This window comes from Streptomyces endophyticus (genome assembly GCF_035798155.1).
Taxonomy (GTDB): domain Bacteria; phylum Actinomycetota; class Actinomycetes; order Streptomycetales; family Streptomycetaceae; genus Streptomyces; species Streptomyces endophyticus.
This window is the reverse complement of the sequence record NZ_JAOZYC010000165.1, coordinates 1-56863: the sequence shown is the minus strand read 5'-3', so window position 1 is coordinate 56863 and position 56863 is coordinate 1. Positions and strand designations below refer to the sequence as shown.

Here is a 56863-nt window from a genome sequence, read left to right as displayed (position 1 = left end):
ACGAGGGTGTCCACGCGCAGATTGCCGTAGTCCCACGCGCGCAGGATGTGGCCGCGCGCGTCCGCGACCCGCTCCCGGTGCTCGGCGGACTCGCGCTCCTCTGCGGCGAAGGCGCGGACCGTCTCCATGTTCATCAGGCTGTCGGCGACGTGCCCCGACATGTGGGTGAACGCGGCCTCGCGCGCGTTGACCAGCTTCTGGCGGCGCCGGATCAAGGGCCGCACGCACAGGCCGGTGATCGCGATCATCGCGAGGAGCACGACGACGAGCCACGGCTCGTACCGCCACAGCACCACGGAGCCGAACACGATCGGTACGAAGCTGCCCATCACGTTGAAGATGAGTACGTCGGCGAACTCCTCGAAGCGCGAGGCGAAGCTCAGGACGCGCTTGGTGAGCGAGCCGGCGAAGTTGTCGTGGAAGAACGTGGCGTCCTTCGCGTACAGCTCGTCCATGCCGATCACGTACAGGCGGGAGATGGCGCCCGCCTCCAGCCGGTTGATGCAGTGGTACCCGATGCGCCACAGTGCCTCGGCGGCGAGGAGCACACCGGCGAAGGCGAGGACGTACGGCAGCAGCGCGTCGAGGGTGCGCTCACCGCCGTCGGCGAGGTGGCCGACGAGCTTGGCGACGATGAGCGGCGCGAGGTACAAGAGGCCGATGTTGCCGAGCGCGGGCAGCAGCATCGCGGGGGCCGCGAACCGGCGTGCCCGGGCCAGCTCCCGTCCGTAGTAGCGGAGTGCGAGCAGTACCGAGCCGCGACTCGGTGGCACTTCGCGTAATGAGGTCAATCCGATCCCGTCCCTTGGGTGTTGGGGGGTGAGGGTTTCCGGCCGTGCTGGGCCGAACATCGGAGTGTCCCGTGGCGGAGTGCGGGCGGTCCACGTGTTTTCAGGGCGGACGTATGCATATCGGCCGGGCAGGGGATCGTGGCTGCGCGTTCAGCGGCCGTGCAGTCCCGTGCCGGGGAGGTCGGGGCGGACCAGGACCTTCACGTGGTCGTCGGGGGCGTACAGGGTGGCGAGGGCCGTGGGGACGCCGGCGAGGCCGACCTCGCCCGTGATGAGCGCGGCGGCGTCCACCGTGCCGTCCGCGATCCGGTCCAGGGTGCGCGCGAACTCCTTCGGCGGGTACACCATGCACATCGTGACCGTGATGTCCTTGTAGAGGCCCACCACCGGCCGGAAGACGTCCTCCGTCATGCACGCGCCGATCAGCAGCACGTGTGTCTCGCGGGGCGCCCTGAGCAGGATCTCGCCCAGCATGCCGGCGCGGCCCGAGCACTCCAGGACCTTGAGCGGCTGTCCGCGCTCCGATGCCTCCCGCCAGGCGTCGAAGGGGTCCGTCACGGCGGGGTCGACCACCACGTGCGCCCCGAAACGGCGGGCCAACTCCCGTCTGCGGGGAGACGGTTCCGATACCACGACCGGTGCTGCGCCCCGCTCCACGAGTGCCGCCAGCGCGCCGAGTCCGATGGGCCCCGCCCCGATCACGACGGCCCCCGAGCCGGGCCGGGGATCGGCCCGCGCGACGTTGCCGTAGCCGACCGCGAGGGGTTCGGTGAGCGCCGCGACGTGCGGCGGCACATGGTCAGGTACGGGGATCAGCGCGGCCTGCGAGAGGACGACGCGCTCGCCGAATCCGCCGGGGAAGTCGGTGGCGTAGCCGATGGTGCGCATCGTGCCGCCGGCGTCGACCGCCCAGGGCAGGCCGACCACGGCCCGCCCCTCCCACTCCCCCGGACTCAGCACCCGTGCGCACAGCTCATGGCCGAGGACGAGGTCGGCGTCCGGGTCGAAGAGGAAGCTCGCCGTGCCCGAGTCGCGGGACGCCTTGAGGAAGTCGTCGGTGTGCCGGGCGGCGGACAGGTCGGACCCGCAGATCCCGGTGGCGATGGGCGCCGCGAGCACCTGTCCGGGGCCCGGTACGGGTTCGGGCACGTCGTCGGCGACGTGGAAGCTCCCGTCGCGCAGCACGGCGGCCCGCATCACGACGCTCCCTTCTCCACCGCCGCCCGCATCGCCCCCACGAACCGCTCGCTGTTGGTGTGCGCCCACGCCATCGACGCCGCGCGCCGCGTGTTCGCCCCGGTGCAGTGCGGCACCACGTGGTCCGCGAAGAGTTCGTACGAGCGCCGCTTCGCCTGCGGCGTCGCCAGCGGCAGGTCGAGCAACAGCAAGGTACCGAAGCCGCCGGATGCCTCGGCGAGCGCCTCGACGCGGGCGATCGCGTCGTCCGGCGTACCGATCGTGGCGACACCGAAGACCGGGAAGCCGTCCATGGTGAACTGCCCGACGGCGTCCGCGGGTTCGCGGCCCCACGGCAGCGTCGCGCCCGACAGGCCCTCGATGTAGTGGACGAGGTGACGTACCCCGTGCGCCGCCTCCGAGCGGGCCTGCTCCCGCGTATCGGCCAGGTGCATCGGGACGACCAGGCGCCAGTCGGCCCGGTCCGCGACGTGCCCGTGCCGCGCGCAGGACTTCTCGTACGCCTCCCAGTTCCCGCGCAGCGCCGCGAAGCCCGCCGGGTCGCCGGCCGCCAGGGAGAGCAGGCCGATGCCGTGCCGCCCGGCCTGGACCGAGCCCGAGGGCGAGACGGTCGACGCGACCGCCATCTCAAGCCCTTCGACGGGCCGGTAGGGGCCCAACTGGCAGTGTGCCTCGGCCAGTTCGTACCAGTCGGTCTTCTCCGTCACCGTCTCGCCGCGCACCAGGCGGACGATCGCGTCGAGCGCCTCGGCCATCATGGCGCGCTGCTTCATCGGGTCGATGCCCATCATGAAGGCGTCGGAGGCGAGCTGGCCGGGTCCCGCGCCGAGCATGACCCGCCCACGTGTCTGGTGGTCGAGCTGGAGCAGGCGGTCCGCGAGCATCAGCGGGTGGTGGTACGGAAGGGAGTTGACGCCCGTGCCGAGGCGGATCCGGTGCGTGAGTTCGGCCGCCGCGGCGATGAACACCTCGGGCGAGGCGATCGTCTCGTAGCCGGCGGAGTGGTGTTCACCGATCCACGCCTCGTCGTATCCGCAGGCGTCGAGGGCGCGGACCAGGTCGAGGTCCTGGCGGATCCGGAGGGACGGGCTGCCGTCGAGCCCGTGGTACGGGGCGAGGAACGCGCCGAACCGGGCGGGGAGTTGGGGTGGCTGCACTCGTACGCCTTTCGCCGTGCCGGACGTAGGACATAAAGTCGAGGCTTACGCTTCTTACGTCCTATATCGGGACGGTGGAGAGGTCAACACCACGGAGGGCGGCGGATGTTGGAAGCGCCTCGCACACGACGGCACGGCGACGGTTCGCCCAGCGCGCGCACCCTCGCGCTGACCGTCCTCGGCGAGTACGTGCGGTACGCGGGCGCTGATCGGGTGGCGGCCGGGGCCGTCGTGGGGGCGCTCGGCGCGTGCGGGATCGGGGACGCGGCGGCGCGGCGCGCGCTCGGACGGCTCGCGCAGGAGGGCTGGCTGCGCCCGGAGCGGGTGGGGCGCAGCACGCGACTCGTCCTCGAACCCCGGCTCGGGCGCCTGCTCACCGCGTGGACGCACCGCCTGGAGCGTGCCGTGGAGGCGACGCCGTGGAGCGGCGAATGGCAGCAGCTGGTCCTGCGTCCGCCGAGCGGGGTGTGGCGCGACCGGGCGCTCGTGGAGCAGCAGTTGGCGTTCGAGGGGTTCGGGCCGCTGGGGCCCGGCCTGTGGTGCGCCGCCGACCCCGGTGGCCTGCCGGCCCTGAAAGGGCTGTTCCGCGAGCAGGGACTCACGGCCCACGCCCTGTGGCTGACCTGCCGGGCCGAGGACGATGCCGAACTCGTGCTCAGGACGTGGGAGTTGAACGACGTACGGCGCGCTCACGAGGAGTTTCTGACGCGGTTCGAGGGCCGCACCGGGCAGGCGCGGGGACCGGAAGCCGCCTTCGTCGCGCGGACGCGTCTCGTACACGCCTGGCGGATCACTTTCGAGCGCGATCCACGGCTGCCCGACGCGCTGCTTCCGCGCGACTGGCCGGGCCGCGCCGCGACCCGGCTGTTCGTCGACGCGTGGCGGGCGCTGCGGGCGCCCGCCGACACGTTCTGGCGTCAACTCACCTTGGGCGTGAAGCCTTTGGCCTGCTCGGACTCGGACGGCTGACGGACGACCTTCATGCCGCCGACCGCCGACTTGTCGGGCTGCAGGATCACCGACTCGTGGGAGGACGGGGCCTTCGGGTCGCTGAAGTTCTGGGTGACGCCGAAGCCGTTCTCGAAGTCGCTCAGCGACAGCAGCGCCTTGTCGACACCCTCGCGGGTGAGGTCCTTGTCCTCGCAGGCCTTCTTCAGTGCCTCGCCGAACACGGCCGCGGCGGTCCAGCCCGCGACGACGCCGTTGTCGAGCGCGTCCTTCGGATACGCCTTCTTGTAGTCGGCGACGAGCTTCTTCGCCTCCGGGGTGTCCGCGCCGATGGGCAGCGAGGGCGAGGCGACCCAGTAGTTCTTGAGCAGGGCCGGGGCCGCCTGGGTGCCGAGCAGTTGGGGCGAGTACGCCGAGTTGTTGCCGATGATCGGCGCGTTCAGTTTCGCCGCCGCCGCGACGCCGACGAGGGAGGCCGCCTGGCGCGGGCCCGCGCTGATCACGACGCCCTTGACGCCGGCCTTCTTCAGGGCGGAGACCTGGGCGGTCATGTCGTTGTCGGTCGGCTTGATCTTCTGCTCGACGACGGTGAGCCCGGCGTCCTTCGCCATGTACGTCGAACCTTGCAGGGCGTTCTCGCCGTAGTCGCCCTCGAAGTAGACGTGGCCGAGCTTGTCGCCCTTCTTCAGGCCCTTCTCCTTCATCAGGAAGTCGATCGCGTTGATCGTCTCGATGTCGTACGTCGATCCGATGACGCGCACGTACTTACTGCCGAGCAGATGCGCCGACCAGGCCTGCGGCAGGACGAGGGCCTTGTCCTGGCCGTCGATGCGCGGCTTGACCGCGGCCACGAAGGGCGAGCCGAGGAACTGCGGGAAGCCGAGCACGTCGGGTGCCAGCTCGGTGTAGCCGGCGACGGCCTTCTGCGGGTCGTAGCCGTGGTCGCGCACGGTCAGCTTGGCCTTGTAGCCGCAGGCGCCGCCCGCGGCGTTGAACTGCTTCACGTACAGCTGCTGGGCCTGGGTGACGCTCTTGCCGAGCGTCGCGTAGACGCCGGTCATGTCGGTGAGGACGCCGAGGTTGATCGTCTTTCCGGTGATGCCCTTCCCGGTCTTGATGCCGCCCGCGCTCTGCTTGTCGCCGCCCCCGTCGTCCTTGGCCTTGGAACTGCACGCGGCGGTCAGCGCGAGCAGGGTCGCCACGGCGGTCACCGTGAGCATGCGGGTGCGGCCGTTCCTTGGGTTCATGCGTCCTCCGTAAGTTGTTTCCTGGCGCGCAGAGCGGTCAGTCGCACAAGGCCGCCGGGTAGGAAAAGGACGACCGCCACGACGGCGGCGCCGTACAGATAGCGGGATGCCTCGCCGGGGGCCACGCCGCCGGTGCCGGGGGCGGAGACGAGGGGCAGGGCGTCGCTGTAGCGGGTGAGCAGTTGCGGCAGGAGCGACACGAAGGCCGCGCCGACGACGGCGCCCGCGACGGATCCGAGGCCGCCGATGACGATCATGGCGAGGTATTCGAGGGAGAGCGTGATGCCGAAGTAGTCCGGCACGGTGCGCTGGAAGACCAGGGCCAGCAGGACGCCCGCGAGGCCCGCGTACATCGACGAGAGCACGAAGACGAAGCCGCGGTAGCGGGCGACCGGGACGCCGAGCACCCCGGCCGCGATCCGGTGGTCGCGGATCGCGTTGAGGGCGCGCCCCGGCCGCCCGCGCAGCACTCCGCGGGCGAAGAGGCCGCAGCCGAGCGTGAGCAGCAGACCCAGGTACCAGAGCTTCTCGGAGGCGCCGAACGGCACGCCGGCGACGGTGAGTTCGCTCTCGTCGAAGGTGAGGCCGAACAGGCTCATGGCGGGCACGTCGCGCCCGTTGGCGCCGCCGGTGAGGTCCTCGGCGTTGAACAGGACGTGCTGCCCGATGAAGATCAGCGCGAGGGTCGCGATGCCGAGGTACGCGCCCTTGAGGCGGCCCGCGATGGGGCTGAACAGGCCGCCCGCGACGCCCGCGACGAGCACCGCGAGCACGGCGGCGAGCCACGACGGCAGGCCGAGCCCGTTCAGCGCCTGGCCGCGCTCGCCCGCGAACACGCAGTACCCGTAGGCGCCGACGGCGAGGAAGAAGGCGTGCCCCATGGAGAGTTGCCCGGTCGCTCCGGTCAGCAGGTTGAGCCCGATGGCACCGATGGCGGCGGCCATGGCGAACAGGCCCGCCTGGAGCCAGAAGCGTTCCAGGTAGAACGGCAGGGCGAGCAGCAGGAGGGCGCAGGCCGCGATGACGTACGTACGGCGGCGCGAGAGGAGATCGCGCAGTGAACTGCCGTATGCGGTACGGGTCTTGGCCGGTGGGGCATCCGAGGCGAGTACGTCAGACACGGGCGAGCTCCTTCGTCCCGAAGAGCCCCGAGGGCCGCAGCAGCAGGATCACGGTCATCACGAGATAGGGCGCGAGATCGCCGAGGCCGCGGCCCATGAAGGCGAGTTCGCTCTGGTAGCCGGCGGCGAGGGACTCGGTGACGCCGACGATGAGGCCGCCGACGAGCGCGCCGGTGGTGGAGTCGAGGCCGCCGAGGATCGCGGCGGGGAAGGCCTTCAACGCGGCCAGTGACGTGGCCCGTTCGAGGCCCGGCGTCGGGAAGACGGTCAGGAACAGCGCGGCGACGGCGGCGAGGCCGCCCGCCACCGCCCACGCGCCGAGCGACACCCGTCCGAGCCGTACGCCCATCAGCGCGGCGGTCTCGCTGCTCTCGGCGGCGGCGCGCATCGCGACGCCCCACGAGGTGTAGCGGAACGTGAGCAGGAACGCGGTGATGAGCAGGGCCGCCGCCGCGAACGCGGCGATCCGGGTGTGCGCGACGGAGACCCCGCCGACGGTGAGCACGGCGTCGCCCCAGGGGTCACCCATGGCGAGCACGTCCGTGCCGAGGCGGCGGGTGAGTTCGGTGGTCAGGAGGATGTCGACGCCGATGGTGACGATGGCGAGGACGCTGTGGTCGCGCCCCCGGTAGCGCCGCATCACGAGGAACTCGACGGCGGCGCCGACGACGGCCGCGGCCGCGATGCCGACACCGACCGCGGGCCAGAACCCGATGTCGTCGTGGAGCGACGCGATGACGTATCCGCCGGCGAGCAGCAGCGACGCGTGGGCGAAGTTGACGACCTCGGTGGCCCGGAAGATGACGACGAAGCCGAGCGCGATGAGGGCGTAGACGGAGCCCATCGAGACGCCGTTGAGGAGGAGTTCGAGAAACGTCGAGAGATCGCTCATGCGGAGGCCTCCGGCTCGTCGGGGGTGCCCAGATACGCCTGGACCACCGCCGGATCGTTCTGCACCCGCTCCGGGGGGCCGGCCGCGATGCGGCGGCCGAAGTCGAGGACCGTCACCTCGTCGGCGAGCCGCATCACGACGCCCATGTCGTGTTCGACCAGGACGATCGAGATGCCGAGGCTGTCGCGGACGCCCGCGATGACGGCGGAGGTGCGGCGGCGTTCGTCGGCGGTCATGCCGGCGACGGGCTCGTCGAGGAGGAGGATCTTGGGCTCCATGCACAGGGCGCGGGCGAGTTCGGCGAGCTTCTGCGCGCCGTACGGCAACGAACCGGTGGGGGTGGTGAGTTGGTCGGCGATCCCGACGAACTCGGCGATCTCAGCGGCCCGTTCGCGGTGGGCGCGCTCCTCGCGGATCGCCGACGGCAGTCGCAGGCCCGCCGCGACGAAGCCCGCGCGGGTCAGCCGGTGGCGGCCGAGCAGCAGGCTGTCGGCGACGGTGGTGTGCGGGGGCAGCGCGAGGTTCTGGAAGGTGCGGGCGACGCCGAGTTCGGCGATGCGGTGCGGGGGCAGTCCCGTGAGTTCGCGCTCGCCGAGGTGGACGGTGCCCGAGGTGGCCCGGTAGACGCCGGAGAGGACGTTGAAGGTGGTGGACTTGCCCGCTCCGTTCGGGCCGATGACGGCGTGCACCGTGCCCGGTTCGACGGTCAGGCCGACGGCGTCGAGGGCGGTGAGACCCGCGAACCGCACGGTCAGGTCCCTTACCCGCAGGGGCGGTACGTCGGTCGTGCCGGGGGTGGTCATCGCGCGCCTCCCCAACGGCTCAGCGTCGGCGTGTGCGCCGCCGCGCCGGTGGCGGCCGCGGCGTCCGACGCGGCCGTCTCGTCGACCACACCCAGGTAGCGGCGGCGCACCTCGTCGGAGCCCGCGAGTTCGTCGGCGCGGCCGTGCAGGGTGATCTCGCCGACCTCCAGGACGTACGCGTACGAGGCGAGCCGCAGCGCGAGCGCCGCGTTCTGTTCGACGAGGAGTACGGAGACCGAGCGGTCGCCCTGGGCGTTGATCTCGCGGACCGTGTCGGCGATCCGGGCGGCCATCAACGGGGCGAGACCCAGCGAGGGTTCGTCCAGGAGCAGCAGTTTCGGCGCGGCCATCAGGGCGCGGCCCACGGCCAGCATCTGCTGCTCGCCGCCGGACAGCAGCCCGGCCCGCTGCTGCGCCCGGTCGGCGAGCACGGGGAACAGTTCGTGCACGCGCCGCAGCGCCGCCGCCTTGTCGGCCCGCGAACCGCGCGAGCCGAGCGCCCCGGCCCGCAGGTTGTCCGCGACGGTCATCCGCGCGAACACCCGGCGCCCCTCCGGGACTTGGCAGATCCCGGCGGCCACCACGCGGTCGGCGGACAGGCCGCCGATCTGCCGGCCGCGGAAGCCCACCGTGCCGGACGTCACCGCCCCGCCGTGGAAGCCGAGGGTGCGCGACACGGCGCGCAGCAGGGTCGTCTTGCCCGCTCCGTTGCCGCCGAGCACCGCGACGACGGAGCGCTCCGGTACCTCCAAGGTCACGCCGCGCAGGGCGCGTACGGGTCCGTAGCCGACGGATACGTCGTCGACGACGAGCCCTGGTTCGTTTGCCTTGCTCACATCGGTCACTGTGTGCGTCCCTCCCTGGACCGGTGGCGCTCACGACAGCACCGCGCGGACGGCCCGTCCACGGGCGACCCGTGAATCGCTGCGTGGGACCAGCCCCTGGCCGCCCCGGTTGTGCCCGCGCACAAGACCGCGTGTCAGGGGCCTGCCGGGGAGGGGCGGCGGGTGGCATCCTCCGCACAAGCGGGTGAGTTCTTTGCCGTCGCTTTAAGACTCTTCGGGGAGGGGCGATGGGCACGCGCAAGCACCGCACGGGCCAGGACTGGAAGCTGCTGAAGGAGGCCTGCGGCACGCTCCTCGAACGGGTGCCGGAACTCGTCGACGAGCATCTGCGGCAGCTCTTCGCGTACTCGGACGTCTACGTGCGCGTGCTGCCGTACGACGACCAGTGGCGGGAGGCCGAGCAGGCGATGCGCATCGGCATCGAGACGATCTCGGCGCCCCGTGACTCGCCGCGCAGGGACCTGGAGTACGCCGAGGACGCGGGCCGGCGCCGGGCGGGCCAGGGCCTGCCGCTCGATCTCCTGATCCACGCCTACCGCAACGCGGGCTATCTCGTCTGGGACGCCCTGATGGAGAGCGCGGGCGGCGAACCGGCCCGCCTGAAGGCGCTGATGCGGTCGGCGACGATGGTGTGGGCGGCGGTCGACGCGCAGGCCGAGGCGGCCTCCGAGGCGTATCGGGCAACGGAGTTGGAGCTGCGCCGCCGTACCGACGAGCAGACGCAGGCGCTGCTCGACGCGCTCCTGGACGGCCGTCCCGCCCCGGGTCTCGCGGCGCGCGCGGCGGCGGGCCTCGACCTGCCCGAGCACGGCCCGTACGCCGTCGTCGTGCTCCGGGTGGAGCGGCAGGGCGGGCGCGAGGCGTTCCACCGGCGGATCCAGGACCCGCGGTTCCGGTTCGTGTGGCGGATGCGGGCGGACTGCGAGGTGGGGGTGGCGGCGCTCGGGGCGGGCCGCACCCTGGACGACCTGGCGGCGCTGCTCGACGGCCGCTGCCCGGGGCCCGGCGGGGTCAGCCCCGTCGTCAAGGGGCTCGCCGAGCTCGGCCACGCCCGCCGCCTGGCCGAACTCGCGTTGCGCACCTGCCCGCCGGAGACCACGGGCGTGGTCCGCCTGGACGAGCGGATGCCGACGGCCCTGGTGGTGAGCCAGCCGGACCTGGCCCAGCGTCTGGTGTCAGGGGTCTTCGGCGGGCTCTTGACGCTCGAACCGGCCGACCGGGCGGTCCTGTTGGAGACGCTGGACGCGTGGCTGGCGTGCGAGGGATCGGCGGGCCGGGCGGCGGGCCGCCTGTACTGCCACCGCAACACGGTCTTCAACCGCCTGCGCCGACTGGAACAGTTGACGTCGCGTTCACTGTCGCGGCCACGGGACCTGATGGAGATGACGCTGGCCCTGGACGCGTACCGGTTGTCACCGGGGTGAGCCGTCCGTCGCGGGGCGGCGAGGGGGAAGGGCACGCCGTACGTCGCCGGGCCCTCGCCCCGCACGCCACGGGGCTCCGCCCCGGACCCCGCGCCATTTGCTCACCGTCCAGCAGGGCTTGGAATATCAAGCCCCTGCGGCGATTGAGCAGCGGGGTATGGGGCAGAGCCCCAAGCCCAGCCCTGGCCACCCGGCGAGCGCCCCGGGGCTCTGCCCCGGACCCCGCGCCTCAATCGCCGGCGGGGCTTGAGTGTGCTCAGCGCAAGAAGTCCTCCGCGATGCGAGCGGCCACGTCCTCCAGGATCGGCCCCGCCTCGGCGATGCAGCGCGCCACGTCCGGCTCCACCTCGGTGAGCGCGTACGCCCGGCGGATCCCGGCCCGGCCCAGCACCTCCGGTGCCAGCGCGAGACGTCCGCACACGGCGACGACCTCGATGCCCGCCGCCCGCGCCGCCGCGGCGACACCCGCGGGCGCCTTCCCGTGCAGCGTCTGCTCGTCCAGCGAACCCTCGCCGGTGATCACGAGCTCGGCCCGCTCCAGCGCGGGCGCGAAGCCGAGGACGTCGAGCATGATCTCGATGCCGGGCCGGAAGCTCGCGCCGAGCCCGACCAGCGCCCCGTACCCGATGCCGCCCGCGGCACCGGCCCCCGGCGACTCCGCGTACTCGAGCGCCTTCGGACCCACCGACTCGGAGAGCACCTTCGCGAAGTGGGCGAGCGCCGCGTCCAGCTCGGCGACGTCCTCCGGGGTGGCGCCCTTCTGCGGCCCGTAGATCGCGGGCGCGCCCTTCGGGCCCGTGAGCGGGTTGTCGACGTCGCTCGCCAGGACGAGTTCGACGTCAGCGAGCCGCGCGTCGAGCCCGGACAGATCGGCCGAGGCGAGGTCCGCGAGGGCGCCGCCGCCGGGGCCGACCGGCGCGCCCTGCGCGTCCAGGAGCCGCGCGCCGAGCGCGGACAGCATGCCCGCGCCGCCGTCCGTCGTGGCGCTGCCACCCACGCCGAACACGATCGAGCGCGCCCCGGCGTCGAGCGCGGCGGTGATCACCTCGCCGGACCCGTACGTCGTCGCCGTCAGCGGCGCGAACTCGCCCTCGGGCAGCAGCTGAAGGCCGGACGCCTCCGCCATCTCCACGACGGCCGTGCCCTCGCGCAGCGCGTACGCGGCGACGACAGGGTCGCCCAGCGGCCCCGTCACCCGGACCTCGCGGCGCTCGAACCCGGCCGCGACCGCCGCGGCCACCGTCCCGTCGCCGCCGTCCGCGACCGGCACGGACTCCACCGTGACCTCGGGCGCGACCCGGTGCAGACCCGCCGTCACACGCTGTGCGACCTGCACGGCGGTGAGCGAGCCCTTGAACTTGTCCGCCGCGATCAACACGTGCCGCGCGGCCTGTGCAGCGTCCGCCACCTTGCTCTCCCCTTGCTGTTGCGCCTTGCACGAGGCAAGGCAGTCGCGCCGCTGCGACCTTAACCGCAGGAGGGGTCCGCTGCCCATGGCCGTCCGGCCCGCGGACCCGCGATCGCCGCCCAAATATTCGTACAAAGAGCCGCAAACCAGCACGACCGTTGATCTTCAAAAGCGGGTACACCGATGTCATGACGCCTACGAGCCCCGGGCTCAGCGACCTCCCCGACCGCACCTTCGCCGACCGTGTGCTCGGCGGCTGGCTCGGCCGGATCGCCGGCAACATGCTCGGCAAACCGGTCGAGCAGGGCGAGGTGTGGACGCGCGAGCGCATCGACCGCTATCTGCGGCAGGCCGAGGCCCTGCCCCTGACCGACTATCTGCCCGAACCGCCTTCGGACGAGGTGGCGTCGGCGCTGCGTCCCGAGTGGCGCCAGTGCGTGCGCGGCCGCATCCACGGCAGCTGCCGGGACGACGACGTGGACTACGCGGTGCTCGGCCTGCACCTCCTGGAGACCCACGGCCTCGCGTTCACGACGGAGCAGGTGGGCGAGTTGTGGCTGCTGCGCCTGCCCTACCTCCAGACGTTCACGGCGGAGCGCGCGGCGTACCGGAACCTCGCGAACGGCCTCAAGCCCCCGCTCACGGCGACGTACGACAACCCCCACCAGGAGTGGATCGGCGCCCTGATCCGCGCGGACGTCTTCGGCTGGACCAACCCGGGCGCCCCGCGCCGCGCCGCCTCCCTGGCCCGCCGCGACGCGGTCCTCTCGCACACGGGCAACGGCGTCTACGGCGCGATGTGGGCCGCCGCCCTGATCTCCGCCGCCTTCACCGCGCCGACCCCGCGCGCCGCCCTCGACGCCGCGCTCTGCGTGATCCCCGCGAGCAGCCGCCTGGCCCGCGTCGTACGCCGCACGGCCTCCCTGCACGACTCGCGGCTCACCTGGGAGGAGACGCTTTCCACGGTCGCCGGGGAGACGGCGGGCCTCGGCTGGATCCACACGGTCCCGAACGCCGCGGTGCTCACCGCCGGGCTGCTGTACGGCGACGGGGACTTCACCCGCACCGTCGCCCTGACGGTGCGCGGCGGCCTCGACACGGACTCCAACGGCGCGACGGCCGGATCCTTCGCGGGGGTGCTGTGCGGCGCCGCCGCGATCCCCCCGCAGTGGACCGAGCCCCTGGAGGACCGGCTCCGCAGCGCCGTCTTCGGCTTCGACGGCGCCCGCATCAGTGAACTGGCGGCGCGGACCGTGGAGTTGGCCGAATACCAGGGCTCGCCGTAAGCCGCGCCCGGCTCCGCTGGGGCGACATTTTTACAAGACCGGGAGCGCGCGGCCCGTGCACCCTCGCCGTATGACTACGTACGACGTTGAACTCTCGCACGGGATGCACGTGGTCCACGACGGCCCGCCACAGGCGCCGCCCCTCCTGCTCATCCACGGATCGGGGGCCTCGGGCGGCTGCTGGATCCCGATGACCCCGGCGCTCGCCGGCCACCACCACGTCATCCGGGTCGACCTGCCCGGCTGCGGCCACTCCCCGCCCGCTCCGTCCTACGAAGTGCCCGCGCAGGCGGCCGCGCTGGCCGGACTGCTCGACGACCTCGGGCTGCGTGACGTCGCCGTGGCCGGGCACTCCAGCGGTGGCTACGTCGCCACCGCGCTCGCCGAGCGGCGCCCGGAGCTGGTGCGTTCGCTCACCCTGATCAGCACGGGCCCGCGCATGGACGCGCTCCTTCCGCAGCCGTTCGTCCTGCGCTTCCTGACGGGCCCGCCGTTCGGCCGGCTCATCTGGTCGATGCGCTCGGACGCCTGGATCCGCGGGGGCATCAGGTCGACGGCCGCCCGCCCCGTGGACGTCCCGGAGGAGCTGATCGCCGGGGTGCGGGGCATCACGTACGGCGCGTTCCGGGCGGTCCTGCGCGAGAACGGCGCGTACCTCACCGAGCGCACCGTGCCCGAGCGGCTCACCCCACTCGGCATCCCGGTACTGGTGATCTTCGGCGCCGCCGAACCCCGTTGGGACCCGGCGTCCGCCCAGAGCTACGCCACGGTGCCGCACGCGCGCGTGGAGATGCTGCCCGGCGTCGGGCACCTCCCCCTCCTCGAAGCCCCGGAGGCGACCGGCACACTGCTGCTGGACTTCGCCGCGACGGCCCGCCACCCGGGGCCGTAGGCCAGGACCTAGACTCGCCATATGCCGCCGATCGGGACAGCAATCGGGACACCGCCCGACTGGGATTCGGTGGACATCTCGGTCCCGCCCCCTGCGCTTCGGCTGCCGGGGATCAGCATGGCCGGGTTCAGCCAGCGCGTCCCCGCGCCCATGGACATCAGCATGGTCGCGCACCCGTCCGTCACCCTGCTCATCGACCTGAGCGAGGGTGACGGCATCGTCTACGACGCCCACGGCGGGACCGGGCTCGGCAGCGTCGTCATCGGGCTGCTCCCCGGCGAGCTCCGGGCCTCCGGCCGGGTGGGCACGTGTCTCCAGATCCGTCTCGAACCGGCCCTGGCGACCGCGGTGTTCGGCGCCTCGGCGGAGCTCAGCGGGTCCCTGGCGTCACTCGACGACGTGTGGGGGCGCCGCGCGGGGCGGGCCGAGGACAGGCTGCGCGCCGCCGGTTCGTGGCACGAGCGGTTCGCGATCGCGACGGAGCTCCTCGGCCGTCGCCTCGACGCCGCCCCACGGGTCGATCCGGAGGTCGCCCACATCTGGCGGCGCACGCTGGCCGGCCGGGGGCGGGTGCGGGTCGAAGGCCTTGCGGACGAGGTCGGCTGGAGCCGGGGGAGGCTGTGCGCCCGCTTCCGGTCCCAACTTGGCATCACGCCCAAGCGCGCCGCCCGCCTCGTGCGGTTCGATCACGCCGCCCATCTGCTGGCGGCGGGGCGCCCGGCCGCCGACGTCGCCGCCGCGAGCGGGTACGTCGACCAGTCCCATCTGCACCGCGACGTCAGGGAGTTCACCGGGCTCACCCCGACGGCCGTGGCCCGCGCGCCCTGGCTCGCCATCGACGACGTGGCATGGCCGGACACCCGGCCGGGCGGGAAGCCGGCCACGAAGTGAGCATCTACGCGCGTTGACATCTCCTGTGGCGGCGAGGGATGTTTCCGTGGACAGTTTTCGTAACCAGAGCAAAGGGGCTCGAACCGTTGGCCAGGAAGATCATCCTCGATTGCGACCCGGGTCATGACGACGCGGTCGCCATGCTGCTCGCGCACGGCAACCCCGACATCGAGCTGGTCGCCGTGACCACCGTCGTCGGCAACCAGACCCTGGAGAAGGTGACGCGCAACGCCCTCTCCGTGGCGGCGATCGCCGGAATCACCGGAGTGCCGTTCGCGGCGGGCTGCCCGCGGCCCCTGATCCGTACGATCGAGACCGCGCCCGAGATCCACGGCGACACGGGCCTCGACGGGCCCGCGCTCCAGGACGCCGCCTTCGAGCTCGACGAGCGGCACGCGGTGGACCTGATCATCGACACGGTCATGGCGCACGAGCCGGGCGAGATCACCATCGTGCCGACCGCGGGTCTCACGAACATCGCGCTCGCCGCCCGCAAGGAGCCGCGCATCGTCGAGCGCGTCCGCGAGGTCGTCCTCATGGGCGGCGGCTACCACGAGGGCAACTGGAGCCCGGTCGCCGAGTTCAACATCGTGATCGACCCCGAGGCCGCCCACATCGTCTTCAACGAGCCGTGGCCGGTCACCATGGTCGGGCTCGACCTCACCCACCAGGCGCTCGCGACCCCCGAGGTGGAGAAGAAGATCGCCGCCGTCGGTACGAAGCCCGCGCGGTTCGTGCTCGAACTGCTCGAATTCTTCCGCGAGGCCTACCGCGAGAACCAGGGCTTCGAGCACCCGCCCGTGCACGACCCCTGCGCCGTCGCGTACGTCATCGACCCGAGCGTCATGACCGTACGGAAGGCCCCCGTCGACATCGAGCTGCGCGGCGCGCTCACGCTCGGCATGACCGTCACCGACCTGCGCTCCCCCGCGCCCGATGACTGTCACACCCAGGTCGCCGTCGACCTGGACCACGAGCGGTTCTGGAACCTCGTCGTCGACGCGCTCCAGCGCATCGGCGAGCCCGGCGGGAACGGGGCGCCCGCAGCATGAACGTCGCCGCCTCCCCCCACTCCTCGGCCGGCGGCCCCGATGCGGGACGCCCGGTCCGGATCGGCGCCCTCATGGTCGCGCTGCTCGCGGCCAGCTTCGCCTTCCAGCTCAACGCCTCGATGCTCAGCCCTGCGCTCGCGACGATGGCGGACGAGCTCGACACCACCGCGTCCGCGATCGGTGTCACGCAGACGGCGTTCTTCACGGCCGCCGCGCTGTTCTCGCTCTTCCTGCCGCGCCTCGGCGATCTGATCGGCCGCCGCAAGGTGCTCACCGGGATGATGGTCCTGATGGCCGTCGGGTGCGTGATCTCCGCGCTCGCGACCTCCGTCGGGATGCTCGCCGTGGGACGTGTCATCCAGGGCGCCTCGGGCCCCACCATCCCGCTCGCCCTGATCATGCTGCGCGTGGAGATCCCCGACCCGAAGCGGTACGGCACGCTCATGGGCGTCGTCACCGCCGTCAACGGCGGCATCGCGGGCGTCGACTCGTTCGCGGGCGGCTCGCTCGCCGAGCACTACGGCTACGCCTCGATCTTCTGGGTCATGACCGCCTTCGCGGCCCTCTCGGCCGTGCTCGTGCGGTTCTTCGCCCCGGAGTCCCGCGCGGCCGAGCGGCCGCCGATGGACTGGCCGGGCGTGCTGCTCCTGGTGATCTCCGTCGGCGCGCTCCTCATCGCGTTCAACGAGGCGGGCAAGCTGGCCGCCGCGAACTGGCCGCTCGCGATCGGGCTGCTCGTCGTGGCCGGGCTCGCGTTCTGGGCGTTCTGGCGGTTCGAGAACCGTTCCGCGCACCCGCTGGTCACCACGCACCTGCTGAAGCGCCGCGCCACCTGGTCGCTGCTGCTGTCGACGATGCTCACCATGACCGGCGTCTTCGCGATCATGAACGGGCTGCTGCCCGGCTTCGCGCAGGACACCTCGGTGGGCCTCGGCCTCGGCGCCGAGGGCGCGACCTGGTGGACGCTGACCCCGTACGCGCTCGCGGGCCTGGCCATGGGCCCGATCTCGGGGCGGCTCGCGGCGACGTACGGCTACGGCCGCATCCTGCGCACCGGACTGATCGCCACGGCGGTCTCGACGGTCCTGGCGCTGCTGACCCTCCAGACGGACTCGTCGGGCCTGCTCCTCGCGGTGTCGATCCTGCTGGGTGTCACCTACGCGGGCATGGCCAACATCATGCTGAACGGCCTCGGCATCGTGCTCTCCCCGCCCGAGAACCCCGGCTTCCTGCCGGGCCTCAACGCGGGCTGCTTCAACCTCGGCGCGGGCCTCAGCTTCGTGATCCTGTACGCCGCGATGGACTCGGTCGCCCCCACCGGCGGCACCTCGGTCGGCGGCTACAGTGCCGGTGTCGTGGCGGGGCTCGTGCTCATCGTGGCGGCCCTGTTCACGTCGCTGCTGATCCCGAAGCCGGTGCACGCGGAGGCGAAGGACTGACGAGGGAGTGGTGCCCGATGAAGCTCGTGGTGCAGGAGTTCCTCACCCTGGACGGGGTGTCGCAGGGGCCGGGTTCCCCGGACGAGGACACCAGTGACGGGTTCACGCGCGGCGGCTGGTTCGTGCCGTACGTGGACGAGGAGTTCATGGAGATCGCCGAGGGCTGGCTCGGCCGGGCCGACGGGCTGCTCTTCGGGCGCCGCACGTACGAGAACTTCGCGCGTGACTGGCCGACGATGACCGACCACCCCTTCGCGGCGATCATGAACGGTCTGCCGAAGTACGTCGCCACGAAGAGCCTGACCGGGGCCGACTGGAACCCGACCACGATCCTGGCGGGCAACATCGCCGCCGAGGTCGACGCCCTGAAGCGGCAGCCCGGCCGTGAGCTGCAGATCCACGGCAGCTCACGGCTCGCCCAGTCGCTGCTCGCGGCGGGCCTCGTCGACCAGCTGCGCCTCGCGATCGCCCCGGTCGTGGTGGGCCGGGGCCGCCGCCTGTTCCCGGCCGACGGCACCCCCGCGGGCCTGCGCCCGGTCAGCCAGCGCTCCACGACGGGCGGCCTGTCCGTGCACGTCTTCGAGCCGGCGGGGCTGCCGTCGTACGGGGTGTACGAGGGTTAGAAGAGGGCGGCGGCCGTGGCGGTCGAGGTGGCGGAGCGCTCGAAGTCGAGCAGTCGGCGCTTGCGGTCGAGGCCGCCGCCGTAGCCGGTGAGGTCGCCGTTCGCGCCGATGACGCGGTGGCAGGGGACGATGACGCCGATGGGGTTCTTGCCGTTGGCGAGGCCCACCGCCCGGGAGGCGGCCGGCCTGCCGAGCGCCTCGGCCAGCTCCCCGTACGTGCGGGTCTCGCCGTACGGGATCCGCTGGAGCTGCGCCCAGACCGAGCGCTGGAACGGCGTCCCATGCAGGGCGAGCGGCAGGTCGAACTCCGTCAACTCGCCCTGGAAATAGGCGTTCAGCTGGTCGATGACCGCACCGAAGGGGCGCTCGTCGCGGGCGCCGAAGGTCTCCTGCGGCGGGCGGTGACGCTGATCCGTCATATAGAGGCCGCAGAGCGTGTCGCCCGTGGCGACGAGGGTGAGGGGACCGTAGGGGCTGTCGATGAGGGTGTGCTGCTTCTGCTGCATGGTCCGGACTCCTTACGCGGGAAGGAAGTTGATCGGGTGACTGTCGGTCGCCCACAGGTACTGGGTCGCGTACGCGCGCCAGGGCCGCCACGCCGCCGCACGGGCGGTCAGCGCCGCCGGAGTGTGGGGCAGGCCCAACTCCTGGGCCGCGCGGCGCATTCCGAGATCGGTGGGCAGGAACGCGTCCGGGTCCCCGAGGGCGCGCATGGCGATCGCCTCGATGGTCCAGGGGCCGAAGCCGGGCAGTTCGCCGAGCCGGGCGCGGGCCTCTTCCCAGTCGGACTCCGGCCCCAACCTCAGTTCCCCGTCGGCCAGTTGGCGTACGAGGGTGGTGAGGGTCGTGCGGCGGCTGCGGGGCAGGGCGAGCGATTCCGGGTCGAGGGAGGCGAGGGCCGTCGGGGACGGGAAGAGGTGGGTGAGGCCGCCCTCGGGGTCGTCGACGGGCTCGCCGTGGGCGAGGACCAGACGGGCCGCGTGGGTGCGGGCCGCCGCCGTCGAGACCTGCTGGCCGAGCACCGCGCGGACCGCGAACTCGGCCTCGTCGACGGTGCGCGGCACGCGGCGGCCCGGCGCCTTGTCGACGAGCGGGGCGAGGAGCGGATCGGTGCGCAGCTGCTCGTCCACGGCGACCGGGTCCGCGTCCAGGTCCAGCATGCGGCGGCAGCGGCTGATGGCCACGGTGAGGTCGCGCTGGTCGGTGAGGATCAGGCGGCAGGCGATGTGGTCGGCACCCGGTGTCAGGCCCACGATGCCGTGACCGTACGGGAGACGGAGGGTGCGCCGGTACGAACCGTCGCGCCACTCCTCCACGCCGGGTACGCCTGTCGCGGCGAGATGACCGAAGAGGTTGTCGGGGTTGAGGGGTTTGCGGAACGGCAGCCGCAGGGTGAGTACCCCTTGAGTACTCACCCGCCCCTGGGGCACGCGCGTACGCAGCTCTGTCGGCGACAGCGCGTACACCTCGCGGACCGTGTCGTTGAAGGTGCGGATCGAGGCGAAACCGGAGGCGAATGCCACCTCTGAGAGCGGGAGTTGGGTCGTCTCGATCAGGATGCGTGCCGTCTGGGCGCGCTGCGCGCGGGCCAGGGCGAGCGGGCCCGCGCCCAGCTCGGCGAGGAGCTGCCGCTCGATCTGGCGGGCGCTGTAGCCGAGGCGGCGGGCGAGCCCGGGAACGCCCTCGCGGTCCACCACGCCGTCGCCGATGAGGCGCATCGCGCGGGCCGTGAGGTCGGCGCGCTGATTCCACTCCGGGGAGCCGGGGCTGGTGTCGGGCCGGCACCGCTTGCAGGCCCGGAATCCGGCCTGCTGGCAGGCGGCGGCGCTCGGGTAGAACCGCATGTTGCGCGGCTTGGGCGGCACGACCGGGCAGCCGGGGCGGCAGTAGATGCGGGTGGTCACCACGGCGGTGAAGAAGACTCCGTCGAAGCGGGTGTCCTTGGCCTGCACGGCGCGTACGCAGCGATCGGTGTCGGTGTGCATGTCTTTAGCATCGGGCAAGGTGAGGCCGATGGCTGGCGGAAATTCGACATGGACGTCGGCCGGTCCGACGACTCGGGGCTCTGCCCCGGACCCCGCTGGCTCTCGTCCAAGAGCGGGGCTTGAAATGCTCAACCGCCGGCGGGGCTTAATCGGCCCGCAGTCTCCGCCATACCGCCTTCGCGGCGTTGTGGCCCGACATGCCGTGGACTCCCGGGCCCGGCGGGGACGCCGATGAGCAGATGTACACGGCGGGGTGCGGCGTGGTGTACGGGGAGAGGGAGAGCTTGGGGCGCAGCAGGAGCTGGAGGCCGCTGGCCGCGCCGGAGGCGATGTCGCCGCCCACGTAGTTCGCGTTGCGGACCGCGAGTTCGGGTGGGCCCGCCGTCGCGCGCGCGAGGATCAGGTCCCTGAACCCCGGTGCGAAGCGCTCCAGTTGGCGCTCGATGGCGTCGGTCAGGTCGCCGTCCCAGCCGTTCGGCACGTGTCCGTACGCCCAGAACGTGTGCTTGCCCGCGGGGGCGCGCGTGGGGTCGGCGACGGTCGGCTGCACCGTGATCAGGAACGGCGCCGCCGGGCCGCGGCCCTCGCGCGACGCGGCGTTCAGCGCCTTGGCGATGTCCGAGCGGTACGGGCCGACCTGCACCGTGCCCGCGACGCGTGCCTCCTTCGCGGTCCACGGCACCGGTCCGTCGAGCGCGTAGTCGACCTTGAAGACGCTCGCCCCGTAGCGGTAGCGGTCGTAATAGCGGCCGAGCCCGGCGATCCTGGCGACGGCCGTCGGCGACGTGTCGAAGATGTAGGCGCGGGCGGGCGGCAGGTCGTCGAGGCGCTTCACCTCGTAGTCGGTGTGGATGGCGCCGCCGAGATCCTTCAGATACGCGGCGAGCGCGTCCGAGATCGCCTGGGAGCCGCCGCGCGCGACGGGCCATCCGCGCGCGTGGGCGGCCAGCGCGAAGACCAGGCCGATCGCGGAGGTCGCGAAGCCGGACAGCGGCGCGATGACGTGGGCGACGAGGCCCGAGAGCAGGGCGGGGGCCTTCTCGTCGCGGAAGCGGCGCATCAGCCACGTCGACGGCGGCAGGCCGACGAGGCCGAACCGGGCGAGGGTGACCGGGTCGCGGGGCAGCGCGCTCAGCGGCAGCGACATGAAGTCCTTGACCAGCGTGTCCCAGTGCGGGAGGAGCGGCTCGATCAGGCGGCGGTAGGCGCCCGCGTCGCGTGGGCCGAAGGAGGCGGCGGTCTCGGCGACGGACCGGGACAGCGTCGCCGCCGAGCCGTCGGGGAAGGGGTGCGCCATCGGCAGTTCGTGCTGCACCCAGTCCAGGCCGTACCGGTCCAGGGGCAGGTCCCTGAACGCCGGGGAATTGATGCCCAGGGGGTGTGCGGCCGAGCACGGGTCGTGCCGGAAGCCGGGGAGCGTCAGCTCCTCGGTGCGGGCGCCGCCGCCCACGGTGCCCTCGGCCTCGAACACGGCAACGGAGAAGCCGCGCCTGGCCAGTTCAACGGCTGCGGTCAGCCCGTTGGGCCCCGCTCCCACCACGACGGCATCGAGCATCGACGGCACCTTCGGACTCCTTTGTCAGCCGATGGTCACTGCCCGGACAGGATATGCCGGGCCACCGACAGCGCAGGAGCGCGGGTCAGCCCGCCAGCAATCCCGCGACGCGCCGGGCGGTGTCCGCGTCGCGCGCGGCCGTGAACGGCAGCGCGTTTCCACCGCGGATCGAGAACGGGACGCCGTCACGCGTGAGGTGTGCCCCGCCGGCCTCCTCGACCAGGAGGATCCCGGCCGCGTGGTCCCAGGCCAGCTCCCAGCCGAACGCGATCGCGTCGACGGTGCCGCGGGCGATGCCCAGGTACTCCAGGCCGGCCGAGCCGCACGGGCGCGGCGCGACGCCGTCCGTGCGCAGGCCGAGCAGGGAGCGCTTCTGCTCATCGTTCGTGAAGTCGGGGTGCGAGTGCGCGACCCGCAGGTCGGTGCCGGGCGCCGGGGGTCCGGAGTGCAGCACCTCTCCGTTGAGCCGCGCGCCCCGGCCGCGGACCGCGACGGCCATTTCGTCGAGCGCGGGCGCGTACGTCCAGGAGGCGAGCACCACGCCGTCGAGCGCGAGGGCGACGAGGGTGCAGAAGCCGGGGTCGCCGTGCACGAACTGGCGGGTGCCGTCGACCGGATCGACTATCCAGACGGGCGCGCCGCCCTGTATCGCCTCGTACGAGGCCGGGTCGGCCGCGACCGCTTCCTCTCCGACGACCACGGAGCCGGGCAGGAGGGCGGCGAGCTCGCGGGTGAGGTACTCCTCGGCGCGCTTGTCGGCGACCGTCACGAGGTCGTGCGGCGCGCTCTTCTCCTCGATCTCCGCGGCGTCGAGCCTGCGGAAGCGGGGGGTGATCTCGGCGGCCGCGGCGGCGCGGACGATGTCCTCGACGCCGGTCATGAGCTTGTGGTTGATGTGCGTGTTCAGAAAGTCTTCGATGCTTTCCGTCTTCGTTTCGATCATGTCTCCATGAGAACACAGCCCACTGACAACGCCCCCATGGCAGGTGAACGGCGGGCGACACCTCGAAGACATCCGGGTGCCGCCCGCCCACTCATGAAGCACTCTCCGTGACGGGTCAGCGACCGACCGCGTAGCCCTGCATGCCGCGCGGGTTCGCCGCCGCGGACAGGACGCCGGTGCGCGGGTCGCGGGCGACGGCGCACAGGCGGCCCTCGGACCAGGCGTCGCCGACGGTCACGTCGTGACCGCGGCGGCGCAGCTCGGCGACGACCTCCTCGCCGACGCGCGACTCGACCGTGACGGAGCCGGGCCGCATGCCGCGCGGGAAGAAGGAGCCGGGGAACGAGTCGTTGTGCCAGTTCGGGGCGTCGATGGCGCCCTGCAGGTCGAGCCCGCCGCGCACCGCCCCGCGCAGCGCCACCGCCAGGAAGAAGTGCACCTGCCACTGGTCCTGCTGGTCGCCGCCGGGCGTGCCGAAGGCCAGCACCGGGACGCCGTCCTTCAGGGCGAGGGACGGGGTGAGCGTGGTGCGGGGGCGCTTGCCGGGCGTGAGCGAGTTCGGCAGGCCCTCTTCCAGCCAGGTCATCTGGAGGCGGGTGCCGAGCGGGAAGCCCAGCTCGGGGACGACCGGGTTGGCCTGGAGCCAGCCGCCGGAGGGCGTGGCGGCGACCATGTTGCCCCAGCGGTCGACGATGTCGATGTGGCAGGTGTCACCGCGGGTGGCGCCGTTCGCGGACACCTCCTCGTCCGAGGACGACTTCTGCACGGTGGGCTCGCCCGCGCCCGCGACGCCCATGGCGTCGAAGCCCTCCTCACCGGCGGCGACCGCGTGGGCGTGGGCGCTGAGCTTCGGCTCGGCGCCGAGCGGGCTGCCCGGACGCAGCTCGTGGGAGGCCTTCTCCGGGTCGATCAGCGCGCGGCGCGCGGCGTTGTACTCGCCGGAGAGCAGCGCGTCCACGGGGACACCCGAAGGATCGGCGTCGCCGTACCAGGCCTCGCGGTCCGCCATCGCGAGCTTGCAGCCCTCGACGAGCAGGTGGACGTAGTCGGCCGACCCGTAGGCGGGCAGCTCGGGCGGGAGCAGGGCGAGCTGCTGGAGGAAGGCGGGGCCCTGGCTCCAGCCGCCAACCTTGCACAGCGTCCAGCCGTTCCACTCGTACGTCGCCGGGGCCTCGTAGGACGCCGACCAGCCGGCGAGGTCCTCGGCGGTCAGCGTGCCGGTGTGCCGTTCGCCGCTGGTGTCCTTCGTGGGCCGCTGCGACTGGCGGACCAGCGCCTCGGCGATGAAGCCCGTGCGCCACACGGCGCGGGCGGCCTCGATCTGGGCGACGCGGTTGGCACTGCCGGCGCCGCCGGCCTCCTCGGACTCGGCTATGAGGCGCTTCCACGTGGCGGCGAGCTGCCGGTTGCGCAGCAGTTCACCGGGCTTGGGGGACTTGCCGTCGACGAGGTAGACCTCGGCGGACGAGGGCCACTCGGTCTCGAAGAGCTCGCGCACGGTCTCGACGGTCTCGCCGACGCGCTCCACGGGCGCGTGCCCGTCCTCGGCGTATCCGATGGCGTACTTGAGGACCTCGGCGAGGGTCTTGGTGCCGTGGTCCTTCAGGAGGAGCATCCAGGCGTCGAACGCGCCGGGCACGGCGGCCGCGAGCGGTCCGGTGCCGGGGACGAGGTCGAGGCCCAGGGACTTGTAGTGCGCGACGGTGGCGCCCGCCGGGGCTCCGCCCTGCCCGCACAGCACCTGCACCTCTCCCCCGGTGGGCGCGAGGATGATCGGCACCTCGCCTGCGGGCCCGTTCAGGTGCGGCTCCACGACGTGCAGCACGAAGCCCGCGGCGACGGCGGCGTCGTAGGCGTTGCCGCCGTCCTCCAGGACGGCCATCGCGGACTGGGAGGCGAGGTAGTGCGTGGAGGACACCATGCCGAAGGTGCCCTGGAGAGTCGGGCGGGTGGTGAACAAGGAGGCTCCTAGCTGGTGGCGGTGCGGGTGCTGGGGATCGTACGAGACGCTGCCGACAGGGCGGCCGGTGGTTCCGCCGCGTCCGGCGCGGTGCCGTCCTCGGCGACGAGGTGGCAGGAGACCTCCCGGCCGCCTTCCAGCGTGCGCAGCGCCGGGACTTCGGTGCGGCAGCGGTCGACGGCGAGCGGGCAGCGCGTGTGGAAGCGGCAGCCGGCGGGCGGGGCCAGCGGGCTGGGCAACTCGCCGCTGAGGACGATGCGTTCGCGGCTGCGCTGGGTGGTCGGGTCCGGGACGGGCGCGGCCGAGAGCAGCGCCTGCGTGTAGGGGTGCTTCGGGTCCGCGAACAGCTCGCGCGTGGGCGCCTGTTCGACGATCTGGCCGAGGTACATGACGGCGATCCGGTCGGCGAGGTACTCGACGGCCGCGAGGTCGTGCGTGATGAACAGGCAGCCGAAGCCGCGGTCGCGCTGGAGGTCGGCGAGGAGGTTGAGGACCGAGGCCTGCACCGACACGTCGAGCGCGGAGGTCGGCTCGTCGGCGATCAGCAGCTCCGGCTCGACGGACAGCGCGCGGGCGATGGAGATGCGCTGGCGCTGGCCGCCGGAGAGCTCGTGCGGGTGCCGGTCGGCGTGCTCGGGGCGCAGCCCCACCTGGTCGAGGAGTTCGGCCACGCGCGCGCGTGCCGCCTCGCCCTTCGCGATGCCGTGCAGCTTGAGCGGCTCGGCGATGATCTGGCCGACCGTCATCCGCGGGTCGAGCGAGGACGAGGGATCCTGGAAGACCAGGTGGAAGTCCTTGCGCAGCGGCCGCAGGGCGCGCCGCGACATGGTGGTCACATCGGTGCCGTTGATGCGCACGGTGCCGCCGGTGGGGTCGTCGAGACGGACGGCGCAGCGCCCGACAGTCGACTTTCCGCTGCCGGACTCGCCGACGAGGCCAACGACTTCACCGCGTCCGACGGTCAGGGTGACACCGTCGGCGGCGCGCACGGTGCCGCCGGAACCCGCGAAGTGACGTTCCAGGTCGACGAGTTCAAGGACCGGTGCGCTCTTACCGGGCTTGTCGGGGCTCATGAAACGGTCTCCTGGAGGGTGTGCGGGTGCCAGCAGGCTGCGCGGTGCGGGGCGTCGGCCCCGGCGTCCGCGGCGACGGCCTTGAGGCCGGGACGGCTCGACGTGCAGGTGTCGTCGGCGCGGGCGCAGCGCGGCGCGAACGTGCAGGCGTCGGGCTGGGAGTCGAGGCTCGGCACGAGCCCGGGGATCTCGGGGAGCCGCCGCTTGCCCTCGCCTCCGGGGCGCAGGACGGCGGAGAGCAGTCCGCGCGTGTACGGGTGCTTGGGGTCGGCGAACAGCTCGTGCACCGGCGCCTGTTCGACCGGCCGGCCCGCGTACATGACGAGCACCCGGTCGGCGGTGTCGGCCACCACGCCGAGGTCGTGCGTGATGAGGACGATGGCGGTGCCGAGCCGCTCGCGCAGCGACTGCAGCACCTCCAGGATGCCCGCCTGCACGGTCACGTCGAGCGCGGTCGTCGGCTCGTCGGCGATGAGCACGGCCGGGTCGCAGGCGACCGCGATGGCGATCATGACGCGCTGGCGCATGCCGCCGGAGAGCTGGTGCGGGTACTCGTCGACGCGCTCGGCGGGTGCCGGGATGCCGACGAGGTCGAGGAGTTCGACGGCACGCGCGCGTGCCTGCTTCTTGTTCAGCCCCTGGTGGCGGCGGAGCACTTCGCCGATCTGCCGCCCGATGGTGAGCACCGGGTTCAGGGAGGTCATGGGCTCCTGGAAGATCATCGCGATGTCGTTGCCGCGGATCTTCCCGTACGCCTTGTCGTCCGCGCCCGCGAGCTCCTTCTCCCCGATCCGGACGGATCCTGTGATGTGCGCGGTGGGCGGGAGGAGCCCCATGACGGCCATGGAGGTGACGGACTTGCCGCAGCCCGACTCCCCCACCACGGCGAGCACTTCACCGGCGCGCAGGTCGAAGGAGACCTGGTCGACGGCGTGCACGGTGCGGGTGTCGGAGCGGAACGAGACCGACAGGTCCCGGACGCTGAGGACGGGTTCAGTGGACACAGGGGCGCTCATCGGGTCGCTCCACGGGGGTCGAGGACGTCGCGCAGGCCGTCGCCGAGCAGGTTGAACGCCAGCGTCGCGGCGACCACCGCGAGGCCGGGGAACACCGCCATCCAGGGCGCGGGCGCGAGGAAGGACTGGGCGGACGACAGCATCACGCCGAGGGACGGCTCGGGCGGCTGCACGCCGAGACCGAGGAAGCTGAGCAGGGCCTCGCCGATGATGGCGGTGGGGATGCCCACGGTGGCCTGCACGATCAGCGCCGAGGTGGCGTTGGGCAGGATGTGCCGGAACAGGACGGTGCCGTCACCGCCTCCGTTGGCGATGGCCGCGGCCACGTAGTCCACGTGCTTGAGGCGGAGCGTCTCGGCGCGGGAGATGCGGATGACGGCCGGGATCTGCGAGATGCCGATCGCGATGGTCGCGTTGGTGAGCGAGGGGCCAAGGACGGCGGCGAGGCCGACGGCCAGGACCAGGAACGGGAAGGCGAGCATCGTGTCGGTGACGCGGGACACGACGCTGTCGGCGACCTTGCCGTAGTACCCGGCGAGCAGCCCGAGCGGGACGCCGACGACGAAGGCGAGCACGACCGCGAGCACACCGACCTGCATCGAGGCGCGGGCCCCGAACACGACGCGGGACAGCTGGTCGCGCCCGAGGTCGTCGGTGCCCAGCCAGTGCGCCCAGCTCGGCGCGGCGAGCACGTCGTCGAAGTTGGCGCGCGCGGGGTCGTACGGGGCGACGAGCGGCGCGAACAGCGCGGCGAGCACGAAGATCACGGCGATGACGGCGCCGGTCATGGCGAGCTTGTTCTTGCGCAGGGCGCGCAGCTTGGCGTTCCCGGCGGCCCGGGCGCGTATTCCTGTGAGAGCCAGCGTGGTCACCGGGCACCTCCGAGCCGGATGCGCGGGTCGATGACCGAGTACGCCACGTCGACCAGCAGGTTGATGAAGATGTACGCGAACGACGTGCACAGCACCACGCCTTGCAGCGTCGCGTAGTCACGCGTGAAGACGGCGTCGATGGTGAGCTTGCCGAAGCCGGGGAGCACGAAGATCTGCTCGGTGACGACCGCGCCGGAGATCAGGTGGCCGAGTTGCAGGCCGAGCACGGTGACGACGGTGACGAGCGAGTTGCGCAGCGCGTGCCCGCCGACCACCTCGCGGCGCGAGAGGCCCTTGGCGCGGGCCGTGCGCACGTAGTCCGCGGAGAGCGAGTCGAGCATCGCGGCGCGGGTCTGGCGCATGACGACGGCGGCGAGTCCAGAGCCGAGGACGATCGCGGGCAGCACCATGCGGCGCAGGTTGTCGAGCGGGTCGGCGCCGAACGGGACGAAGCCGGAGGCCGCGAAGACCGGGAGGGCGATCGCGAAGGCCAGCACGAGGATGATGCCGAGCCAGAAGGTCGGTACCGAAAGCCCAAGGAGCGCAAGGGCGTTGGCGATCCACTCGGCGGTCTTGCCACGCCGCACGGCCGCGACGACACCGGCGCCGACGCCCAGCACGATCGCCAGCAGCAGGGACAGCGCGGCGAGTTCGAGGGTGACGGGCAGCGCCTGCGCGATGGCGTCGGAGACCGGGAGCCCGGTGCGCGAGGAGTTGCCCAGGTCGCCCTGGAGCGCGTGCCCGATGAACCGGGCGTACTGGACGACGATGTTGTCGTCGAGCCCGTAACTGGCGCGGATCGCGGCCAGCGCCTTCGGGCTGCGCTCCTCACCGGCGAGCGCGAGCGCCGGGTCGCCGGGCAGCGCGCGGATGCCGGCGAACACGACGATCGACACGAGGAACATCGTGATGACGGACTGCCGGATGCGGGTGAGGACGTACGTGGCCATCGGGTGCCCGGCGAACAGCCCGGACTTCTTCACTGTGGCCTTTTGGATGGCTGCTTCAGCGGTCGTCACTTGACGTACCCCGCATCCTTGACTCGGACGAGGCCGTCGCCGTAGACGTGCAGGCCCGCGACGTCCTTCCCGGTGACGACGTAGTTCTTCTGGCGGTAGAGGTAGATCAGGGTGTGCTCGGCGTTCACCTTGTGGATCAGCTCGGCGTAGATCTTGTCGCGCTCGGCGGGGTCGGACTCGGTGCGGCCGCGCTTGATCAGCTCGTCGATCTTGGGGTTGCCCAGGCCGTAGGCGTTCATCGCGCCCTTGGTCTGCAGGAAGCTGGCGATGTTGCCGTCCGGGTCGAGCCGTCCCGACCAGCCGCTCTGGAAGGCCTGGTAGTGGCCGTCGTCGGTCTCTTCGAGCATGGTGGCGTACTCGGTGGGGCGCAGCGTCAGGGCGAATCCGGCGTCCTTGACCATCGCCTGGACGACCTGGCCGATGCGGCTCCACTCGGGCGTCGTGGGGATCTTCAGCTCCACGTGCACGGCGCCCTTGACGCCCGCCTCCTTCAGCAGCCGCTTGGCCTTGGGGAGATCGCGCTTCGGGCACTGGGAGGCCTTGACGCCGGGCGCGATCGCGGACGCCGGGGACATCGGGCCGCAGGCGGGCTCGTACATGCCCTGGAACGCGACCTTGTTGATGAGGTCGCGGTCGATGGCCAGCTCGAAGGCCTCGCGGACGCGGACGTCCTTCGCCATCGGGGTGTCGACCTTGCCGGGCGCCTGGCCGAGGCCCTTGACGTTGCCGACGTTGATGCCGATGCCCTGGTAGCCCAGCGAGGGCGAGTTGAAGAGCCGCAGCTTGTTGTCGGTGAGCGCGCTCTTCACGTCGACGGGGACCATCTGGTCGCCGATCTGGACGTCGCCGGAGCGCAGGTTGGCGAGGCGGACGCTGCCGTCGGGGATCGGCTTGTAGATCACCTTGTCCAGGTGGACGTTCTTGGCGTCGTAGTAGTTCGGGTCCTTGGCGACCACGATGCGGTCGCCTCCGACGCGCTCGACGAACCGGTAGGGGCCCACACAGGACGGGTGGTTGGTGAAGTTCTTGCCGTACTTCTTCAGCGCGGTCGGCGACATCACCATGCCGGAGCGGTCGGCGAGCACCGCGGTCAGCGGCACGTACGGCTGCTTCAGGGTGAGTTTGACGCTGTACGGGCCCGTGGCCTTCGCCGACTTGAGCGGGGTGAGCTCGGTGGCGCGGGCGGAGCCGGCCAGGTCGCGGTGGCGCAGCAGGGAGGTGACGACGGCGTCGGCGTTCAGCTTGGTGCCGTCGCTGAACCGGCCGTCCTCGCGTACGTCGAAGTCGACGGTGCGGCCGTCCTTGGAGACCTCGGGCAGGTGGGTCGCGAGCTGCGGCACGACCTTGCCCTGCTCGTTGACGTCGTAGAGCTTCTCGCACATGCCCGCGAAGACGGTGCGGCCCACGAGGGTCTGGGCGAGGGTCGGGTCGAGCTTGTCGGGGTCGGCGTTGAGGGCCACGGTCAGCGTTCCGCCGTCACGGACCGGGCGGTTGTCGGACATCCGCTCCCCGCCCACCTCCGTGGCCGAGGACTGCAAAGAGCCACATGCCGACAAAGTGGACATCGCCAGGACAACTGCCGTCAGGGCAACCGCTGTTCGGCGCACGAGGGCATACCTCCGCCAGGAATGAGGGGTGGGCGATCGGTGTGCGATCAAGGAATACGGCAGAACGTATTTCGCATACAGTCCGCACACAAGAGGGTTGTCCGGGATCCGGACAACCCTTGGTGAAGATTGGATAACCCCAAGCGGCAAAAGGGGGCTCATGCCCACAAATTGCCCGCGCAACTCAGCTCAGCTCAGCTCAGCTCAGCTCAGCGCGGAAGTGCCACCCCTGACGCGACGCGCCTCAGCTGTCCACCCAGCCGTGCTTACGGCCGCTCTGTACCAACTCCCGGCGGATCGCCAGGATCTGCTCACCCGTCAACGAGGGAGCCGAGCGCAGCAGCAGCTCCGTGACCTCGTTCGTGAACTCGTCGACGCGCAGCACATCGCAGAGCACGTCGTCGCCCTCGGCCGCGTGCCGGCCGGGCGTGGGGGCCGAGGCACCCTCGGCGAGCTGCACCGACGAGGCCTTGGGCCCGCGGTCGCCCTCCTCGATGTCGAAGGACACCTTGAGGCCCGTACGGATGTACGACTCGGGGATCAGGAGATCGTTCACATGCAGGAAGACGTCCTCGCCGCCGTCGTCCGGGGCGATGAATCCATAACCGCGCGCTCCGTCGAAGCGCACCACACGACCAGCTACCACGCCGACCCCCAACCACCTCGGCGAGCCCAGCGCCCGCGGCCTCCAACAACGTTTGCGGATCCTACCGGTCCGCCCCGGCAAACCCACGGACCCTCCAGACCGACGCCCCAGCGTGATGCCGCAGTGACGGAAGTGGCGGTATCCGCACACAGCAACTCATGTGAGACTGGCGTCCCCCGCCCGCCCTGACGTAAGGGACGTACGCCGTGGGTTCTCTCCCGCTCCCGGTCACCCTGACCGCACGCCTGCTGCCCGTCGCCGTGCTCGCCTGCGCGGGCTGGGCCTATTCGGGTCCCATGGCGGAGCAGTCCGCGGGCAAGGAAGGCTCCGAGTCGGCGCCGCAGTCGTCCTCGGCGCCCGACGAGCCCGGTGAGTCCGTGGCCTCGAAGACGTATCCGAAGCCGCCTGCCCCCTGTAGCGCGCTGCCCAAGTCGACGGTCACGTCCCTCGTGCCGGACGCCAAGACGGCGGGCAAGGAGCTGTCGGCCACCGACGAGTCGGTCCGCCGCGGCTGCTCGTGGAGCGCCCTGAAGGGGTACGACTACCGCTGGCTCGATGTCTCCTTCGAGGTGAAGGACTCCGACGACCTGGCGAAGAAGGCGTTCGCGGCCGGGGACGGCGAGAAGCGGACCAGCCCGCTCAAGGGCCTCGGGGACGAGGCGCGTGTGACGAGCTCGCTCAAGACGAAGGACAAGCAGGACACCCGCGAGTCCGTCGTGACGGTCCGCACGGGGAACCTGCTGCTGACCGTCACCTACAACGGCAGCGACTTCGAGTCGAAGGGCGCGCCGTCGAACGACACCGTGATCAGAGGCGCCCGCAAGGCCGCCGGGGACGCGGCGGCCTCGCTCGGCTCGGACAAGGGCTCCTGACTCAGCCCTTGTTCGGCGGCCAGTTCTTGAACTGCTTGGGGCGCGGCGGCGCGTACGTGCGCACCTTCGACGTGCTCAGGCCCATCCGGACGAGTGACTCGGCCACGGTCACGGCCGCGGCGACACCGTCGACGACGGGCACGCCCGTGCGCGCCTCGACCTCGTCCGCGAGGCCCGCCATGCCGCCGCAGCCCAGGCAGATGACCTCGGCCCGGTCGTCCTCCACAGCCCGCGCGGACTGCTCGACGATGGCCTTGACGGCGGCGTCCGGGTCGCGTTCGAGGTCGAGCACGGCGAGGCCACTGGCGCGTACGGAGGCGAGGCGGTCGGTGAGCCCGGCCAGCTTGAGGCGGTCCTCGATGAGCGGCACGGCCCGGTCGAGCGTGGTGACCACGGAGTACTTGTGGCCGAGGTACATCGCCGTGCTCGCGGCGGCCTCCGTGATGTCGACGACCGGGACGTCGAGCAGCTCCTGGAGCCCCTCGCGGCCGTGCTCGCCGTAGCCCGCCTGCACGACGGCGTCGAAGGGCTCCGGGTAGGCGCGGACCGTCTCCATGACGGCGATCGCGGCCAGGTAGCTCTCGTAGTTGCCCTCACAGGAGTCGGGGCCGAACGCCGGGGTGAGCGGCACGATCTCGGTGCCGGGCGAGGCCACGGCCCTGGCCTGCGCACCGATGCTCTCGGTCATGTCCTCGGTGGTGTTGACGTTGCAGACGAGAATGCGCATGGCGGGCTACAGCTTTCTTGTTGTTTTCGGTGAGGCGGGTCAGGCGGCGGGGACGGCGATCTCCTCGCCGTCCACGTCGTTCGCGGTGCGGCTGCGGTCCGCGAGCACAACGTAGAGCAGCGCGGCGAGGCCGGCGCCGATGAACCAGGAGAACCCGGAGAGCGACTTGAACGCGGGGACGAGGGCGATCACGACCCCGACGGCGGCGGACGGGGCGAACGCGCCGACGGCCCGCAGGTGGAAGCCGGAGCGGTAGTGGTAGTCGCCGTCGGCGGCGTCGGTGTAGAGGTCGGGGACGTTGACCCGCGTCTTGCGGACGAGCCAGTAGTCGGCCATGACGACACCGAAGGCGGGGCCGAGCAGGGCGCCGAGTCCGCCGAGGAAGTAGTTCACGACGGTCGGGCTGTTGTAGAGGTTCCAGGGCAGGATGACGAGCCCGATGACGGCGCTGACGATGCCGGCCTTGCGGAAGTTGAGCGTGCGCGGGAACAGGTTGACCAGCGTGTAGACGGGCGCTACGAAGTTCGCGAGCAGGTTCACCGCGATGGTCAGGACGATGAAGGCCAGGGAGGCGAGGACCATCAGCGGGGTGCTCGGGATGGTCGCGACGATGTCCTCGGGGCCCGCGATGACCTTCCCGTTGATGGCGAATTGGCCGCCGGAGAGCACGACGACGATGCCGGCGAAGAAGAGCATGTTGAGCGGGATGCCGACGAGGTTGCCCGCGACGATGGCGCGGCGGCTCTTCGCGGAGCGGGTGAAGTCGCAGAAGTTGAGGACGAAGGTGCCGTAGATGACGACCCACAGCGCGGCGGACTCCAGGATCTGCCGCCAGGCGTCGAGCCCGGTGGGCGCGGAGCCGGTGGAGACCGCGATGGACATGTCCGCCTTGACGAAGATCCATGCGGCGAGCGCGCACATCGTGATGAGGATGGTGGGCGCGGCGAACGCCATGTACTTGCGGATCAGTTCCATGCCGTAGCTGACGATCACGACCTGGATGACCCAGAGGGCCAGGAAGGTGATCCAGCCGAGGGTGGACAGGCCCAGGATCGAGTTGTGGTCGAGCGAGGCGGCGCCGGGCGCCAGCTTCTTGACCACGGCGCCGAGCACGACGGCGGCGAGATACGTCTGGATGCCGAACCAGGCGATGGCGACGGCCCCGCGCACGGCGGCGGGGATCTGCGCCCCGCGGATGCCGAAGGCGATCCGGCTCATCACCGGGAAGGGCACGCCGGTCTTCTGGCCCATGTAGCCGGAGAGCGTCAGCAGCCCGAAGAGCAGTACGGAGGCGACCACGAAGGCGATCAGGATCTGCCAGACGCTGAGCCCGAGCGCGAACAGGCCCACGGCGAAGGCGTAGTTGCCCAGGCTGTGCACGTCGTTGCCCCACAGCGTGAAGACGTTGTACGCGCCCCAGCGGCGCCCTTCCTTCTTCGTGGGGGCCAGATCGGGACTGTAGAGACCCGGACTGGTGCGGGCGGGCCCGTCGACAGCGGCGGTGGGGGTCTGTTCGTGCACGGCAGCCATGACGCGCTCCTGGATGTCCACATTTTCCGCGATGAGGAACTTCGTTTCCTCTTGGCGGGAAGACGCTACGGGCCAGTTTTGCGGTAATCAAGAGGTGTACGCGAAGAAAACACCGATTCCTCACGGGTGAACTGACCGCCCAATTCGGGCATTTGGCAAGCCACATGCAGACGGACCCGCACTCCCGGTTTGGTATACCAAACCTGATGAAGTGCGGGTCCGTCAATGAGGCACGTCACAGAAGTTGGGGTCGGTCGGTCAGTCCCGCCGCTGCCCCGCCATCAACACCGTGTACAGCACGAGCGACGCCCCGAGTCCCACGGCCCAGCCGTAGTCGGCCAGCGGTTTGAGGAAGGGGATCAGACCGTCCAGGGGGAACGGTCCCGCCTTCTCGCCCTTCGCGTTCAACGTCGAGTACGAGCCGCCGACGGCCAGCACGCCGCCGACCACGAAGGCGAGGACGGCGCGCCAGTTCCAGCCGCCCCGGTACCAGTAACGCCCGCCGCGCACATACAGATCGGCGAGGTGCAGCACCGTCCGCCGCACGATCCAGTAGTCGGCGATCAGGATGCCCGCGACCGTGCCGAGCAGCCCGCCGACCACACCGAGCCAGGTGAAGATGTACAGCTCGGGCGTCGACGTCAGCTTCCACGGCATGACGAGGACACCCACCACGCCGGTGATGATCGCGCCCGTGCGGAAGCTGATCAGCTTCGGGGCCAGGTTCGCCAGGTCGTACGCGGGTGAGACCACGTTGGCCGCGACATTCACCGAGATCGTCGCCACGAACACCGTGACCAGCGCGAACAGCAGCCCGAACACGTTGTCCGTCTTGCCCGCCAGCGCCACCGGGTCCCAGATGGGCGCCCCGTAGACCTTCTCCGAACCCGCCGTCACCAGGACCGACATCAGCGCGAACAGGGTCATGGTCGTCGGCAGGCCCAATGTCTGCCCCCAGACCTGCGCGCGCTGTCCCTTCCCGAAGCGCGTGAAGTCCGGGATGTTCAGCGACAGCGTGGACCAGAAGCCGATCATGCCCATCAGGCCGGGGAAGAAGACCTTCCAGAAGTCCGGGCCCCAGCCGACCTTCGACGGCTCGTGCAGCAGCGGGCCGAAGCCGCCCGCCTTGTTCGCGATCCACACCAGCAGCACCACCGCGCCGACGAGCACGAACGGCGCCGCCCAGTTCTCGAAGCGGCGCAGCGTCTCCATGCCCCGGTAGATGATGGCGAGTTCGAGGATCCAGAAGAGGAAGAAGCAGAGCCAGAGGGTCCACGGATAGCCGCCGACCTCGGCCGCTCCCGTCCACCCTCCGAAGATCTTCCCGAGGAGGACGAAGATGCCCTGGCCGCCGATCCACGTCTGGATGCCGAACCAGCAGCAGGCCACCGCGGCCCGCACCAGCGCGGGCAGGTTGGCGCCGCGGACGCCGAAGCCGGCCCGTGCCAGGACCGGGAAGGGTATGCCGTACTTGGGCCCGGCATGCCCGGTCAGCAGCATGGGGAGCAGCACGATGACGTTCGCGAGGGCGATGGTGAGGACCGCCTGCTTCCAGTCCATGCCCAGGGCGACGAGCCCGGACGCGAGCGTCCACGACGGGATGCAGTGCGCCATCCCGATCCACAGGGCCACGAAGTTGTACGTGGTCCAGCGACGGTCGGCGAGCGGGACGGGGCGCAGGTCCTCATTGGCGTAGCGGCTGCCGGCGGGGTAGGCGTCGGCGGCGAGCTCCACCGCGGGCCGGGGTGTTCTCGGGGCGGTGTCGGTCATGGGCAGTCCGTTCTGCTCAGGGAGACGGGAACAGCGGCCGTGCGGGTGCGGATGCCGTCAACTGCCTTGCCTGGTACGGATATTGCTCAACGCTCGATCGCCGGTCGCGTCATGCGTGCAGCGCGGGGATCACATCCCTGCCGTACGCCTCGATCACCGACTCCTTCGCGTCGTGCATGGCGTACACGGCGAACTGGTCGACGCCCAACTCCCGGAGCGCCGACAGCTTTTCGAGGTGGGCGGCGGGCGGGCCGAGCAGACAGAAGCGGTCCACGATCTCGTCGGGCACGAACGCCGTGTCCGGGTTCCCGGAGCGGCCATGGTGCGCGTAGTCGTACCCCTCGCGCGCCTTGATGTACTCCGTCAGGGCGTCCGGGACCATGCCGGAGTGCGCGCCGTACTTGGCCACCAGGTCGGCCACGTGGTTGCCGACCATGCCGCCGAACCAGCGGCACTGCTCGCGCGCGTGCGCCAGCGCCTGCGGTGAGTCGTCGGCCGTGACGTAGGCGGGCGCGGCGACGCAGATCTTCACCGCGGCAGGGTCGCGGCCCGCCGCCATTGCCGCGTCCCGCACCGCCTTCACCATCCACTCGGTGAGGAACGGGTCGGCGAGCTGGAGGATGAACCCGTCGGCCTCCTCGCCGGCCATCTTGAGTGCCTTGGGCCCGTACGCCGCCATCCAGACGGGGAGTTCGGCGCCGTCACGCACCCAGGGGAAGCGGACGACGGAGCCGCCGCCGAGGTCGGCCTCCTCGCCCCGGGCCAGCGCGCGGATCACCTTCATCGCGTCGCTGATCCGGGCCAGCGTGTTCGGCTTGCGCCCGGCGACCCGCATCGCGGAGTCGCCGCGCCCGATGCCGCACACGGTGCGGTTGCCGTACATGTCGTTGAGCGTCGCGAAGGTCGAGGCGGTGACCTCCCACGTGCGCGTGCCCGGGTTGGTGACCATCGGACCCACCGTCAGCCGCTCGGTCTCCGCGAGGATCCGGCTGTAGATGACGAAGGGCTCCTGCCACAGCACGCACGAGTCGAACGTCCACCCGTACGTGAAGCCGGAGCGCTCCGCGCGTTTCATGAGGTCCACGACCGCGGACGCGGGCGGGTCGGTCTGCAGGACGAGTCCGAAGTCCATGGGGAGCCCCTCGTGTCGAGTATCGAATGCCGAGTACCGAGTGCCGAGCCGCCGCTGAAAGGCACAATCGTGGACTTCTTAGTGAGGCTTGGCAAGAGGCCCCCGCGCGCGTTCTACGCGCGTCCTGCATCTGCCACCCGTGCGGGTGAGGGGCGCGGGCTCCCACGCCCGCCCCCTCACCCGCGCGCTCAGACCGCGCTCGTCCGCCGGGCCGGGCGCCAGCCGGGCCCCGGCACCGCCGCCCGCAGCTGCCGGGTGTACTCCTCTCGCGGATTCGCCAACAGGCCTTCCGTCGGGCCCTGTTCGACGACGCGGCCCGCGCGCATCACCAGCGCCCGGTCGCTGATCTGCCGGACCACGGCCAGATCGTGCGAGATGAACACGTAGGCGATCTCGCGGCGTTCGCGGATGTCGGCGAGCAGGTTGAGGATCTGCGCCTGGATCGACACGTCGAGCGCGGCCACCGCCTCGTCGAGGACGAGGACGCGCGGCTCCACGGCGAGCGCGCGGGCGATGGCCACGCGCTGGCGCTGGCCGCCGGAGAGCTGGGCGGGGCGCAGCTCCGCGTGGCGGCTCGCGAGGCCGACCGATTCCAGCAACTCCGTTGCCCGCGACCGCCGTTCGGCGGCCGACGACGGGAAGTGCAGGGCGAGCGCGGTCTCGACGACGTCGCCGACGCGCTGCAACCGGTCCAGGGACGCGTACGGGTCCTGGAACACGATCTGGATCTCGCGGGCCCGGCGCCGCCGCTCGGCCGACGGCACGCGGCGCCGCGCGGCGCGCTCCCTCCCGCACACGGTGAGGCGCCCCGCGTCGGGCGCCTCCAGGCCGAGCAGCATCCGCGCGACCGTGCTCTTGCCGGAGCCGGACTCCCCGACGATCGCCAGGCACTCCCCTGCGCCGACCGTGAACGACACGTCGTCCACGGCCACGGCCTCACCGAACACCTTGCGCAGACCGACCGCGTCGAGCACGGTCCCGCCGCTGTCGCTCACCATGTCGCAACCTCCTCCGCCCGCAGGCACGCCACTCGCACTCCGTCGGCCAACTCCCGTTCCTCCGGCTCCTGTTGATGACAGGCCTCGACGGCGTGCGCACAGCGCGGGGCGAACGCGCAGCCGGCGCTCTCCTCCTTCGCCTCGAAGGCCGCGACCGGGCGGCCGGGGATCACCGGGAGGCGGTGCGCCCGCTCGGTGAGGCTCGGGCGGGAGCGGAGCAGGCCCGCCGAGTAGGGGTGGCGGGGGCGCGAGGTGAGCGCCTCGGCCTGCTGGGTCTCCACCGTGCGGCCCGCGTACATGACGGCGAGCCGGTCACAGGTCGCGGCGGCCAGCTCCAGGTCGTGCGTGATCAGCAGCAGCGCCAGGCCACGGGCCCGCCGCGCCTCGTCGAGGATCGCCATGACCTCGGACTGGGCGGTGACGTCGAGCGCGGTGGTCGGCTCGTCGGCCAGGACGAGATCGGGTTCGGCCGCGAGCACGGAGGCGATCATGACGCGTTGCAGCAGGCCGCCGGAGAGTTCGTGCGGATACTGGCGAAGCCGCCGCGCCCCGTCGGGGATGCCCACGTCGGCGAGGATCGCGACGACGCGGCGCTCGGCCTCCCTGCGCGCCACGCGACGCTCGGCGACCAGCGCCTCCGTGAGGAAGTCGCCCACGCTGCGCACCGGGTTGATGTGGGCGCGCGGGTCCTGGAAGACCATGGCGACGCTGCGGGCCCGCAGGGCGCGCAGGGCACGGCCGCCGAGGGCGCCCACGTCCGTACCGTCGAACTCGATGTGCCCGTGCGTGCGCGCGCCCTGCGGGGTGAGGCCGATGACGGCGCGCGCGGTCATCGACTTCCCTGATCCCGACTCGCCCACGAGGCCGACCGCCTCGCCACGGCCGAGTACGAGATCCACCCGGTCGACGAGCGTCCTGCGCACCCCCTTGGCGCCCGCGACCGGGATGTCGAGCCCGAACCCGCGCAGGGCGAGCAGCGGTGTCGCTTCCCGCTCCATGGATGTGCTGGTCATCGGTCCCTCCCCAGCCGGTCGCCGAGCACGTTCACCGCGCACACCGCGAGGGCGATCGCCACACCCGCGGCCACGGCCTCGATCGGATTGCCTCGCATGGCGCTGTCGAGGCCCGACTTCACCATCAACCCCCAGTCGGGCGTGGGTGGTTGGACGCCGAGGCCGAGGAAGGAGATCGCCGCGAGGTCGATGACGGCGTAGCCGAGCGCGGACACGGCCTGCGCCACGATGATCGGTCGCAGGTTCGGCAGCAGATGCCGTACGCAGATGGTGACCGCGGGCCGGCCCTGCACCCAGGCGGCCGCGACGTACGGCAGGTTCCGCTCCCGCAGCGCGGCGCCGCGCACCACGCGGGCGACGTACGGGGTGTAGGCGACGGTGAGGCCGAGCGCCACCGGCATCAGACCGGGGCCGAGAACGGCCACCGAGAGCAGTGCGAACACGATGCCGGGCACCGCGAACAGCACGTCGAGAACCCGGGAGACGACCATGTCCACCCAGCCGCCGCACCACGCCGCGGTGATCGCGAGGGTGGTGCCGACGACGGCCGAGACGGCGATCACGAGGACCGGGCCGAGCAGGGTGGGCCGGGCGCCCCAGATCAGCCGGGACAGCACGTCGCGGCCGAGGGCGTCGCCGCCGAGCCAGTGTCCTGGCGTGGCGTAGCCGAGCGTGTTGAACAGGTCGGGGAGGTCGGGGTCGTAGGGCGCCACGAGGGGCGCCGCGAGGGTGCCAAGGACGATCAGGGCGAGGACGGCGGCCGCGGCGCGGGCGAGCGGGTCGCGCGGCACCGCTCTGCGGGCGGCGGTCAGCGAGGTGGTGAGGGCGGTGGTCATCGAGCCATCCGGGGGTCGAGGACGGAGTAGAAGAGGTCGACGACGAGGTTGACGACGACGAAGGACGCCACGAGGACGAGCACCACGGCCTGCACCACGGCGAAGTCCCGCTGCATGATGGCGCGGACGAACAGCGAGCCGATGCCGTCGAGGGCGAACACGTTCTCCACGACGACGGCCCCGGCGAGCAGCCCCGCGACGGTGAGGCCGATGACGGTGGTGACGGGCACGGCCGCGTTGCGCAGCACGTGCCGCCGCACGATCCGGGTCTCGGCGAGCCCCCGGCTGCGGGCGGTCTCCACGTGTTCGCGGCCCATCTCCTCGCGTACGGAGGCGCGGGTGATCCGGGCCAGATACGCGGCGGAGCCGACGGCCAGCGTGAGGGCGGGCAGGGTGAGGTGGTGCACGCGGTCCCACAGCCCCTCGCCCGCGCCGAACACCGGGAACCAGCCGAGCCCGCGCGCGAACACGATCACGAGGACGACGCCGATGACGAACACCGGGGTGGCGAGCAGGACGGAGGAGACCCCGGTGACTGCGGCGTCGGTGCGGCCTCCGCGCAGCGCGGCGAGGGTGCCGGCGGCGAGCCCGCCGACGACGATGAGCACCGACGAGTACACGACGAGCCACAGGGTGGTGGCGGCGCGCGTGGCGAGCAGCGTGGTGACGTCCTGCCGGTAGACGAGCGAGCGGCCGAGGTCACCACCGAGCGCGTCGCCGAGCCAGCTGAAGTAGCGCACCAGGAACGGGTCGTCGAGGTGGTACTGGGCGCGGATCGCGGCGATCTGCTCGGGCGTTCCGGTGCGGTTGCCCAGCAGGAACGCCATGGGTCCGCCCGGCACCAGATACAGCAGCCCGTACACGAGGAAGGAGGCGACGAGCAGCACTGCGGCGAGCCCGACGAGCCTCAACAGCACGAATCTCGCGGTGGGGTTCAGAAGGGATTTCGTCTGGGGTTTCGTCTGGGATTTCATCTGCGTCACCGACCTCCCAGGCCCGTGGCCCACGGGTAGTACAGATACGGGAACGACGGGACGGCGCCGGTGACGCGGTCGCTCTGGTAGAGGATCACCGGCAGGTTGTTCAGCGGCATCCATGTCACGTCGTGCGCCACCCTGCTCTGGATGCGGGTGACGATGCGGGCGCGTTCCGCCTGGTCGGCGGTGGCGCGGGCCTTCTTGATGTCGGCGTCGACACCGTCGTACCCGCTGAAGTTGTTGTTCCCGCCGGACAGGAAGACGGTGTACGCGTCGAGCGGGTCCGGCACGTTGCCGTACCAGGTGGACAGGAACGCGTCGATGCCCTTGCGCGCCTTGGGGTCCTGGTAGAGGTTGCCGTACTGCTCGACGGGCACGACGCGGATGTCGATGTCGAGGCCGAGCTTCTTTCCGGTGGCCTTGACGAGGTTGCCGGTGAGTTCGTGCACGGAGGAACTGCCCTGCACCGCGATGGTGATCCGCTTGCGGGCGGCGGGCCCCGCCTCCTTCAGCAGGGCCTCGGCCTTCTTCAAGTCGGCCTTGCCGCTGGGCAGTTCGTCGTACGCCTTGCGGAAGTGGTCCTTCTCGTAGCCCCAGGTCGCGGGACCGGCGAGGGCACGCTGGGCGGGCGCGGTCCCCTGGAAGACGGCGGCGCCGAGCGCGTCGCGGTCGAGGGCGTACGAGAGGGCCTGGCGGACCTTCCGCATCGCGTACGGGCCCTTCTTCGTGGCGTCGAGCAGCGCCCAGTAGGTGAGCGAGCGGCCGAGGGTGACGGTGCCGGTGGGCGAGGACTGCAACTGGCCGATCGCGGCGGGCGGCAGGTAGAAGTACTGGCCGTCGACCTCGCCGGAGCGCAGCGCGTTGACCGCGGTGGTCTCGTCGGCGATGAACCGGAAGGTCAGCGACTTGGAGACGGCACGGTGGGGCCGGCCCCAATAGTCGTTGTTCCGGGTGATGGTGAGCGATTCACCGGAGCGCCAGCGCGCGAACTCGAACGGCCCCGTGCACATCACGCCCTGCTTGGGCGTCCCGTAGTCCTTGTCCGCGCGCCGCATGGCCGACTTCTCGGAGACGGCGCCTGCCGCGGTGGCCATGGCCTGGTTGAACAGGGCGTCGGGCCGCTTGAGCGTGACCGTGACCTCCATCCGGCCGGTGGCCCGCACGGAGTCGACGTTCTGGAAGTAGTCGCCCCACCACGTGCCGAGCTTCGGGTCGAGGTGGCGGCTCAGGCTGGCGGCCGCGTCGTCGGCGGTCAGCGGCTTGCCGTTCCAGAAGCGGACGCCTTCGCGGAGCGTGTAGACCCACTTCTTCGGGGTCGGGTTGGCGGCCTTCGTGGCGAGTCCCGGCTTGATCCTGAAGTCGGGGGTGAGTCGCAGCAGGCTCTCGCAGAGGTTCGAAAGGACCGTGTTCTCGGCGTAGTTGAAGGACTTGATCGGGTCGATGCCCTGGGGCTCGTAGGGCAGGTTCCAGGTGATCGAGTCGAGGGACTTCGTCGCCTTCGGGGTCGAGGTCTTCAGGTCGAGCGCGACGGCGGGGCGCAGCCCGCCGGGCCCGCCGCCGCAGCCGCCGAGGGTCGCGGCGAGGAGCAGGGCGGCGAGGGCGGATCCCGCGGAAGTGAGAGCGCGGCGGTTCACGGCGCGCCACCGCCTTCGACCAGTTCACCGTCGCGCGCGATGACCCGGCCGCCGCGCACGACCATCCGCGGCACGGGCCTGCGCACCACGGCCTGGGCCACGCTCGGCGCGTCCACGAGGATGAAGTCCGCCGGGTCGCCGGGCCGGAACGCGACCCGGTCGAGGCCCAGCAGGTCGGCGCCGCCGTCGGCCACGAGCGCGTAGCAGGCGGCGAGTTCGGCGTCGGTGCGTGCGTCGCTGCGGTAGGCGAGCAGGTGGGCGCGGTCGAGCAGCTGGGCGTTGCCGAACGGGGTCCACGGATCACAGACCCCGTCGGAGCCGATGGCGACGGCGGCGCCCGCGCGGGTGAGCGCGGCGAAGGGGACGAGCGGGTCGGCGCCCAGGGCGCAGGTGGTGACGGTGACCCCGGCCTCCACCAACTGAGCGGCGACGAGGGCGAGTTGTGCGGGTTCGAGGCCGTCGAGCGCGAAGGCGTGACTGACCGTCACCCGGCCTTCGAGGCCCGCGGCCACCGTGCGGCGCGCGATCTCCGTGATCTGGTCGACCCCGACGGGGCCCCGGTCGTGGAGGTGGATGTCGAGCCCCACGTCGCGCCGCTCGGCGAGCGCGAAGAGCAGGTCGAGCTGCCCGTCGCGGTCGCCGTCGAAGCCGACCGGATCCAGGCCGCCGACCAGGTCGGCGCCGTCGTCCAGGGCCTTCTCCAGGAGTACGTCGGTGCCGGGCGCGGCACGGACGCCGAGCTGCGGGAAGGCCACGACCTGCACGTCGAGGAGGTGCGCGCGGGCGTCGGCCGCCGCGCGCACGCCGCGTACGTTGTCGACCCCGAACTGCGGCGCCACGTCGGCGTGCGCGCGCAGGGCGCGGGTGCCGTGGGCGATCGCGTGGTCGAACAGCGCCCCGGCGCGCTCGGCGACCGGGGCCATGCCGGTGCGCACCGAGGCGTCGTACGCGATGAGTTCGGCGAGGGTCTCGGCGGGCTCGCGGTCGAGCCAGGGGCCGCCCCAGGTGGTCTTGTCCGGGTGGATGTGGGCGTCGACGGGCGCGGGCAGCGCGAGCAGTCCGCCGCCCCCGCACTCCTCCTCGACACCGGCGTGCCCGCCGGTGTCGACGAACCGTCCGCCCTCGATCACCAGGTCACGGGCCGCGCCGCCGAGCGGGCGCACCCCCGTGAAACGCCTCCGGTCGCACTGCTCCATCAAGCCATCTCCCGTGTCTGGTTCCGGAGTTGCCGAGTTGCCGAGTTGCCGCATAGAGTTATCAGACATCTGATGTTTGGAGAAGAGGGTGCGCGGAGGAGTGCCGAAGAAGGCAGGGCGCATAATCGCGAAGGGGCGCCCAGCGCGCCCACCTTTCACGACAGGCGGGGAGACATGAAGAGCGTCGGGCGGAAGTCCCTGGTGGACGCGGCGATCATCGAACTGCGCGGGGAGATCGCGAGCGGCAGGTGGCAGGTCGGCGACAAGATCCCCTCGGAGAGCACCCTCGCCGAGACCCTCGGGGTGAGCCGCCTCTCGGTGCGCGAGGCGGTCCGCGCCCTGGTGCACACCGGGCTGCTCACCACCCGTCAGGGCGACGGCACCTACGTGACGGCGACGGACGAGGCCGCCGTCGCCTTCGGCCGGATGCTCGCGGACGTGGCCGACCAAGACGTGGAGGAGGTCCGCAGGGGCCTCGATCTGGTGGCGGCCCGGCTCGCCGCGAGCCGCCGCACGGAGGCCGACCTGACGGAGCTCCGGGACATCACACTCCGCCGCCAACAGCACTTCGAGGCACGGGAGTTGAAGGAGTTCGTCGAGGCCGACATCGAGTTCCACCTGTGCGTCGCGCGGGCCGGGCAGAACCCGCTGCTGCTCGACCTCTACACGACGCTCAGCACGGCGCTGCGCGACACCGTCCTCGCGGACGACATGCGGCACTCCACGACGGACGCCCACCAGGCGCTGGTGGAGGCCATCGCGGCGGGCGACCCGGCGGCCGCGGACACCGCCGCGCTCACCATCATCGAGGCGTGAACGGCCCCTGGGGTCGGGCGTCCTCGGCACGCGCCCGGCCGGGGAACGTACCGAGGTCGGCGACCCGGTACCCGTTCGGATAGCCGCGCACAGTGCTGCTGTCCCGGCCGTGCTGCGGCGTGCTCCGCGCCGGGAGCAGCCGGACGAACCGGCCACGCATCCTGAGCCCGCCCCGCACCACCCGCTCGACGGCCGCCCTCGGGTCCTTGTAGCCGAACGCGGCGCGCAGCGGAGGGTCCATCAGACAGACGGAGGCCCGGCGCACGGCGGCGCCGAGCGGGCCCGGATACCAGGACGCCATCAGGCCGAGCGTCGCCTCGGACACCGCGTGCCCGCCCGGGTCGTAGGCGAAGTGTTCGCGCTCGTAGTCGTCCATGAGGCGCTCGAACTCCTCGAACGTCTCCGGGATGTCCTTGATGTTCATGCGCCGGCCGAGGTCCCGGTAGTAATTGGTCGCCGCGCGCACCTCGCGCGGCGAGTACGGCCGCCACGCGTAGGCGTCCATCCAGCGCTTGGGCACGACGACGAAGGTCGACAGGACGTAGCGGTAGTCGTCGTTGGAGATGTCGTACGCGCCGTGCATCCGGTTCATCCGGCGCACCGCCTCGCGCCCCTCCCCCGCGTCGGGGCCGTGCTCGCCGACCGCGTCGAGGATGAGCACCGTGTCGTCGTACCGCTTCTGCGCCCGCTCGGTGAACTCGCCGGTACGGCCGAGGAGTTGACCGATGCTCGGCACCGCGTACGTCCGGTAGAGGGCGAACCCCAGGGCCTGCATGGTGTCCCAGGGGAACTCGTACGACGAGCTGATGCCGTAGATCTCGTGGTAGTCGGTGTCGGGATCGAGCCTGCGGATCTGTCGGATCCAGTGGTCGCGCCGCACGCTGGTCCTCCCTGGGCCTTGGCGCACGACGGGGCCGTGTCCCCGACGTGCCCGCGGCCCCACCTTCGTACGGCTGCCTTCAAGGATCAAGAGCGTCGGCGGACGGATGCGGAGCGCGGGGTGACCGAGGTCACGCGGGCATGCGGGCCGATCGCGGAATGCGCGGGTCCGTCCCGCTGCTGCACGGTTGTCGGCCGATCTCTGTCCCAGGGGTCGGCCTCCCCGTTCTTCGAAAGGCTTCCTGCACCATGCCGCTGGCCCTCCTGGCCCTGGCTGTTGTCGCGTTCGGCATCGGCACCACCGAGTTCGCCACGATGGGGCTGCTGCCCCAGATCGCCGACGGCATCGACGTGTCGGTGCCGCACGCCGGCAATCTCGTCTCCGCGTACGCGCTCGGTGTCGTCGTCGGCGCCCCCGTCCTGACCGGCATCGGCGCGCGCATCCCCTACAAGCGGCTGCTGCTGCTCCTGTCCGGCCTGTTCGTGGTCGGCAACATCGCGTCCGCGCTCGCCCCGAACTTCGGCCTGCTCTTCGCCGCGCGCTTCCTGGCCGGTCTGCCGCACGGCGCGCTGTTCGGCGTGGGCGCCGTCGTCGCGTCCCGGCTCGTCACCCCCGACCGGGCCGCCCGCGCCGTCTCGAAGATGTTCCTCGGCCTCACCGTCGCGAACATCATCGGCGTCCCGGCGAGCACGGCCCTCGGCCAGCACCTGGGATGGCGCTCCGCCTACTGGGCGGTCGCCGTCATCGGCGGTGTCGCCCTCGCGGCGCTCGCCCTCTTCGTGCCGCACCAGCCGCGGGGCGGGCAGACCGGGATCCGGCACGAGCTGCGGGCGATGGGCAACCGGCAGGTGGTGATCGGCCTGGCCACGGCCGTGGTCGGATTCGGCGGATTCTTCGCCGTCTACAGCTACTTGGTGCCCATGCTGACGAACGTCACGGGCATCTCCGACTCCTCGACCACCCTGGTCCTCGCGCTCTACGGCGTCGGCATGACGCTGGGCACGCTGATCGCGGGCCCGCTCACCGACCGCGCCCTGCGCCCCACGCTGTACGCGGGGCTCGCGCTGCTCGCCGTGGCCCTGGTGACGTTCTACTTCGCGGTCCACGCCACGGTGCCCGCACTGATCACGATCGTCGCCATCGGGGCCCTCGGCTCCCTCATCACCACACCCGTACAGATGCTGCTGATGACCAAGGCGGACCAGGCCCCGACGATGGCGGCGGCCTCCAACCACTCCGCCTTCAACCTCGCCAACGCGGGCGGCGCCTGGCTCGGCGGCCTGTCCATCTCGGCGGGCTGGGGCTGGACCTCCCCCACCCTGGTGGGCGCGGCCCTCGCCCTCGCCGGCCTCGCGCTCGCCTTCGCGGGAGGCCTCATGGACCGCGGCGGCCGCTCCGACGTGGTCGCGTCGTCCGACGCCGAGCCGTCGCCGCGGTCCGACCAGGTCACGATGACGAAGCCGTAGGTCCTCGGTACGCGGGGCACCCCGTCAGGCAAGGGGCATCGCTGCCGCGGCAAAGGCCCCGTACGGAGTAGCCGACCGGGCGTCACCCCGTGCCCTGTGGTGGCCTGGCAGCAAGGCAGTCGGCGGCGTTCTCCCAGAGGGTGGCCTCGGACCCATCCGAAGAAGCTGCTCGCCCGTCCCGATGAAGTGGGACATCGGGCGGTGGGCGCCACCCCTCGTACGACGCACAGGACAGGACACGGTGAACAGCAGCAACGGAGAGCCTGACGACGTCCGGGCCGACGACACCCAGGTCACCGTGCACGCCGAGCGCCCTGTCGAGGAGAAGGCCGACAGCAGCGCCAAGGCCACCGCGGTGGCCCTCCTCCAGAGCCTCTGGTTCCCCGCGCTCTTCTTCGCCGGATTCCTCTGCTGCTACCTGCTGGCCTTCCACAACCCCACCCCGCACCACCTCAAGATCGCCGTCCCGTCGGCCGCCGCGAGCCAACTGCAGGCGGGCTTCGACAAGTCGGCGCCCGGCGGCTTCACGATGGTCCCCATCGACGGCGGTGCCGACCTGCTCAAGGAAGTGGTTCTCCACCAGGACGCGGTCGCCGCATACATGCCGGCCACCACCCAGGGCGGCACCGCGCACCTGTACGTCGCCGGGGCCTCGGGGGCCGAGCTCACCCTCGTCCCACAGCAGGCGTTCGAGCCGGTCGCCGCCGCGTCCGGGTCCGAGCTGAAGGTGACGGACCTCGCGCCGACCGTCGCCAAGGACGGCATGGGCACCAGCATCTTCTACCTGAGCCTGGCCCTCACCATTCCCTCGTACATCATGGTCATGATGATGCTGCGGGCCACCACGCTCACCAGGCTGAAGAAGGTCGCCACCTTCCTGGTGAGCGGCGCGGTCTTCGCGGTGGTCGGCTTCTACGCGACGCTCGCGATGGGTGCGATCCCCGACCGGCCCGTCTCGATCGTCTTCATGTTCATGCTCACCACGGCGGTCTCCCTCGTCTGCTACGGACTCGCCCCGTTCGTGCGGCAGTTCTTCCCCGGCGTCGCCGTCACGATCTTCGTGTTGCTCGCCATGCCGTCGAGCGGCGGCGCGGTGCCCGTGCAGATGGTGCCCGGATTCTTCCGCGCGCTCCATCCGATCCTGCCGCTCGGCAACCTCGTCTCCGCGCTGCGCTCGCACTTCTACTTCGACGACAACGACCTCGCGCAGCCGGTCCTCGTACTGAGCATCTGGATCGTGGCGGGCATCGCGCTGATCCTGCTCGGCGCCCTGCTCGAGCAGTACCGGGTGCGCGCCGCGGCCGCCAGCGGGGGTGTGGTCTCCGTCGGCGACCAGGAGCGCCAGGCCGCCTCGCCCGCCGTCGGGACGCCTCGCCCCCAGGCCTACAACCCGGCCCTGGGGCGCAACGACGCGGCGCAGCCCGACCTCGTGGGCCGGGTGCTCGGCGACCGGGGCGACCCCTTCGCCAACGTGCTCGTGGCCGTCCTGAGCACCAGCGGCAAGACACTGGTGCACACCCGCACCGACGCCGAGGGCTGGTACCGCTTCACCACCCTGCCCGAGGGCACTCTCATCGTCCTGGCAGGCCTGCACCGCCACGCCCCGGCCGTCTCCCGCGTACAGATCGCCCCTGGGTACGTCGCCCGCCAGGACTTCGTGATGCACCCGCTCTCGTCCGATCAGCAGGAGCAGCCACCCACCACGGCGCAATAGCCGCCTTCCGCTGCCCGTGTAGGCGACGTCGATGACAACCGCCCCGGGGCTCGGCGGGACCGCTTCGGCTCCGGGCCCGCTTCCCTTCCGTCCATCTTGAATCGGACGTGCTGTTCGTGGATGACGGTGACATCCTCACCGCCGCAGGGCCGCCTGGTCCAGTGGGAGGCCTTCGGGCAGTGCCACGAGCGGTTCGGCCGGGACGGTCCACCGGCGTTGCATCGCTCCGGTCGAGTCGATTCCGACGAAGTCGAGACGGTGACAGATGTGGGAGTTGCCTGCCCGGCAGGCGGGGCTCCGATGTGACGCGGCCTCAGATCGTCTTCGGTAGTTGCTCGGGGTGCGTGGCGAGGTTGGTCAGCCCGGCGAGCACCATTTGCTGCTGGGCGTACGCCTGGGCGGGGTGGGTGAGGTTGTACGGGTCCAGCGGATTGAACGTGCGGGCCAGTTTGGCCACGTCGGTGAGGCTCTTGACGACGCCCCCCGCTGCATGGGTCCCGCTGAGCAGGCCGGTCGTGATCAGGTCCTCGCCGCCCGCCTGCAAGCGGTCGGTGAAGGCCGGCTTCTTCGGCGCCGTATCCAGGGCGGCGGCCACCAGCCGCTGGGCGTCCCGGCCCGCGTCGCCCCGCTGCCGGCGCGCCTCGACGAGCAGGTGCTCCGCTGCCGCCCTGCCCTCCTTGCCCGGGTCGGTGAACGGGCCGGGCTTATCCGGGACAGCACCCGGCGCACCACCCCGCTCAACGCTGCTGTTGTACGCGCCGACGTCGCTGTTGTACGCGTCGATACGGGCGTTGTAGCTGTCGACCGCCTGCTTCAAGGCCTGCTCGGCGGCCCGCCACTTCTCGATGGCCTCACGGGCCTGGTTCTGTGCCCAGCGGACCGTGTCCGCGTACGTCTCCAGGGCCTTGGCCGCCGACTCGCAGGCGTCCGCCGCGGTGAGCCACGCCTTGGGCTGGACATCGAACTTCTCCCGGAAGGCGTCTCCGGCCCTGCCCTGCCAGTCGCCGGAGTCCAGGCCACGTAGCCCCTGGCCTACGTTCTCGAACGCGGAGAAGAAGTCCCGCAGATGGCGCGCGATCGACTCGATCTTGTCGGGGCTGCCGTGGAGCAGTTCCTTGGGATCGTCGCTCTCGCCGAGGTCGCGTTCATCGACCTCCGCACCCAGTCGGTTGGCGAGTGACTCGCCGCCGTCACCCAGGTTCTCGGCCGTACCGTCCAGCCCCACGTGGTCCAGGCCGTCGGCGGCCCTGTCGATGTACCCCCCGATGCCCATGGATCAGTTCCGCCCCGCGGTGCCGTCCCCGGTGCCGGGTGCGCCGTCCCACTGCCAGTCGACGTCCGTGTCCCGACCGGACAGGGCCTCCGCCGCGCCCAGCAGAGGCGAGGACTTGGCGTTCTCGCCCGCCTGGTCCCAGGCCGCTTCCGCCTGCTGCAGCGCGCCCGGGGCGGATTCCGCCGCGTACTCCGGATTCAGCGATTGGGTCACCGGGCTCTTCAACGTGTCGCTCCAGCTCTGCCGCGCCACCTCCTCCTCCGAGAGGTACGGATTGCCGCCCGCCGCTGTGTAGGCGGACTTCAACGTGGTCGAGACGTACTGCTCCTGCTCGTGGTAGAGCCCGGCCGACAGCCCGAGACCGTGCGCCAGTTCGTTCGCGTCCCGCATCAGCGAACGCACACCCCAGCCCCACTGGTCGCAGAACTCGGCGAACGTCTCCGTCAGTCCCGCATGTCCCGACTCCAGACCGGTCAGCTCCAGATCATCGAAGCCGCGCCCGAGGTTCGCCTCGATGCGGGAACAGGACGCCGTCCGGCGACCCCGGGTCCAGGGCGACGCCGCACGGAACGCCCGCTGTGCCCGCCGTGCCGGCCGCCTCATCGAGCAGACGCGCGCCCAGCACCTTCAGATAGGGCCAGTCGCGTGCGGCCTCCGACGCGCCGCGCGCCTGTACGAAGTGGGCCAGCGCCTCCTCAACAGGTGTGCCCCGGTCTCCGCCAGAATCCGGATTCGGACCCGGTCTGTGACGTCAATCTACGAAATAGTTGGGGGTAGGCGTCACAGACGACGGCGGATCCACCTCGGGCCCGCGCGCCTACCGCAGCCAATTCGCTTGCGCACGGGGTCGTTCAGCGCTCATAACGCGGACGAGTCCTCCAGGTTGCAGCCGACCGCTCCCGGCAGATCAGCCGACACCTGTGTCAAGCGCGCCGCACGCGACACGTCCGTCACTCCATCCCCAACAGGCCTGCCCTGTCCCCCCGTTGGTCTTTTGTCGCGCCGGATCGTAGCCACCATGATCAACACATATAGCTGCCGGCTCGCAGCGGAGCATTCTCAATACCCGTAACAACATGACCCGTAACAACATGGTGGATGCCGTGACGTTCAGCCCGGACGGCCAGACGCTCGCCGGCGGCTTGGTGGATGGAACGGTGAGCCTGTGGAACGCGGTGCTCCCTGACACGGACGACTCCATCAGGCAAATCTGTCGCTCCCTTCACCGGGACTTCAGCCAAGAAGAACGCGACCAGTACGTGCGCCGATGCTCCTGTATCGGCTGGTGCCTGGTTCGGTCACAGCGCCCCTCCGTGCGGGCCGGGGTGTGGGCCAGCTACCCCAGGTACTGACACGTCCCCCGCGGCATGTACACCCCGTGCCCGGCCCGCCCCGTGAACTCCCGCTCCGTGACGACGAGTTCGCCCCGCGACAGCACCGTCTCGACCTGCCCCGTGAGGCGCTTGCCCTCGTACGCCGAGTAGTCGACGTTCATGTGGTGGGTCGAGGCGCTGATCGTCTGCTCGGCGTGCGGGTCGTAGATCACGATGTCCGCGTCCGTGCCCGGCGCGATCGTGCCCTTCTTCGGGTACAGGCCGAACATCCGGGCCGGGGTCGCGCAGGCGATCTCGATCCAGCGGCGGCGCGTGATGTGGCCGTCGACGACCGCCTGGTGGAGGAGGTCCATGCGGTTCTCGACGCCCGGCATGCCGTTCGGGATCTTCGAGAAGTCGCCGCGGCCCAGCTCCTTCTGCCCGCTGAAACAGAACGGGCAGTGGTCGGTGGAGACGACCTGGAGGTCGTTCGTGCGCAGGCCCCGCCAGAGCGCCGCCTGGTGCTCCTTCGGCCGCAGCGGGGTGCTGCACACGTACTTCGCGCCCTCGAACTCCGGCTCCGCCAGGTTGTCCGTCGACAGGAACAGGTACTGCGGGCAGGTCTCGCCGAAGACCGGCAGGCCCTCGTCGCGGGCCCGCGCCAGCTCCGCGAGCGCCTCCTGCGCGGAGACGTGCACGACGTACAGCGGCGCGCCCGCCACCTGCGCCAGCTTGATCGCGCGGTGCGTCGCCTCCGCCTCCAGAAGGGACTTGCGGACCTCACCGTGGTAGCGCGGGTCGGTCTCGCCGCGGGCCAGCGCCTGCTGGACCAGGACGTCGATCGCGATGCCGTTCTCCGCGTGCATCATGATCAGGCCGCCGTTCTCACCGGCCCGCTGCATCGCCCGCAGGATCTGTCCGTCGTCGGAGTAGAAGACGCCCGGGTACGCCATGAACTGCTTGAAGGACGTCACCCCCTCCCCCACCAGCAGATCCATCTCCTTCAGCGTGTCCTCGTGCACATCGGAGACGATCATGTGGAAGCCGTAGTCGATGGCGCACTGGCCGTCCGCCTTCGCGTACCAGGCGTCGAGGCCCTCGCGGAGCGAGTGGCCCACCGTCTGGATGGCGAAGTCCACGATGGTCGTGGTGCCGCCCCAGGCCGCGGCGCGCGTGCCGGTCTCGAAGGTGTCGGCGGCGTAGGTGCCGCCGAACGGCATCTCCATGTGGGTGTGCCCGTCGACGCCGCCGGGGATGACGTACTTCCGCGACGCGTCGATCGTGCGCGCGTCCGTCCAGGACGCGGCGGTGTCGCTTCCGGTGGCCGCGAGGGCCACGACGCGGCCGTCCTCGATGAGGACGTCGGCGTGCATCTCGTCGGCGGCGGTGACGACGAGTCCGCCGCGGATGACCGTACGGACGGCGCTCATGTGCTCCTCCAGAGGTACGGGGACTTACGGGCGGGTCAGGGGCTCGTACGCCTGCGGGTTGCGGTCGCGGTAGAACTGCCAGCGGTCGCGGACCTCGCGCAGCTTCGCCATGTCGAGCTCGCGGACGACGAGTTCGGGCGCCTTGTCGTCGGCGACCTCGCCCACGAACCGGCCCTCGGGGTCGACGAAGTACGACGTGCCGTAGAAGTCGTTGTCGCCGTATTCCTCGACGCCGACGCGGTTGATGGCGCCGACGAAGTACTCGTTCGCCACGGCGGCCGCCGGCTGCTCCAGCTGCCAGAGGTAGCGGGACAGGCCGCGGGACGTCGCCGACGGGTTGAAGACGATCTGGGCGCCTTCGAGGCCGAGCGCGCGCCAGCCCTCCGGGAAGTGCCGGTCGTAGCAGATGTAGACGCCGATCTTGCCGACCGCCGTGTCGAAGACCGGCCAGCCGCTGTTGCCGGGGCGGAAGTAGAACTTCTCCCAGAAGCCCTTGACCTGCGGGATGTGCGTCTTGCGGTACTTGCCGAGATAGCTGCCGTCGGCGTCGATCACGGCGGCCGTGTTGTAGAGGACGCCCGGCTGCTCCTCCTCGTAGACGGGGAGGACGAGGACGATGCCGTGTTCGCGGGCGAGGGCCTGGAAGCGCTGGACGACCGGTCCGTCCGGCACCGACTCCGCGTACTCGTAGAACTTCGCGTCCTGCACCTGGCAGAAGTACGGGCCGTAGAACAGCTCCTGGAAGCAGAGGACTTGGGCGCCCTGGGCGGCGGCGTCGCGGACCGCCTGCTCATGCACCTTGATCATGGACTCTTTGTCGCCGGTCCATGCGGTCTGGAAGATGGCGGCGCGGATCACGGGGCTCATCGGGACCTCCCAAAGCTTGCTTTCGATGGCTCGGACGGTGATGGCTCGGACGGTGAAGGCTCGGACGGTGATGGCTCGGACGGTGGCGGCTCAGTCGGTGCCGGCTCAGGCTGTGCTGGCTCCGACGGTAGGGGCCGCGGGGGCCGCGGCCGAGTCGCAGCGTGTCACGCGCGGGGGCGCGGGCGTTGCACGGTGTCACGGCCCCGTCTGCGCGTCGTGCGCCAGCAGGGCCAGATGGACGGACGCGGCCTGCTCGAAGTCGTCGAGGTCGACTCCGAGCAGCGCCTCTATGGACTCCAGGCGGCGGTAGACGGCGGGGCGGCTCATGTGGGTGAGGAGGGCGGTGCGGGACTTGTTGCGGCCGGTGGTGAGGTAGCCGCGCAGGACCGGGAGGAGCTCCGCCGCGTCCTCGGAGGCCAGGATGGCGTCCAACTCCCGTTCGGAGAAGGCTTGTACGCGGGGGTCGTCGCGCAACTGCCGTACGAGACCGCGCAGTCGTACGTCACCGATGCGGACCACCGGCGGGAGGCCGGGCGGCGCGCCGGCGGCCGCTTCGGCGACGTGCAGCGCCTCGCGCAGCGCCTCCGGCACGTCCTCCCAGTCGGAGTGCGCGGGGCCCGCCGCGACGACGGCCCGCGCGTCGCCGCTCTCGGCGCGCAGCCGGTCGGCGAAGTGCGCGGCGAGCGCCTCCGGCGCCTGGTCGCGGGCGAGGCTGAGGAGGACGGCGGTGGAGCGCTCGGCCAGTTCCGCCACGAGGCCCTTCAGCCCCAACAGGCGTAGAAGGCGGTCGAGTTGGGACGGCGAGGTGTCGCGTACGACGAGGGGGACGAAGGTGCGGCGGTTCACCGGGAGGCCCGCCGCGCGGGCGCGGGGCAGCAGGCTGCGGGCGGGCGCGCCGCCCGCGAGCAGGTCGGAGAGCAGACAGCGGGCCGACTGCTCCTCCCAGCTCGGCCCGGAGCCCGACAGCAGGTGGTGCAGGACCAGGGCCTCCGCCGCACGGTCCGCGAGCAGCCGCCCGGACGCGCCGTCGCCGCGGTGCCCGCACAGCACGACGGAGCCCCAGCGTTCGCCACGGCCGCCGAGGTCCGCGCGGATCCAGCCCTCCCCGTCGACCCCGCCGGGCTGCCGGGCGATCCGGTCCCAGTCGCGCAACACGTCGTCGACGGCGGGGTGTTCACCGGCGGTGGCGAGGACGCGGTGGGCGAGGTTGGTGAGGACGACCGGGCAACCGCTGTGCGCGGCGATCTCGTCGAGCAGTCCCTGCAACGGAGCGCCCGCCGTGATGAGGCCGGTGAGCGCGGTACGGATCCCCTCGGAGAGGCTGACGGCGGCGAACTTCCTTCGTACGAGCCGGGATTGCACCTCCTCCGTCAACTCGGCGAAGGGGAACGGGCGGTGCAGCACCACCATGGGCAGCCCGTGCCGTTCGGCGGCGCGCCGCATCCCCTCCGGGGAGGACGGGAAGGCGCGGCCGAGGCCCAGGACGAGGGCGGCGGCCTCCGCGCGGTGCAGGGAGTCGATGTACTCGGCCTGCAGCCGCTCGTCGTCCGCGAGCAGGACTCCCGTGGTCAGGATCATCTCGCCGCCGCTCAGCATCACACCCACGTCCGCGGCCTCGGCCACGTGCACCCAGCGGACGGGGCGGTCGAGGTGGTCCGCCGCGGCGACCACCTCCGGTTGGCCGGCGGCGATGCGGTCCAGGGCGAGTATCTGGCGGACGGAGAGGGTGTGCGCGGACATGTACGGAGGCCTCCGTTCAGATCTGACCCAACCGGCGAGCGGTCGCGGGGCTCCGCCCCGGACCCCGCTCCTCAAACGCCGGAGGGGCTGGATTTGAGCGCCCGATCCAAAATCCCCGCCCCCTCCTCCGCCTCCGCCACGGTCAAGGTCATCGGCGGAGCGATCCGTAGGACGCTCGAATCGTGCCCGCCCCCCTTGCCGATCAACAGCCCCTGCTCCCGGCAGGACTCGATGACCTGCGCCGCGTCGGGGCCGGGGCCGGGGCTCTCCAGCTCGATGCCGATCATCAGCCCGCGCCCCCGCACCTCCCGCACGCCGGGCGCGCTCGCGGCGATCGCGCGCAGGCGCTCGATGAGGAGTCCGCCGACCCGCCGGGCGTTGCCCTGGAGGTCGTGTTCCAGGAGGTACGAGAGGTTGGCGAGGCCCGCCGCCATGGTGATCGGGGAGCCGCCGAACGTCGAAATGGAGTTGGCGTCAAGGCAGTTCATGACATCACCACGGGCGACGACGCCGCCGATCGACATGCCGTTGCCGATGCCCTTGGCGAAGGTCAGGATGTCCGGCGGTCCTGACTGCGCGTGCGCCTGCCAGCCCCAGAAGTGCTCGCCGGTACGGCCCCAGCCGGTCTGCACCTCGTCCGAGATCCACAGGATGCCGTGCTCGCGCAGGACGTCGCGGAAGGCGGCGTACAGGCCGTCGGGCGGGGAGGTGAAGCCGCCGACGCCCTGGATGGGTTCGGCGATGAGCGCCGCCACGTTGCCCCGGGTCTGGCCGAGCATGTCGCGCAGGTCCGCGACGCAGGCGTCGATGAACTCGGCGTCGGACAGCTGGGCGTAGGGGCCGCGGCCGCGCACGCCCCCGTGCACGTACAGCGTCTGCAGCGGGGACAGGCTCGTCGGCGACCAGCCCTGGTTGCCGGTGATGCCGACCGCGGAGAACGAGCGGCCGTGGTAGCTGTTGCGCATCGCCAGGATCTGGTTCGAGCGGCGGTACGCGGTGGCGAGCAGCAGCGCCGTGTCGTTGGCCTCGGTGCCGGACGTGGTGAAGAAGACGCGGGCGTCCGGGATGCCCGACAACTGGGCGACACGCTCGGCGAGTTCGACCATCGGGCGGTTCAGATAGAGCGTCGACGAGTGGACGATGCGGGAGGCCTGTTCGCTCACCGCCTTGGTGACCTCGGGCAGCGCGTGCGCGGTCATCGTCGTGAGGATGCCGCCGAAGAAGTCCAGGTACTTATTGCCCTCGGCGTCCCAGACGTGCCGGCCCTCGCCGTGCGTGAGCTCGATCGGCTCGTCGTAGTACAGGGCCAGCCAGTCCGGCAGGACATCGCGGTGGCGGTCGTGCAGAGAGGCTCGGGAGGGGGTGGTCATCGGCAGCACTCCTTCTTCCTTACGTCCCTACGCAGGTACGTCCCTGCCTAGCGCCTCTACGCACGTAGAACGGCGGTAGAGGGACGAACGTAAGCCTCATCGGGGGGCTTGCCAAGGGCATCGTCGGCAACCCGCTGGATCGTGGCGGCACGGGCCACCCGTGCGGGTGACGGTTCAGTGCGCGATGCCGGCGATGCGCAGCGCGTGCACCACGTCCCAGTACCGCTCGTCGGAGACCCGCCGCGCCGCGTCGAGGAGCAGCGGGACGAGCCGGTCGGGGGCGCCGCGCGCGCTGTCGGCGGCCTCTTCGGGGGTGCGGCCGCGGATGTACGCGTCCAGGAGTGTGCGGACCTCGCGGTGCCGGCCTTCCTGGTCGAGCCGGTGCACGGCGTCGCCGAACTCGGCGGGCGGGCGGCCCGTGCCCTGTCGCAGCAGTTGGCGGCCGTCGGCGGAACGGCCCGCCACGGCCAGCGCGTCGGCGGCGGCGACCAGGCGGTCCGGCGGCAGCGACCCGGCCTCCCACAGCAGGGTGGCCCAGTCGGCGCCGAGCCCGGCCCGCGTCAACTCGACGGCGAGCAGCGGGAGATGGGCGGCGGGGCCGACGGCCGCGTCCACGA

At 71.6% G+C, this 56863-nt stretch carries 49 protein-coding genes and 2 pseudogenes (1 of these 51 cut by a window edge); 12 read left to right on the top strand and 39 right to left on the bottom strand.

Features of this window, described 5'->3' with window-relative positions; genetic code table 11:
* The 3 genes from OKJ99_RS34155 to OKJ99_RS34145 form a co-directional block, all read right to left on the bottom strand.
* Positions 1 to 851, bottom strand: partial view of an ABC transporter ATP-binding protein gene (locus tag OKJ99_RS34155; RefSeq protein WP_407700819.1) — the beginning only. It extends 1003 nt beyond the left edge of the window; the window shows 851 of its 1854 coding nt (coding positions 1-851); its start codon is at positions 849 to 851; its stop codon lies beyond the left edge, outside the window.
* A gap of 90 nt (positions 852 to 941) precedes the next feature.
* Entirely contained in the window at positions 942 to 1988 is a 1047-nt protein-coding gene (locus OKJ99_RS34150; RefSeq protein WP_326022085.1) for a zinc-binding dehydrogenase, read from the bottom strand.
* Positions 1988 to 3145, bottom strand: coding sequence for an LLM class flavin-dependent oxidoreductase (locus OKJ99_RS34145; protein ID WP_326022084.1), 1158 nt, complete (start codon positions 3143 to 3145; stop codon positions 1988 to 1990). Before OKJ99_RS34145 ends, OKJ99_RS34150 begins: the two co-directional genes overlap by 1 nt.
* 105 nt (positions 3146 to 3250) lie before the next feature.
* Here OKJ99_RS34145 and OKJ99_RS34140 point away from each other — a divergent pair, with 105 nt between their 5' ends.
* Entirely contained in the window at positions 3251 to 4114 is an 864-nt protein-coding gene (locus OKJ99_RS34140) for a PaaX family transcriptional regulator (RefSeq protein WP_326022082.1), read from the top strand.
* Here OKJ99_RS34140 and OKJ99_RS34135 read toward each other — a convergent pair.
* From OKJ99_RS34135 to OKJ99_RS34115, 5 genes are read right to left on the bottom strand one after another with little or no spacing between them, the layout of a single operon-like run.
* Entirely contained in the window at positions 4063 to 5340 is a 1278-nt protein-coding gene (locus OKJ99_RS34135) for an ABC transporter substrate-binding protein (RefSeq protein ID WP_326022080.1), read from the bottom strand. The genes OKJ99_RS34140 and OKJ99_RS34135 overlap by 52 nt on opposite strands.
* A complete protein-coding gene (locus OKJ99_RS34130) occupies positions 5337 to 6461 on the bottom strand; it encodes a branched-chain amino acid ABC transporter permease (RefSeq protein WP_407700818.1) in 1125 nt (374 codons plus the stop codon). The genes OKJ99_RS34135 and OKJ99_RS34130 overlap by 4 nt, the downstream gene beginning before the upstream one ends.
* On the bottom strand, positions 6454 to 7353 hold the full coding sequence (locus OKJ99_RS34125; protein ID WP_326022078.1) for a branched-chain amino acid ABC transporter permease: 900 nt from the start codon (positions 7351 to 7353) through the stop codon (positions 6454 to 6456). Before OKJ99_RS34125 ends, OKJ99_RS34130 begins: the two co-directional genes overlap by 8 nt.
* A complete protein-coding gene (locus tag OKJ99_RS34120; RefSeq protein WP_326022077.1) occupies positions 7350 to 8156 on the bottom strand; it encodes an ABC transporter ATP-binding protein in 807 nt (268 codons plus the stop codon). Before OKJ99_RS34120 ends, OKJ99_RS34125 begins: the two co-directional genes overlap by 4 nt.
* Complete coding sequence (locus tag OKJ99_RS34115; RefSeq protein ID WP_326022075.1) at positions 8153 to 8992, bottom strand: ABC transporter ATP-binding protein; 840 nt, start codon at positions 8990 to 8992, stop codon at positions 8153 to 8155. Before OKJ99_RS34115 ends, OKJ99_RS34120 begins: the two co-directional genes overlap by 4 nt.
* 236 nt (positions 8993 to 9228) lie before the next feature.
* Between OKJ99_RS34115 and OKJ99_RS34110 the strand changes: the two genes are divergently transcribed.
* On the top strand, positions 9229 to 10425 hold the full coding sequence (locus tag OKJ99_RS34110) for a helix-turn-helix domain-containing protein (protein WP_326022073.1): 1197 nt from the start codon (positions 9229 to 9231) through the stop codon (positions 10423 to 10425).
* 256 nt (positions 10426 to 10681) lie between these two features.
* On the opposite strand, the gene OKJ99_RS34105 is transcribed toward OKJ99_RS34110, so the two are convergent.
* A complete protein-coding gene (locus tag OKJ99_RS34105; RefSeq protein ID WP_326022071.1) occupies positions 10682 to 11833 on the bottom strand; it encodes a glycerate kinase in 1152 nt (383 codons plus the stop codon).
* Positions 11834 to 12021: 188 nt separating this feature from the next.
* On the opposite strand from OKJ99_RS34105, the gene OKJ99_RS34100 reads away from it, so the two are divergent.
* From OKJ99_RS34100 to OKJ99_RS34075, 6 genes are all read left to right on the top strand, one after another.
* Positions 12022 to 13119, top strand: a complete 1098-nt coding sequence (locus OKJ99_RS34100) for an ADP-ribosylglycohydrolase family protein (protein ID WP_326022069.1) — start codon at positions 12022 to 12024, stop codon at positions 13117 to 13119.
* A 70-nt stretch (positions 13120 to 13189) separates the two neighbouring features.
* Positions 13190 to 14011 carry an alpha/beta fold hydrolase gene (locus OKJ99_RS34095; RefSeq protein ID WP_326022067.1) on the top strand — a complete coding sequence of 274 codons (822 nt, stop codon included), beginning with the start codon at positions 13190 to 13192 and terminating at the stop codon, positions 14009 to 14011.
* Positions 14012 to 14128: 117 nt separating this feature from the next.
* Positions 14129 to 14902: a helix-turn-helix domain-containing protein gene (locus OKJ99_RS34090; RefSeq protein ID WP_326022066.1), complete on the top strand. Its 774-nt coding sequence runs from the start codon at positions 14129 to 14131 to the stop codon at positions 14900 to 14902.
* An 86-nt stretch (positions 14903 to 14988) separates the two neighbouring features.
* The gene (gene uriH, locus OKJ99_RS34085) at positions 14989 to 15954 is read left to right on the top strand and encodes a uridine-preferring nucleoside hydrolase UriH (RefSeq protein WP_326022065.1); all 966 of its coding nucleotides are present in this window, start codon (positions 14989 to 14991) and stop codon (positions 15952 to 15954) included.
* The gene (uriT, locus tag OKJ99_RS34080) at positions 15951 to 17393 is read left to right on the top strand and encodes a uridine transporter UriT (protein WP_326022064.1); all 1443 of its coding nucleotides are present in this window, start codon (positions 15951 to 15953) and stop codon (positions 17391 to 17393) included. Before uriH ends, uriT begins: the two co-directional genes overlap by 4 nt.
* Before the next feature lie 17 nt (positions 17394 to 17410).
* Positions 17411 to 18016: a dihydrofolate reductase family protein gene (locus OKJ99_RS34075; RefSeq protein WP_326022062.1), complete on the top strand. Its 606-nt coding sequence runs from the start codon at positions 17411 to 17413 to the stop codon at positions 18014 to 18016.
* Here OKJ99_RS34075 and OKJ99_RS34070 read toward each other — a convergent pair.
* From OKJ99_RS34070 to OKJ99_RS34020, 11 genes are all read right to left on the bottom strand, one after another.
* Entirely contained in the window at positions 18013 to 18522 is a 510-nt protein-coding gene (locus OKJ99_RS34070) for a methylated-DNA--[protein]-cysteine S-methyltransferase (protein ID WP_326022060.1), read from the bottom strand. The genes OKJ99_RS34075 and OKJ99_RS34070 overlap by 4 nt on opposite strands.
* A gap of 12 nt (positions 18523 to 18534) precedes the next feature.
* Entirely contained in the window at positions 18535 to 20001 is a 1467-nt protein-coding gene (locus OKJ99_RS34065) for an AlkA N-terminal domain-containing protein (RefSeq protein WP_326022059.1), read from the bottom strand.
* A 145-nt stretch (positions 20002 to 20146) separates the two neighbouring features.
* A complete protein-coding gene (locus tag OKJ99_RS34060) occupies positions 20147 to 21565 on the bottom strand; it encodes a phytoene desaturase family protein (RefSeq protein WP_326022058.1) in 1419 nt (472 codons plus the stop codon).
* A gap of 76 nt (positions 21566 to 21641) precedes the next feature.
* Positions 21642 to 22499, bottom strand: a complete 858-nt coding sequence (locus OKJ99_RS34055) for an inositol monophosphatase family protein (protein ID WP_326022057.1) — start codon at positions 22497 to 22499, stop codon at positions 21642 to 21644.
* A gap of 115 nt (positions 22500 to 22614) precedes the next feature.
* Positions 22615 to 24459, bottom strand: a complete 1845-nt coding sequence (locus OKJ99_RS34050; protein WP_326022056.1) for a gamma-glutamyltransferase family protein — start codon at positions 24457 to 24459, stop codon at positions 22615 to 22617.
* Positions 24460 to 24467: 8 nt separating this feature from the next.
* Positions 24468 to 25532 carry an ABC transporter ATP-binding protein gene (locus tag OKJ99_RS34045; protein ID WP_326022055.1) on the bottom strand — a complete coding sequence of 355 codons (1065 nt, stop codon included), beginning with the start codon at positions 25530 to 25532 and terminating at the stop codon, positions 24468 to 24470.
* On the bottom strand, positions 25529 to 26548 hold the full coding sequence (locus OKJ99_RS34040; protein WP_326022053.1) for an ABC transporter ATP-binding protein: 1020 nt from the start codon (positions 26546 to 26548) through the stop codon (positions 25529 to 25531). Before OKJ99_RS34040 ends, OKJ99_RS34045 begins: the two co-directional genes overlap by 4 nt.
* Complete coding sequence (locus OKJ99_RS34035; protein ID WP_407700820.1) at positions 26545 to 27411, bottom strand: ABC transporter permease; 867 nt, start codon at positions 27409 to 27411, stop codon at positions 26545 to 26547. Before OKJ99_RS34035 ends, OKJ99_RS34040 begins: the two co-directional genes overlap by 4 nt.
* A 5-nt stretch (positions 27412 to 27416) precedes the next feature.
* Positions 27417 to 28370, bottom strand: coding sequence for an ABC transporter permease (locus OKJ99_RS34030; protein ID WP_326022088.1), 954 nt, complete (start codon positions 28368 to 28370; stop codon positions 27417 to 27419).
* Between the two features lie 65 nt (positions 28371 to 28435).
* Positions 28436 to 29941: an ABC transporter substrate-binding protein gene (locus OKJ99_RS34025; RefSeq protein ID WP_326022051.1), complete on the bottom strand. Its 1506-nt coding sequence runs from the start codon at positions 29939 to 29941 to the stop codon at positions 28436 to 28438.
* Between the two features lie 349 nt (positions 29942 to 30290).
* A complete protein-coding gene (locus tag OKJ99_RS34020; protein ID WP_326022049.1) occupies positions 30291 to 30692 on the bottom strand; it encodes a cold-shock protein in 402 nt (133 codons plus the stop codon).
* A 206-nt stretch (positions 30693 to 30898) separates the two neighbouring features.
* On the opposite strand from OKJ99_RS34020, the gene OKJ99_RS34015 reads away from it, so the two are divergent.
* A complete protein-coding gene (locus tag OKJ99_RS34015) occupies positions 30899 to 31564 on the top strand; it encodes a hypothetical protein (RefSeq protein ID WP_326022047.1) in 666 nt (221 codons plus the stop codon).
* A gap of 1 nt (position 31565) precedes the next feature.
* On the opposite strand, the gene OKJ99_RS34010 is transcribed toward OKJ99_RS34015, so the two are convergent.
* From OKJ99_RS34010 to OKJ99_RS33965, 10 genes are all read right to left on the bottom strand, one after another.
* Positions 31566 to 32291, bottom strand: coding sequence for an aspartate/glutamate racemase family protein (locus OKJ99_RS34010; RefSeq protein ID WP_326022045.1), 726 nt, complete (start codon positions 32289 to 32291; stop codon positions 31566 to 31568).
* Between the two features lie 39 nt (positions 32292 to 32330).
* The gene (locus OKJ99_RS34005; protein WP_326022044.1) at positions 32331 to 33821 is read right to left on the bottom strand and encodes an NCS1 family nucleobase:cation symporter-1; all 1491 of its coding nucleotides are present in this window, start codon (positions 33819 to 33821) and stop codon (positions 32331 to 32333) included.
* Between the two features lie 258 nt (positions 33822 to 34079).
* A complete protein-coding gene (locus OKJ99_RS34000) occupies positions 34080 to 35591 on the bottom strand; it encodes an NCS1 family nucleobase:cation symporter-1 (protein ID WP_326022042.1) in 1512 nt (503 codons plus the stop codon).
* Positions 35592 to 35700: 109 nt separating this feature from the next.
* A complete protein-coding gene (locus tag OKJ99_RS33995; protein WP_326022040.1) occupies positions 35701 to 36723 on the bottom strand; it encodes a TIGR03842 family LLM class F420-dependent oxidoreductase in 1023 nt (340 codons plus the stop codon).
* A 188-nt stretch (positions 36724 to 36911) separates the two neighbouring features.
* Complete coding sequence (locus tag OKJ99_RS33990; RefSeq protein ID WP_326022038.1) at positions 36912 to 37721, bottom strand: ABC transporter ATP-binding protein; 810 nt, start codon at positions 37719 to 37721, stop codon at positions 36912 to 36914.
* Positions 37715 to 38734 (bottom strand): ABC transporter ATP-binding protein, encoded by a 1020-nt coding sequence (locus tag OKJ99_RS33985; RefSeq protein ID WP_326022036.1) that lies wholly within the window; start codon positions 38732 to 38734, stop codon positions 37715 to 37717. The genes OKJ99_RS33990 and OKJ99_RS33985 overlap by 7 nt, the downstream gene beginning before the upstream one ends.
* The gene (locus OKJ99_RS33980; RefSeq protein WP_326022035.1) at positions 38731 to 39570 is read right to left on the bottom strand and encodes an ABC transporter permease; all 840 of its coding nucleotides are present in this window, start codon (positions 39568 to 39570) and stop codon (positions 38731 to 38733) included. The genes OKJ99_RS33985 and OKJ99_RS33980 overlap by 4 nt, the downstream gene beginning before the upstream one ends.
* Positions 39567 to 40487 (bottom strand): ABC transporter permease, encoded by a 921-nt coding sequence (locus OKJ99_RS33975; protein ID WP_326022034.1) that lies wholly within the window; start codon positions 40485 to 40487, stop codon positions 39567 to 39569. Before OKJ99_RS33975 ends, OKJ99_RS33980 begins: the two co-directional genes overlap by 4 nt.
* A 62-nt stretch (positions 40488 to 40549) precedes the next feature.
* Positions 40550 to 42181: an ABC transporter substrate-binding protein gene (locus OKJ99_RS33970; protein WP_326022033.1), complete on the bottom strand. Its 1632-nt coding sequence runs from the start codon at positions 42179 to 42181 to the stop codon at positions 40550 to 40552.
* Positions 42178 to 43377 (bottom strand): amidohydrolase, encoded by a 1200-nt coding sequence (locus tag OKJ99_RS33965; protein WP_326022031.1) that lies wholly within the window; start codon positions 43375 to 43377, stop codon positions 42178 to 42180. Before OKJ99_RS33965 ends, OKJ99_RS33970 begins: the two co-directional genes overlap by 4 nt.
* 174 nt (positions 43378 to 43551) lie before the next feature.
* On the opposite strand from OKJ99_RS33965, the gene OKJ99_RS33960 reads away from it, so the two are divergent.
* Entirely contained in the window at positions 43552 to 44193 is a 642-nt protein-coding gene (locus OKJ99_RS33960; RefSeq protein WP_326022029.1) for a FadR/GntR family transcriptional regulator, read from the top strand.
* Here the strand turns inward: OKJ99_RS33960 and OKJ99_RS33955 are convergent.
* Positions 44180 to 45073, bottom strand: a complete 894-nt coding sequence (locus tag OKJ99_RS33955) for an oxygenase MpaB family protein (protein ID WP_326022028.1) — start codon at positions 45071 to 45073, stop codon at positions 44180 to 44182. The two genes, OKJ99_RS33960 and OKJ99_RS33955, sit on opposite strands and share 14 nt — an antisense overlap.
* Before the next feature lie 248 nt (positions 45074 to 45321).
* Between OKJ99_RS33955 and OKJ99_RS33950 the strand changes: the two genes are divergently transcribed.
* Both OKJ99_RS33950 and OKJ99_RS33945 read left to right on the top strand, forming a co-directional pair.
* Entirely contained in the window at positions 45322 to 46539 is a 1218-nt protein-coding gene (locus tag OKJ99_RS33950; RefSeq protein WP_326022027.1) for an MFS transporter, read from the top strand.
* 241 nt (positions 46540 to 46780) lie between these two features.
* Positions 46781 to 48253 carry a carboxypeptidase regulatory-like domain-containing protein gene (locus OKJ99_RS33945; protein ID WP_326022025.1) on the top strand — a complete coding sequence of 491 codons (1473 nt, stop codon included), beginning with the start codon at positions 46781 to 46783 and terminating at the stop codon, positions 48251 to 48253.
* 144 nt (positions 48254 to 48397) lie between these two features.
* Here OKJ99_RS33945 and OKJ99_RS33940 read toward each other — a convergent pair.
* The 8 genes and pseudogenes from OKJ99_RS33940 to OKJ99_RS33905 form a co-directional block, all read right to left on the bottom strand.
* Positions 48398 to 48547, bottom strand: a pseudogene (locus OKJ99_RS33940) (Zn-dependent alcohol dehydrogenase); the annotation flags it as partial.
* A gap of 19 nt (positions 48548 to 48566) precedes the next feature.
* On the bottom strand, positions 48567 to 49526 hold the full coding sequence (locus OKJ99_RS33935) for a putative T7SS-secreted protein (RefSeq protein ID WP_326022024.1): 960 nt from the start codon (positions 49524 to 49526) through the stop codon (positions 48567 to 48569).
* 3 nt (positions 49527 to 49529) lie between these two features.
* Positions 49530 to 50129, bottom strand: a complete 600-nt coding sequence (locus OKJ99_RS33930; protein WP_326022022.1) for a hypothetical protein — start codon at positions 50127 to 50129, stop codon at positions 49530 to 49532.
* Positions 50130 to 50862: 733 nt separating this feature from the next.
* A complete protein-coding gene (hydA, locus tag OKJ99_RS33925; RefSeq protein WP_326022020.1) occupies positions 50863 to 52269 on the bottom strand; it encodes a dihydropyrimidinase in 1407 nt (468 codons plus the stop codon).
* A gap of 24 nt (positions 52270 to 52293) precedes the next feature.
* Positions 52294 to 53136, bottom strand: coding sequence for a nitrilase-related carbon-nitrogen hydrolase (locus tag OKJ99_RS33920; protein WP_266715346.1), 843 nt, complete (start codon positions 53134 to 53136; stop codon positions 52294 to 52296).
* 195 nt (positions 53137 to 53331) lie between these two features.
* Positions 53332 to 54876: a PucR family transcriptional regulator gene (locus OKJ99_RS33915; RefSeq protein WP_326022018.1), complete on the bottom strand. Its 1545-nt coding sequence runs from the start codon at positions 54874 to 54876 to the stop codon at positions 53332 to 53334.
* 71 nt (positions 54877 to 54947) lie between these two features.
* A complete protein-coding gene (locus tag OKJ99_RS33910) occupies positions 54948 to 56246 on the bottom strand; it encodes an aspartate aminotransferase family protein (RefSeq protein WP_326022016.1) in 1299 nt (432 codons plus the stop codon).
* A gap of 174 nt (positions 56247 to 56420) precedes the next feature.
* Positions 56421 to 56863: pseudogene (locus OKJ99_RS33905) on the bottom strand (hypothetical protein); the annotation flags it as partial.

Bases quoted from the DNA above. Each gene is read 5' to 3' on its own strand.
- OKJ99_RS34150 (WP_326022085.1), bottom strand. From the start codon at position 1,988: ATGCGGGCCGCCGTGCTGCGCGACGGGAGCTTCCACGTCGCCGACGAC.
- OKJ99_RS34140 (WP_326022082.1), top strand. From the start codon at position 3,251: ATGTTGGAAGCGCCTCGCACACGACGGCACGGCGACGGTTCGCCCAGC.
- OKJ99_RS34135 (WP_326022080.1), bottom strand. From the start codon at position 5,340: ATGAACCCAAGGAACGGCCGCACCCGCATGCTCACGGTGACCGCCGTG.
- OKJ99_RS34125 (WP_326022078.1), bottom strand. From the start codon at position 7,353: ATGAGCGATCTCTCGACGTTTCTCGAACTCCTCCTCAACGGCGTCTCG.
- OKJ99_RS34120 (WP_326022077.1), bottom strand. From the start codon at position 8,156: ATGACCACCCCCGGCACGACCGACGTACCGCCCCTGCGGGTAAGGGAC.
- OKJ99_RS34110 (WP_326022073.1), top strand. From the start codon at position 9,229: ATGGGCACGCGCAAGCACCGCACGGGCCAGGACTGGAAGCTGCTGAAG.
- OKJ99_RS34100 (WP_326022069.1), top strand. From the start codon at position 12,022: ATGACGCCTACGAGCCCCGGGCTCAGCGACCTCCCCGACCGCACCTTC.
- OKJ99_RS34095 (WP_326022067.1), top strand. From the start codon at position 13,190: ATGACTACGTACGACGTTGAACTCTCGCACGGGATGCACGTGGTCCAC.
- OKJ99_RS34090 (WP_326022066.1), top strand. From the start codon at position 14,129: ATGGCCGGGTTCAGCCAGCGCGTCCCCGCGCCCATGGACATCAGCATG.
- uriT (WP_326022064.1), top strand. From the start codon at position 15,951: ATGAACGTCGCCGCCTCCCCCCACTCCTCGGCCGGCGGCCCCGATGCG.
- OKJ99_RS34075 (WP_326022062.1), top strand. From the start codon at position 17,411: ATGAAGCTCGTGGTGCAGGAGTTCCTCACCCTGGACGGGGTGTCGCAG.
- OKJ99_RS34070 (WP_326022060.1), bottom strand. From the start codon at position 18,522: ATGCAGCAGAAGCAGCACACCCTCATCGACAGCCCCTACGGTCCCCTC.
- OKJ99_RS34065 (WP_326022059.1), bottom strand. From the start codon at position 20,001: ATGCACACCGACACCGATCGCTGCGTACGCGCCGTGCAGGCCAAGGAC.
- OKJ99_RS34055 (WP_326022057.1), bottom strand. From the start codon at position 22,499: ATGATCGAAACGAAGACGGAAAGCATCGAAGACTTTCTGAACACGCAC.
- OKJ99_RS34045 (WP_326022055.1), bottom strand. From the start codon at position 25,532: ATGAGCCCCGACAAGCCCGGTAAGAGCGCACCGGTCCTTGAACTCGTC.
- OKJ99_RS34040 (WP_326022053.1), bottom strand. From the start codon at position 26,548: ATGAGCGCCCCTGTGTCCACTGAACCCGTCCTCAGCGTCCGGGACCTG.
- OKJ99_RS34030 (WP_326022088.1), bottom strand. From the start codon at position 28,370: ATGGCCACGTACGTCCTCACCCGCATCCGGCAGTCCGTCATCACGATG.
- OKJ99_RS34025 (WP_326022051.1), bottom strand. From the start codon at position 29,941: ATGTCCGACAACCGCCCGGTCCGTGACGGCGGAACGCTGACCGTGGCC.
- OKJ99_RS34010 (WP_326022045.1), bottom strand. From the start codon at position 32,291: ATGCGCATTCTCGTCTGCAACGTCAACACCACCGAGGACATGACCGAG.
- OKJ99_RS34005 (WP_326022044.1), bottom strand. From the start codon at position 33,821: ATGGCTGCCGTGCACGAACAGACCCCCACCGCCGCTGTCGACGGGCCC.
- OKJ99_RS34000 (WP_326022042.1), bottom strand. From the start codon at position 35,591: ATGACCGACACCGCCCCGAGAACACCCCGGCCCGCGGTGGAGCTCGCC.
- OKJ99_RS33995 (WP_326022040.1), bottom strand. From the start codon at position 36,723: ATGGACTTCGGACTCGTCCTGCAGACCGACCCGCCCGCGTCCGCGGTC.
- OKJ99_RS33990 (WP_326022038.1), bottom strand. From the start codon at position 37,721: ATGGTGAGCGACAGCGGCGGGACCGTGCTCGACGCGGTCGGTCTGCGC.
- OKJ99_RS33985 (WP_326022036.1), bottom strand. From the start codon at position 38,734: ATGACCAGCACATCCATGGAGCGGGAAGCGACACCGCTGCTCGCCCTG.
- OKJ99_RS33980 (WP_326022035.1), bottom strand. From the start codon at position 39,570: ATGACCACCGCCCTCACCACCTCGCTGACCGCCGCCCGCAGAGCGGTG.
- OKJ99_RS33965 (WP_326022031.1), bottom strand. From the start codon at position 43,377: ATGGAGCAGTGCGACCGGAGGCGTTTCACGGGGGTGCGCCCGCTCGGC.
- OKJ99_RS33960 (WP_326022029.1), top strand. From the start codon at position 43,552: ATGAAGAGCGTCGGGCGGAAGTCCCTGGTGGACGCGGCGATCATCGAA.
- OKJ99_RS33950 (WP_326022027.1), top strand. From the start codon at position 45,322: ATGCCGCTGGCCCTCCTGGCCCTGGCTGTTGTCGCGTTCGGCATCGGC.
- OKJ99_RS33935 (WP_326022024.1), bottom strand. From the start codon at position 49,526: ATGGGCATCGGGGGGTACATCGACAGGGCCGCCGACGGCCTGGACCAC.
- OKJ99_RS33930 (WP_326022022.1), bottom strand. From the start codon at position 50,129: ATGAGGCGGCCGGCACGGCGGGCACAGCGGGCGTTCCGTGCGGCGTCG.
- hydA (WP_326022020.1), bottom strand. From the start codon at position 52,269: ATGAGCGCCGTCCGTACGGTCATCCGCGGCGGACTCGTCGTCACCGCC.
- OKJ99_RS33920 (WP_266715346.1), bottom strand. From the start codon at position 53,136: ATGAGCCCCGTGATCCGCGCCGCCATCTTCCAGACCGCATGGACCGGC.
- OKJ99_RS33915 (WP_326022018.1), bottom strand. From the start codon at position 54,876: ATGTCCGCGCACACCCTCTCCGTCCGCCAGATACTCGCCCTGGACCGC.
- OKJ99_RS33910 (WP_326022016.1), bottom strand. From the start codon at position 56,246: ATGACCACCCCCTCCCGAGCCTCTCTGCACGACCGCCACCGCGATGTC.